The sequence below is a fragment of the Bradyrhizobium sp. UFLA01-814 genome, from assembly GCF_046718885.1.
Classification (GTDB): domain Bacteria; phylum Pseudomonadota; class Alphaproteobacteria; order Rhizobiales; family Xanthobacteraceae; genus Bradyrhizobium; species Bradyrhizobium elkanii.
In genome coordinates this window covers 1-55,412 of record NZ_JAQOSR010000035.1, presented here as the reverse complement: position 1 = coordinate 55,412, position 55,412 = coordinate 1, and the positions used below count along the sequence as shown (strand labels likewise).

55 protein-coding genes and 1 tRNA gene (1 of these 56 running past the window's edge) are annotated in these 55,412 nt (G+C 65.0%); 23 read left to right on the top strand and 33 right to left on the bottom strand.

The features are described from left to right. The 11 genes from dapE to rpmH form a co-directional block, all read right to left on the bottom strand. Positions 1-1,086: the 5' portion of a succinyl-diaminopimelate desuccinylase gene (gene dapE / locus PMN64_RS13455; protein WP_411781035.1), read on the bottom strand. Its footprint begins 81 nt before the window's first position; only the first 1,086 of its 1,167 coding nucleotides appear in the window; it begins with the start codon at positions 1,084-1,086; its stop codon lies off the left edge, out of view. A gap of 17 nt (positions 1,087-1,103) precedes the next feature. Continuing rightward, positions 1,104-1,715, bottom strand: a complete 612-nt coding sequence (locus tag PMN64_RS13450) for a DUF805 domain-containing protein (RefSeq protein WP_411781034.1) — start codon at positions 1,713-1,715, stop codon at positions 1,104-1,106. Between the two features lie 242 nt (positions 1,716-1,957). Further along, complete coding sequence (gene dapD, locus PMN64_RS13445; protein ID WP_028335932.1) at positions 1,958-2,803, bottom strand: 2,3,4,5-tetrahydropyridine-2,6-dicarboxylate N-succinyltransferase; 846 nt, start codon at positions 2,801-2,803, stop codon at positions 1,958-1,960. Positions 2,804-3,061: 258 nt separating this feature from the next. After that, positions 3,062-3,754, bottom strand: coding sequence for a pyrimidine 5'-nucleotidase (locus PMN64_RS13440; protein WP_411781033.1), 693 nt, complete (start codon positions 3,752-3,754; stop codon positions 3,062-3,064). A gap of 186 nt (positions 3,755-3,940) precedes the next feature. Continuing rightward, entirely contained in the window at positions 3,941-4,927 is a 987-nt protein-coding gene (locus PMN64_RS13435) for a DUF1036 domain-containing protein (RefSeq protein WP_411781032.1), read from the bottom strand. A gap of 59 nt (positions 4,928-4,986) precedes the next feature. Next, entirely contained in the window at positions 4,987-5,880 is an 894-nt protein-coding gene (gene argB / locus PMN64_RS13430; protein WP_016848093.1) for an acetylglutamate kinase, read from the bottom strand. A gap of 224 nt (positions 5,881-6,104) precedes the next feature. Beyond that, positions 6,105-6,473, bottom strand: coding sequence for a DUF423 domain-containing protein (locus PMN64_RS13425; protein WP_411781031.1), 369 nt, complete (start codon positions 6,471-6,473; stop codon positions 6,105-6,107). Beyond that, positions 6,473-7,123 carry a ribosome biogenesis GTP-binding protein YihA/YsxC gene (yihA, locus tag PMN64_RS13420; RefSeq protein WP_028340402.1) on the bottom strand — a complete coding sequence of 217 codons (651 nt, stop codon included), beginning with the start codon at positions 7,121-7,123 and terminating at the stop codon, positions 6,473-6,475. The genes PMN64_RS13425 and yihA overlap by 1 nt, the downstream gene beginning before the upstream one ends. Positions 7,124-7,336: 213 nt before the next feature. After that, positions 7,337-9,232 carry a membrane protein insertase YidC gene (yidC, locus tag PMN64_RS13415; RefSeq protein WP_411781030.1) on the bottom strand — a complete coding sequence of 632 codons (1,896 nt, stop codon included), beginning with the start codon at positions 9,230-9,232 and terminating at the stop codon, positions 7,337-7,339. A gap of 3 nt (positions 9,233-9,235) precedes the next feature. Continuing rightward, positions 9,236-9,631, bottom strand: a complete 396-nt coding sequence (gene rnpA / locus PMN64_RS13410) for a ribonuclease P protein component (protein WP_411781029.1) — start codon at positions 9,629-9,631, stop codon at positions 9,236-9,238. A gap of 32 nt (positions 9,632-9,663) precedes the next feature. Beyond that, complete coding sequence (rpmH, locus tag PMN64_RS13405; RefSeq protein WP_008542748.1) at positions 9,664-9,798, bottom strand: 50S ribosomal protein L34; 135 nt, start codon at positions 9,796-9,798, stop codon at positions 9,664-9,666. Positions 9,799-10,163: 365 nt separating this feature from the next. Between rpmH and PMN64_RS13400 the strand changes: the two genes are divergently transcribed. The 7 genes from PMN64_RS13400 to PMN64_RS13370 all read left to right on the top strand — a co-directional run bounded on the left by PMN64_RS13400 (position 10,164) and on the right by PMN64_RS13370 (position 15,933). Beyond that, positions 10,164-11,642: a sensor histidine kinase gene (locus tag PMN64_RS13400; protein WP_028340405.1), complete on the top strand. Its 1,479-nt coding sequence runs from the start codon at positions 10,164-10,166 to the stop codon at positions 11,640-11,642. 152 nt (positions 11,643-11,794) lie between these two features. Continuing rightward, positions 11,795-11,871 (top strand) — tRNA-Arg (locus tag PMN64_RS13395). A gap of 262 nt (positions 11,872-12,133) precedes the next feature. Further along, positions 12,134-13,327: a hypothetical protein gene (locus PMN64_RS13390; RefSeq protein ID WP_411781028.1), complete on the top strand. Its 1,194-nt coding sequence runs from the start codon at positions 12,134-12,136 to the stop codon at positions 13,325-13,327. Continuing rightward, positions 13,311-14,090 (top strand): tetratricopeptide repeat protein, encoded by a 780-nt coding sequence (locus tag PMN64_RS13385; protein WP_411781027.1) that lies wholly within the window; start codon positions 13,311-13,313, stop codon positions 14,088-14,090. Before PMN64_RS13390 ends, PMN64_RS13385 begins: the two co-directional genes overlap by 17 nt. 334 nt (positions 14,091-14,424) lie before the next feature. Next, entirely contained in the window at positions 14,425-15,234 is an 810-nt protein-coding gene (locus PMN64_RS13380) for a sterol desaturase family protein (protein WP_016848119.1), read from the top strand. Next, entirely contained in the window at positions 15,221-15,508 is a 288-nt protein-coding gene (locus PMN64_RS13375; protein WP_411781026.1) for a DUF5658 family protein, read from the top strand. Before PMN64_RS13380 ends, PMN64_RS13375 begins: the two co-directional genes overlap by 14 nt. Before the next feature lie 50 nt (positions 15,509-15,558). Continuing rightward, entirely contained in the window at positions 15,559-15,933 is a 375-nt protein-coding gene (locus tag PMN64_RS13370) for a hypothetical protein (RefSeq protein ID WP_411781025.1), read from the top strand. Positions 15,934-16,045: 112 nt separating this feature from the next. Here PMN64_RS13370 and PMN64_RS13365 read toward each other — a convergent pair whose 3' ends face one another. The 6 genes from PMN64_RS13365 to PMN64_RS13340 all read right to left on the bottom strand — a co-directional run bounded on the left by PMN64_RS13365 (position 16,046) and on the right by PMN64_RS13340 (position 23,589). Next, a complete protein-coding gene (locus PMN64_RS13365; RefSeq protein ID WP_411781024.1) occupies positions 16,046-17,542 on the bottom strand; it encodes a sugar ABC transporter ATP-binding protein in 1,497 nt (498 codons plus the stop codon). Then, positions 17,539-18,636 (bottom strand): hypothetical protein, encoded by a 1,098-nt coding sequence (locus tag PMN64_RS13360; protein ID WP_411781023.1) that lies wholly within the window; start codon positions 18,634-18,636, stop codon positions 17,539-17,541. The genes PMN64_RS13365 and PMN64_RS13360 overlap by 4 nt, the downstream gene beginning before the upstream one ends. Further along, positions 18,633-20,756 (bottom strand): ABC transporter permease, encoded by a 2,124-nt coding sequence (locus tag PMN64_RS13355; RefSeq protein ID WP_411781022.1) that lies wholly within the window; start codon positions 20,754-20,756, stop codon positions 18,633-18,635. The genes PMN64_RS13360 and PMN64_RS13355 overlap by 4 nt, the downstream gene beginning before the upstream one ends. A 75-nt stretch (positions 20,757-20,831) precedes the next feature. Beyond that, positions 20,832-21,848 carry a sugar ABC transporter substrate-binding protein gene (locus PMN64_RS13350; protein WP_028340412.1) on the bottom strand — a complete coding sequence of 339 codons (1,017 nt, stop codon included), beginning with the start codon at positions 21,846-21,848 and terminating at the stop codon, positions 20,832-20,834. Positions 21,849-21,890: 42 nt separating this feature from the next. Then, positions 21,891-22,862: an ABC transporter permease gene (locus tag PMN64_RS13345; protein ID WP_253588656.1), complete on the bottom strand. Its 972-nt coding sequence runs from the start codon at positions 22,860-22,862 to the stop codon at positions 21,891-21,893. A 19-nt stretch (positions 22,863-22,881) separates the two neighbouring features. Beyond that, positions 22,882-23,589 (bottom strand): TetR/AcrR family transcriptional regulator, encoded by a 708-nt coding sequence (locus PMN64_RS13340; protein WP_304500203.1) that lies wholly within the window; start codon positions 23,587-23,589, stop codon positions 22,882-22,884. Positions 23,590-23,981: 392 nt separating this feature from the next. Here PMN64_RS13340 and PMN64_RS13335 point away from each other — a divergent pair, with 392 nt between their 5' ends. Beyond that, positions 23,982-24,158: an MJ0042-type zinc finger domain-containing protein gene (locus PMN64_RS13335; protein WP_311986722.1), complete on the top strand. Its 177-nt coding sequence runs from the start codon at positions 23,982-23,984 to the stop codon at positions 24,156-24,158. Between the two features lie 67 nt (positions 24,159-24,225). On the opposite strand, the gene PMN64_RS13330 is transcribed toward PMN64_RS13335, so the two are convergent. The 5 genes from PMN64_RS13330 to PMN64_RS13310 form a co-directional block, all read right to left on the bottom strand. After that, on the bottom strand, positions 24,226-25,488 hold the full coding sequence (locus PMN64_RS13330) for an MFS transporter (protein ID WP_411781021.1): 1,263 nt from the start codon (positions 25,486-25,488) through the stop codon (positions 24,226-24,228). Continuing rightward, positions 25,485-25,814, bottom strand: coding sequence for a hypothetical protein (locus PMN64_RS13325; RefSeq protein ID WP_411781020.1), 330 nt, complete (start codon positions 25,812-25,814; stop codon positions 25,485-25,487). Before PMN64_RS13325 ends, PMN64_RS13330 begins: the two co-directional genes overlap by 4 nt. Further along, complete coding sequence (locus PMN64_RS13320; RefSeq protein ID WP_411781019.1) at positions 25,801-26,415, bottom strand: isochorismatase family protein; 615 nt, start codon at positions 26,413-26,415, stop codon at positions 25,801-25,803. The genes PMN64_RS13325 and PMN64_RS13320 overlap by 14 nt, the downstream gene beginning before the upstream one ends. 41 nt (positions 26,416-26,456) lie before the next feature. Beyond that, positions 26,457-26,909: a MarR family winged helix-turn-helix transcriptional regulator gene (locus tag PMN64_RS13315; RefSeq protein ID WP_028340417.1), complete on the bottom strand. Its 453-nt coding sequence runs from the start codon at positions 26,907-26,909 to the stop codon at positions 26,457-26,459. 211 nt (positions 26,910-27,120) lie between these two features. Continuing rightward, positions 27,121-27,435 carry a hypothetical protein gene (locus PMN64_RS13310; RefSeq protein ID WP_225161524.1) on the bottom strand — a complete coding sequence of 105 codons (315 nt, stop codon included), beginning with the start codon at positions 27,433-27,435 and terminating at the stop codon, positions 27,121-27,123. 248 nt (positions 27,436-27,683) lie between these two features. On the opposite strand from PMN64_RS13310, the gene PMN64_RS13305 reads away from it, so the two are divergent. The 9 genes from PMN64_RS13305 (at position 27,684) to PMN64_RS13265 (ending at position 34,054) form a co-directional block, all read left to right on the top strand. After that, positions 27,684-28,754, top strand: coding sequence for a sensor histidine kinase (locus PMN64_RS13305; RefSeq protein ID WP_411781018.1), 1,071 nt, complete (start codon positions 27,684-27,686; stop codon positions 28,752-28,754). Between the two features lie 49 nt (positions 28,755-28,803). After that, positions 28,804-29,460: a response regulator transcription factor gene (locus PMN64_RS13300; protein WP_411781017.1), complete on the top strand. Its 657-nt coding sequence runs from the start codon at positions 28,804-28,806 to the stop codon at positions 29,458-29,460. A gap of 139 nt (positions 29,461-29,599) precedes the next feature. Further along, positions 29,600-29,986: a hypothetical protein gene (locus tag PMN64_RS13295; RefSeq protein ID WP_411781016.1), complete on the top strand. Its 387-nt coding sequence runs from the start codon at positions 29,600-29,602 to the stop codon at positions 29,984-29,986. A 1-nt stretch (position 29,987) separates the two neighbouring features. Continuing rightward, positions 29,988-31,739: an OmpA family protein gene (locus PMN64_RS13290; protein WP_411781015.1), complete on the top strand. Its 1,752-nt coding sequence runs from the start codon at positions 29,988-29,990 to the stop codon at positions 31,737-31,739. Further along, positions 31,739-32,239 carry a Rab family GTPase gene (locus tag PMN64_RS13285; protein ID WP_411781014.1) on the top strand — a complete coding sequence of 167 codons (501 nt, stop codon included), beginning with the start codon at positions 31,739-31,741 and terminating at the stop codon, positions 32,237-32,239. Before PMN64_RS13290 ends, PMN64_RS13285 begins: the two co-directional genes overlap by 1 nt. A gap of 339 nt (positions 32,240-32,578) precedes the next feature. Then, entirely contained in the window at positions 32,579-32,983 is a 405-nt protein-coding gene (locus PMN64_RS13280; RefSeq protein ID WP_212054220.1) for a DUF3597 domain-containing protein, read from the top strand. A gap of 75 nt (positions 32,984-33,058) precedes the next feature. Then, positions 33,059-33,337, top strand: a complete 279-nt coding sequence (locus tag PMN64_RS13275; protein WP_411781013.1) for a hypothetical protein — start codon at positions 33,059-33,061, stop codon at positions 33,335-33,337. 79 nt (positions 33,338-33,416) lie between these two features. Beyond that, the gene (gene mscL / locus PMN64_RS13270) at positions 33,417-33,836 is read left to right on the top strand and encodes a large conductance mechanosensitive channel protein MscL (RefSeq protein ID WP_411781012.1); all 420 of its coding nucleotides are present in this window, start codon (positions 33,417-33,419) and stop codon (positions 33,834-33,836) included. A 50-nt stretch (positions 33,837-33,886) separates the two neighbouring features. After that, the gene (locus PMN64_RS13265; RefSeq protein WP_411781011.1) at positions 33,887-34,054 is read left to right on the top strand and encodes a hypothetical protein; all 168 of its coding nucleotides are present in this window, start codon (positions 33,887-33,889) and stop codon (positions 34,052-34,054) included. Between the two features lie 45 nt (positions 34,055-34,099). Here the strand turns inward: PMN64_RS13265 and PMN64_RS13260 are convergent, their stop codons facing one another. Together PMN64_RS13260 and PMN64_RS13255 are read right to left on the bottom strand one after the other, a co-directional pair. Next, positions 34,100-34,918, bottom strand: coding sequence for a class I SAM-dependent methyltransferase (locus PMN64_RS13260; RefSeq protein WP_411781010.1), 819 nt, complete (start codon positions 34,916-34,918; stop codon positions 34,100-34,102). Then, positions 34,905-35,369 (bottom strand): Rrf2 family transcriptional regulator, encoded by a 465-nt coding sequence (locus PMN64_RS13255; protein ID WP_028340427.1) that lies wholly within the window; start codon positions 35,367-35,369, stop codon positions 34,905-34,907. The genes PMN64_RS13260 and PMN64_RS13255 overlap by 14 nt, the downstream gene beginning before the upstream one ends. A 340-nt stretch (positions 35,370-35,709) precedes the next feature. Here PMN64_RS13255 and PMN64_RS13250 point away from each other — a divergent pair, with 340 nt between their 5' ends. After that, complete coding sequence (locus PMN64_RS13250) at positions 35,710-37,797, top strand: tetratricopeptide repeat protein (RefSeq protein WP_411781038.1); 2,088 nt, start codon at positions 35,710-35,712, stop codon at positions 37,795-37,797. Between the two features lie 35 nt (positions 37,798-37,832). On the opposite strand, the gene PMN64_RS13245 is transcribed toward PMN64_RS13250, so the two are convergent. The 3 genes from PMN64_RS13245 to PMN64_RS13235 all read right to left on the bottom strand — a co-directional run bounded on the left by PMN64_RS13245 (position 37,833) and on the right by PMN64_RS13235 (position 40,232). Then, positions 37,833-38,078, bottom strand: a complete 246-nt coding sequence (locus PMN64_RS13245; RefSeq protein ID WP_244435836.1) for a multiprotein-bridging factor 1 family protein — start codon at positions 38,076-38,078, stop codon at positions 37,833-37,835. Positions 38,079-38,110: 32 nt separating this feature from the next. Continuing rightward, entirely contained in the window at positions 38,111-38,398 is a 288-nt protein-coding gene (locus PMN64_RS13240) for a type II toxin-antitoxin system RelE/ParE family toxin (protein WP_338132175.1), read from the bottom strand. A 103-nt stretch (positions 38,399-38,501) separates the two neighbouring features. Next, a complete protein-coding gene (locus tag PMN64_RS13235; protein WP_411781009.1) occupies positions 38,502-40,232 on the bottom strand; it encodes an ATP-dependent Clp protease adaptor ClpS in 1,731 nt (576 codons plus the stop codon). A gap of 314 nt (positions 40,233-40,546) precedes the next feature. On the opposite strand from PMN64_RS13235, the gene PMN64_RS13230 reads away from it, so the two are divergent. The 3 genes from PMN64_RS13230 to PMN64_RS13220 all read left to right on the top strand — a co-directional run bounded on the left by PMN64_RS13230 (position 40,547) and on the right by PMN64_RS13220 (position 44,998). After that, positions 40,547-42,889 (top strand): mechanosensitive ion channel family protein, encoded by a 2,343-nt coding sequence (locus tag PMN64_RS13230; protein ID WP_411781008.1) that lies wholly within the window; start codon positions 40,547-40,549, stop codon positions 42,887-42,889. Between the two features lie 318 nt (positions 42,890-43,207). Next, positions 43,208-44,308, top strand: coding sequence for an LLM class flavin-dependent oxidoreductase (locus tag PMN64_RS13225; protein WP_018269514.1), 1,101 nt, complete (start codon positions 43,208-43,210; stop codon positions 44,306-44,308). Between the two features lie 135 nt (positions 44,309-44,443). Next, positions 44,444-44,998, top strand: a complete 555-nt coding sequence (locus PMN64_RS13220) for a flavin reductase family protein (protein WP_016847112.1) — start codon at positions 44,444-44,446, stop codon at positions 44,996-44,998. Between the two features lie 295 nt (positions 44,999-45,293). On the opposite strand, the gene PMN64_RS13215 is transcribed toward PMN64_RS13220, so the two are convergent. Continuing rightward, positions 45,294-45,770 (bottom strand): hypothetical protein, encoded by a 477-nt coding sequence (locus PMN64_RS13215; protein ID WP_137481292.1) that lies wholly within the window; start codon positions 45,768-45,770, stop codon positions 45,294-45,296. 460 nt (positions 45,771-46,230) lie between these two features. Between PMN64_RS13215 and PMN64_RS13210 the strand changes: the two genes are divergently transcribed. Next, a complete protein-coding gene (locus PMN64_RS13210; RefSeq protein ID WP_411781007.1) occupies positions 46,231-46,986 on the top strand; it encodes an SDR family oxidoreductase in 756 nt (251 codons plus the stop codon). Between the two features lie 9 nt (positions 46,987-46,995). On the opposite strand, the gene PMN64_RS13205 is transcribed toward PMN64_RS13210, so the two are convergent. From PMN64_RS13205 to radC, 5 genes are all read right to left on the bottom strand, one after another. Beyond that, on the bottom strand, positions 46,996-47,400 hold the full coding sequence (locus tag PMN64_RS13205; protein ID WP_411781006.1) for a hypothetical protein: 405 nt from the start codon (positions 47,398-47,400) through the stop codon (positions 46,996-46,998). Next, positions 47,400-48,983 (bottom strand): hypothetical protein, encoded by a 1,584-nt coding sequence (locus PMN64_RS13200; RefSeq protein WP_411781005.1) that lies wholly within the window; start codon positions 48,981-48,983, stop codon positions 47,400-47,402. The genes PMN64_RS13205 and PMN64_RS13200 overlap by 1 nt, the downstream gene beginning before the upstream one ends. An 83-nt stretch (positions 48,984-49,066) precedes the next feature. After that, a complete protein-coding gene (locus PMN64_RS13195) occupies positions 49,067-50,932 on the bottom strand; it encodes a sigma-54-dependent Fis family transcriptional regulator (RefSeq protein WP_411781004.1) in 1,866 nt (621 codons plus the stop codon). 367 nt (positions 50,933-51,299) lie between these two features. Then, the gene (gene glgX / locus PMN64_RS13190; RefSeq protein ID WP_411781003.1) at positions 51,300-53,423 is read right to left on the bottom strand and encodes a glycogen debranching protein GlgX; all 2,124 of its coding nucleotides are present in this window, start codon (positions 53,421-53,423) and stop codon (positions 51,300-51,302) included. A 351-nt stretch (positions 53,424-53,774) separates the two neighbouring features. Beyond that, complete coding sequence (gene radC / locus PMN64_RS13185; protein WP_411781002.1) at positions 53,775-54,488, bottom strand: RadC family protein; 714 nt, start codon at positions 54,486-54,488, stop codon at positions 53,775-53,777. A 124-nt stretch (positions 54,489-54,612) separates the two neighbouring features. On the opposite strand from radC, the gene PMN64_RS13180 reads away from it, so the two are divergent. After that, positions 54,613-55,332: a DNA-3-methyladenine glycosylase I gene (locus PMN64_RS13180; protein ID WP_411781001.1), complete on the top strand. Its 720-nt coding sequence runs from the start codon at positions 54,613-54,615 to the stop codon at positions 55,330-55,332. Positions 55,333-55,412: the final 80 nt, after the last annotated feature.

Sequence of the window (55,412 nt, the reverse complement as noted above, 5' to 3'; positions counted from 1 at the left end):
CTGGTGCATGGTCTGGCCGACCAGGCCGAACTCGATCACCGGGCAATAGCTCGAGATGAAGCGCGCGTCCGAGGTGCCGCCGGAGGTGGAGAGCTCCGGCCTGCGGCCGGTGACCTCCTCGATCGCGGCGACCGCGAGGTCGGTGAACGGGCCAGGCTGGGTGACGAACACGTTCGAGTTCGACGGTGCCCAATCGATATGGGCGCGGATGCGGTTGCCGCAGGCTTTCACCAGCCGTTCGTCGACCAGCTGCCGCAGGCTCTCCTGGGTGTGGTTGTCGTTGTAGCGGATGTTGAATTTTGCCCGCGCCTGGCCGGGGATCACGTTGCTTGCGCTGTTGCCGACATCGACCGTGGTGAATTCGAGGTTGCTGGCCTGGAACTGCGCGCTGCCGAGATCGAGCGGCTCGTCGCTCAGCGCCACGATCAGTCGCGAGATATCAGGCACCGGATTGGAGGCGCGGTGCGGATAGGCGACGTGGCCCTGCATGCCGTCGACGACCAACGTGCCGGATTGCGAGCCGCGCCGGCCGATCTTGATCATGTCGCCCAGCACTTCGACATTCGAGGGCTCGCCGAGCACGCAATGATCGAATTTTTCGCCACGCTCGGCGCACCATTTCAACAGCTTGACGGTGCCGTTGATCGAGACGTCTTCCTCATCGCCGGTGATCAGGAAGGAGATCGAGCCGTTGCCATTCTCTTGTGGCTTGCCGCCATGGTCCTGCAGATATTGCAGCACAGCGGCGACGCTGCAGGCGATGCCGCCCTTCATATCGACGGCGCCGCGGCCGTAGAGATAACCGTCCTTCACCTCGCCGGAGAACGCGCCAAGCGTCCACGCCGCTTCATCGCCGGGCGGCACCACGTCGGTGTGGCCGGCGAAGGTGATATGCGGCGCCGAAGAGCCGATGCGCGCATAGAGGTTGTCGATATCGGCGGTGCCGGGCTCGGAGAAGGTCACGCGGTGGACCTCGAAGCCTGCGGTCTTCAGCAGGTTTTCGAGAACGCCAAGCGCGCCGGCGTCGGCCGGGGTGACGGAGGGGCAGCGGACGAGATCGCGGGTAATCGAGACGGCATCACTCATGCGCCTCGCTTAACACGTCACACGGCGGGGGGACCAGCTTTGTGCGGCACGGTATCGAGCTCGCTCTGCTGGTCCCAGCCGCGCGCGGAGCGCGACCCGCTGTCGCTGCCTTGCCGCACATGGGTTTTCCCGAGCGGATTGGGGCCGTAGCGATTGGGGTAGCGCGTGCCGGGCAGGAAGGCGAGCTCGATGAAGCCCCAGACATAGAGCACGAAGACGATCGTTCCCGCGGCCACCACCCAATAGGATTCATCGGGGAGCCGGTCCGAGAACTGGCTCATGAGACCCGGGATCGCGAAGAACGGCACCATCCACCACCCGCTCTTGTCGCGGTCGTGCAGGCGCTTGATCGAGACAGCGACATAGACCCAAACGAACAAGAACGTTCCGCAGGCCTTGACCAGCAATGCCGGCAATCCGGCCCAGCTCAGCGATTTGTAGCTGTCGGGGTCGAAGGCCCGGAAGATGTCGTCGACATTGAAGCTGAACCCGTTCTTGCCGCCGAGGCCGGCCGAGACCACCAGCAAGGCCAGGAACATCATCCAGCAGACGATGATCAGCCCTGCGAGCCAGAATTTGGCCCGGTTGACGCGGCCCTTGAAGCCGAACAGGTAATTGGCCCAGTCCATGAAAATAAACTCCGGGCTGCGGCAATTCTTCGCGGCCCGGAGATATGTCGGCGTCGGATCGAAATTGGTTCGATCAGTCCAGACCCGTCATCCTGAGGTACGAGCCTTGCGGCGCAATTGCGCCGCTGGGCGAGCCTCGAAGGATGCACGGCCCCGCTGGTGGCCGTCGACCCTTTCGAGACGCCTGCTTCGCAGGCTCCTCAGGGTGACGCTGATGGACTGATCTCGCGGCGAAAGACCGATCAGTCCCGCAGCAGCTCGTTGATGCTGGTCTTGGCGCGGGTGCGCTCGTCGACCCGCTTGACGATCACAGCGCAGGCGGTGGCAGGTCCCGGCTGGCCGTTCTTCAGCGGCTTGGCCGGCAGGGTGCCGGGCACTACAACGGCATATTCCGGAACCTCGCCGACGAAGATTTCGCCGGTCTCGCGGTCGACGATCTTGGTGGAGGCGCCGAGGAACACGCCCATCGACAGCACCGCGCCCTTGCGCACGATCACGCCCTCGGCGACCTCCGAGCGCGCGCCGATGAAGCAGTCGTCCTCGACGATTACGGGCTCGGCCTGCAGCGGCTCGAGCACGCCGCCGATGCCGACGCCGCCGGAGATGTGCACGCGCTTGCCGATCTGGGCGCAGGAGCCGACCGTCGACCAGGTGTCGATCATGGTGGCTTCATCGACATAGGCGCCGAGATTGACGAAGGAGGGCATCAGCACGACGTTGCGGGCGATGAAGGCCGAGCGGCGCACGATCGCGCCCGGCACGGCGCGGAAGCCGGCGTCGCGGAAACGGTTCTCGCCCCAGCCCTCGAACTTCGACGGCACCTTGTCCCACCACGATGCCTTGCCCGGGCCGCCCGCGATCTGGCCCATGTCGTTGAGGCGGAACGAGAGCAGCACGGCTTTCTTCAGCCACTGATTGACCTTCCACTTGCCGCTCGTCTCGCGCTCGGCAACGCGCGCTTCGCCCTTGTCGAGCAGCTCCAGCGCGTGGTCGACCGCCTCGCGGACCTCACCCTTGGTCGAGGTCGAAATGCCTTCGCGGGCGTCGAACGCGGTGTTGACGGTGGTTTCGAGGGCGGACAGCGACATCGGGACAATCCTTGGGCGTATCGGGGATATGGCGGGAATTTTGCACGGCTTTTTCGGAATTTGGGGCAGGAGAGTCAAGGCAAACTCATCTCCCGCCGAGCGGTCTCTCTCTTCCGTCGTCCCGGCCAAGCGAAGCGCGAGCCGGGACCCATAACCACGAATGCCAGCGTTGCGGCACGCTGGGGCCACAGCAAGTAGCCAAGCGCAGATTGGTGGTTATGGGTCCCGGCTTTCGCCGGGACGACACCTGTTGAGAGGCTACGGCTTGAGCCGCTGCAAGAAGCCGGTGAGATCATCCGTGACATGGTCGACATGGGCGGCGTCGCGGCCTTCGAGCTCCCAGGTCTCGCGCACCACCTCCTGGCTGCCGTCGGGCACGACCAGCACGGTGGTCATGCCGAGCTCATGCGGCACCACCAGATTGCGCGCGAGGTCCTCGAACATCGCAGCCTTCGCCGGATCGACGTCGTGGAGTCTGAGGAACTTCTGGTAGGTCTGCGGCGCCGGCTTCGGCTCGAGATCGGCGGCGATGATGTCGAACACGCCGTCGAAATGGTTGCTGATGCCGAGCCGGCCCAGCACCGCATCGACATGGTCGACCGAGCCGTTGGTCAGGATCAGCTTGCGCCCCGGCAGTTTTGCGATCGCGGCTCCCATCGCCGGATTGGGTTGTAGCGGCGAGTGGTCGATCTTGTGCACATAAGCGAGATAGTCGTCGGCCTGCACGCCGTGCTCGGTCATCATGCCGCGCATCGTGGTGCCGTAGCGCAGGTAGTAGTCCTTCTGCAGCCGCCGTGCTTCCTCGGGCGAGATTTTCAGCCAGTTGCTGACGAACTCGCCGATCCGCGCATCGACCTGCTGCCACAGGTTGACGTGATGCGGGTACAGCGTGTTGTCGAGGTCGAACACCCAGGTCTCGACATGGCCGAAGCTGCGGGCAGTTTTAGTCATGGCTTTCTCCGCGTGTCGGCGCGATCGCCCAGTCTTCCGCCGTCGTCCTGGCGAAAGCCAGGACCCATACCGCGGAATCCATCAATGTGGCACGATGCTCGTCGTTCTTCGCCAAACGCAATCCCGTGGTTATGGGTCCTGGCTTTCGCCGGGACGACTGTGGTGTTTGTGGCGCCGTTGTCTTCATCACGGCATCGCAAAGCGCAGCGTCTTGCCGCCGCTGGTCATGTCGACGGTGGTGAAGCCGAGCGCGGCAAGGCCGCGGGCGGCGCAGTCGCCCTGTTCGTTGATCTCGAACTTGCTTTCGCGGGTGCAGAGCTGGACCCCGCCGCCCCAGTTCAGCGGCTTGTCCTTGACGCGGATGGCCCTGTTGTCGTTGTCGACGGCTTCGGCAAACGAATAGATCTGCTTCGGCGTGCCTGACACGTCCGGATGCAGGCACTTGCCGGGGTCGATGCGATACCAGCCGCGGCTGGTCACCGCCTTGCCGTCGTCGGTTGCAACCGCGGCCATCACCTTGTGCGGCGTGTCGTTGCACCAGGTCAGCCCTGATGGCGACGGCTTCTGCACGGCATCGATCATGGTGGCGAAGAAATTCGGCGACTGCACGACGTCGCTGGCGAGCCCGCGGCTCTTCAGGAATGCCGACAGCGCACTCTGGGTCTTCGGCCCGTCAACGCCGTCGATCGGCGCCGCATCGTAGCCCGCGATCACCAAGAGGCGCTGGATGCCGGCGAGGCGCGCCTGCTCGTCGTCATATTCGCTGTCTTCGGCGAGATAGGCGACCAGGTTGCCGTCGTCGGTCTTCGTCGGCGTGATCTGGGTGAATTGCGCGGGCATCTGGCCGGAGCGGCATTGCCGCGCGGCGGCGATCACGAAATTGTCCTGCGCCACGCAGAGCGTGTCGGTGCCGTTCTGCGGGATCGGCGAAGCGCCGTAGACGCCGAGCGCCCGCGCATTGAGCAGCACGCGGTCGGCGGTGAGCGCGCCCTGCACCACGACCCGGCAGGTCGCGGGATCGATCCGGAACCAGCCGCGTGTCGCGGTCGCGGCCTTGTCGTCGATGCCGATCGCGGCCTCGATCACATAGCTCATGCGGTTGCAGAGCTTGAGGTCGGCATGCGCCGGCGCCGACGAGAACAGGAACGACACCAGCGCGGCCGGCAGCGCCATCGCGAGCCGCGCCGCCGGCGACCGGCGAGGGATCCTCGCCGTGTGTCCCGCGTCTGCCATTACTTATGGATCAGCGTGCCGGTGCCCTGGTTGGTGAAGAGCTCGAGCAGCACCGCGTGCTGCGTCTTGCCGTCGATGATCACGACGCCCTGCACGCCCTGTTCGAGCGCGTAGATGCAGGTCTCGACCTTCGGGATCATGCCGCCGGAAATCGTGCCGTCGGCGATCAGCTTGCGGGCTTCCTTGATCGACAGATCCGGAATCAGCTTCTTGGATTTGTCGAGCACGCCCGGCACGTCGGTCAGCAGCAGCAGGCGCTTGGCCTTCAGCGCGCCCGCGATCGCGCCGGCGAAGGTGTCGGCGTTGATGTTCAGGGTCTGGCCGTCCTGCGAGGTCGCGAGCGGCGCCAGCACCGGGATCAGCTCATAGCCGATCAGCTGATTGAGCAGCGTGAGGTCGACCTTTTCGGGATCGCCGACGAAGCCGAGATCGATGGCCTTCTCGATGTTGGAATCCGGATCGACCATGGTGCGCGTCGTCTTCGACGCCTTCACCATGTTGCCGTCCTTGCCGGAGAGGCCCACGGCCTTGCCGCCGGCTTCGTTGATGTAGCCGACGATCTGCTTGTTGACCGAGCCCGCCAGCACCATCTCGACGATCTCGATGGTCGCGGCGTCGGTGATGCGCAGGCCCGCGGCGAATTCCGACTGGATGCCGAGGCGCTTCAGCATGGTCGCGATCTGCGGCCCGCCGCCATGCACGACCACCGGATTGATCGCGGTCTGCTCGAGCAGCACGATGTCGCGCGCGAACGCCTTCGCGGTGTCCTCGGCGCCCATGGCATGGCCGCCGTATTTGATGACGATGGTTTCCTCGTCATATTCCTGCATGTGCGGCAGCGCCTCGGACAGGATGCGGGCCTGATCGAGCGGGCTGATGTGCTGGTCGGTCATGGGGCTAGTCTCGTCGTCAGCGGAGGGGTGGCGCGGTTCTATCTGATTGGCGGGCAGGGCGCAAAGCGGTCTTCAGCCCTCTCCCCCTGTGGGAGAGGGTGGATCAATCGCGCAACGCGCGATTGAGACGGGTGAGGGGTCTGACTCCGCGGATAGAGACCCCTCATCCGTCGCGGACTACGTCCGCGCCACCTTCTCCCACAGGGGGAGAAGGAAGGCAGTCATCACCGCTTCGGCCACACCGCCGCGACCGCCAGTGCCAGCCAGCTCAGGATCAACAGCGTTCCGCCGGCGGGCGCGGCCATCGGAAACAATCCATGGCCGGCATATTGGCGCAGCACGAGGTCGCCCGCGAACAATGACGCCGCGATGACGAACCCGGCCGCCGCCGCGACTGCGAGCTTCGCATGGATGATCGCGCGATCCGCGACCGCGATGGCCGCGACGACGGCGGGTGCATGGAACAGCAGCATCGAGGATGCCGCCGCCAGCCGCGTGGCATCAGGCAGATGGGCTGCGGCCGCCGCCAGCATCACGCCACAGGCGCCCATGATGGCGGCAAGGCCGATCAGGAGGCGGGATGCGCCGCTCATCAGCGCCGTTCCTCGATCAAGCGCACCATGGCGGCACGCAGCTCCGGCATGCCGTCGCCGGTGCGCGACGAGGTCACCAGCATTTCGGGGAAGGCGGCTGGATGCTTTGCGAGCGTTGCTGACGTGTCGGCGATGACGGTCTTGAGTTCGCCGGCCTTCACCTGGTCGGCCTTGGTCAGCACGACCTGATAGCTGACCGCGGACTTGTCCAGCGTCTTCAGCACGTCGAGATCGACGTCCTTGATGCCGTGGCGCGCGTCGATCAGCACGTAGACCCGCGCCAGTGTCGCGCGCCCGAGCAGGAATTTGTGGATCAGCGCCGTCCATGACGCCACCTTGGTCTTCGGCGCCGAGGCGTAGCCGTAGCCGGGCATGTCGACAAGGCGGAAGCCCGCCTTCTCCGGCCCCTCGAAGAAGATCAGCTCCTGGGTTCGCCCCGGCGTGTGCGAGGTGCGCGCCAGGTTGCTGCGGCCGGTCAGCGCGTTGATCAGGCTCGACTTGCCGACATTGGAGCGGCCGGCAAAGGCGACCTCGAGGCCGGCCATCGGCGGCAGCGTCTCGATCGAGGGCGAGGCCCAGATGAAGCGCCAGTCGCCGGCGAACAGTTTTCGGCCTTGCTCGATCAGCGCCGCATCGGGTTCGGTGCTCATGCGAAGGATTCCATCTCGTGGCGGCCGGGCAAAGGCCCAAGGCGGGTCCTTGGCGTAGGACGACCCGGCCATCCAGGTCAATGTCCAGAGCCTCGGTTCTGATTGAATCGAAGGTCGCCCGCTTCGCTCGAAGACGCGCTGGCCGCCCTCCAATACGTCGATGCCCGGCACAAGGCCGGGCATGACATGGTGACGAAGCGCTGTTGCTGGAAGCTACGTCGCCTTCTTTGTCTCAGTCGTCACGCTTTTTTTTTGAAACGTCGACTTCAGATTGTCGAACAGCTCCACCTTCACGCCGTTGCGCCGCATGATGTAGCTCTGCTGCAGCACCGACAGCAGGTTGTTCCAGGCCCAGTAGATCACGAGACCGGCCGGGAAGCCTGCCAGCATGAAGGTGAAGATCAGCGGCATCCAGTCGAAGATCATCTTCTGGGTCGGATCCGGCGGCGCCGGATTGAGCTTCATCTGGACCCACATCGTGATGCCCATGATGATCGGCCAGATGCCCATCACCAGATAGGAGCCGAAATGCGGTCCGAGCAGCGCGATCGGATCGAACGGAATGAGGCCGAACAGCGTGAACAGATTGGTCGGATCGGGCGCCGAGAGGTCCTTGATCCAGCCGAAGAACGGCGCGTGCCGCATTTCGATGGTGATGAACAGCACCTTGTAGAGCGAGAAGAACACCGGGATCTGCAAGGCGACGGGAAGACAGCCCGCGATCGGGTTGATCTTCTCCTTCTTGTAGATCTCCATCATCTCCTGCTGCTGCTTCACGCGGTCGTCAGGATAGCGTTCCTTCAGCGCCTGCAGCTGCGGCTGCACCGACTTCATCTTCGCCATCGAGGCGTAGGACTTGTTGGCGAGCGGGAAGAACAACAGCTTCACGATCACGGTCACCAAGAGGATCGCGATGCCGAAATTGCCGACCAGGCGATAGAACCAGTCGAGCGCCAGGAACATCGGCTTGGTGATGAAGTAGAAATGGCCCCAGTCGATCAGGAGATCGAAATGGTTGAGGCCGAGCTGCTTGTTGTAGCCGCCGAAGCCGACCAGCGGGAAGTTGAGGCCGACCGTGGCGGCCTCCTTCGCGCCGGCGAACAGCCGCCCGTTGGCGACGCCGGTGCCGCCGATCGGAATGGTCTGCGCGCCGAGCATGTAGTCGGTCTGGTAGCGCTTGTCGCCGGTGGTGAAGCGGGCGCTTTCGAGCGTTGCGGTGGTCTCCGGCAGCAGTGCCGTGGCCCAGTATTTGTCGGTGATGCCGAGCCAGCCGTCGGTGACCTTCGTGAACACGATGCCACGCGAGTTTCCGCCGGTCGGGGTCTTGGCCTCGTCGATGTTCTTGTAGCTGAATTCCTGCAGGCCGTGTTCGCCGAGATAGCCGATCGGGCCTTCGTGCAGGATCGCGTAGCCGGAGACCGGCGGCTTGCCGCCGCGCGAGATCAGCCCGAACGGATACAGCGTCACCGGCGCGCTGCCTTGATTGATGACCTCGTCCTTGATGCTGAAGAGGTAGCGATCGTCGATCGAGATGGTGCGGCGGAAGGTCAGGCCCTGGCCGTTCTCGTATTTCAGAATCACCGGGGTGCTCGGCGACAGGCTGTTCGATCCCTCCTGCTGCCAGACGGTTTCGGCGTTCGGCGTCTTCACCGATGAGCCGTTGGCGGTCAGCCACAGGAACTCGGCATAATAAGGCTCGGCCGTGCCCGACGGCGAAAGCAACACGACAGCCGGCGATTTGGGATCGACCGTCTCGCGGAACTGAACCAGCGCCAGGTCGTCGATCCGGGCGCCCTTCAGCGCGATGCTGCCGGTGACGCGCGGGGTCTCGATCTTGATGCGCGGGCCCGAGGCAAGCACCGTTTCGCGGCTCGCGACCGGAGCGTCAGCAGCAGGCGCGCCGGGGGCCGGAGAGGGGGTTGCCGAGGTTCCCGGAGCGGCGCCAGGAGTAGCACCCGGAGTCGCCTGCGGTGCCGGCTTCTGCAACTCCGCCTGGCGCTGCGCCTCGCGCTGCTTCTCCATCTGCGGCACATTGTAGAAGTATTGCCAGGCGATCAGGACGAGGCCGGACAGAATGACGGCAAGGATCGTGTTGCGGTTGTCGGACATCTCTTAGGGTCTCGTCATTCCATTCGGATTGGGCGCGCTTTTGTTACCCGCCTTGTCGTTACCCGTCTTGGGCGCAGGCCGGTCGAGGCGGCGCAGCGCCGACCGCAGGTCGTCAAGCATGGTCGCAAAGTCGCGGGTCAGCGCGTCACGACGGCCCACTAGCACATAATCATGGTGCGGCCGCATGAATACGGCGTCGACCTGTCTCATCACTTCGCGAAGCCGGCGGCGGATGCGGTTGCGCTCGGTCGCGGTGCCGTTCTTCTTGGTGACGGTATAGCCGACGCGGATCGGGCCCTGATCGTCGCGGCGGCGGCCCTGCAGCACAAAAGCTGTGGTATTCGCCCGTGCGCCAATGGCAACGGCGAGGAAATCCGCCCGCTGCCTCAGCCGATCCATAATGGGTATCTCCGGAGAGGAGACGTCCGGGCTCAGGCGCTCAGGCGCTTGCGGCCACGCGCGCGGCGCGCAGCGAGGACCTTACGGCCGCCGGCCGTGGCGAGACGGGCGCGGAAGCCGTGACGGCGCTTGCGCACCAGTTTGCTGGGTTGATAAGTCCGCTTCACGGGTAATTCTCCGCTGACCGGGCAATTTGCCGTTGTATTGAGATGGAGTCCGGTGATGCTGGCAGGCCCAAACGAGCCGTTGACGGCCCCAAAGAGCCGCCCCCGGGTCAAGAACCGGGCCATCGCGGACAGTTGGCGCGGCTTATAAGGGAGCGCCCTGTTTTCGTCAATGTCACAGGCCGTCGCAAAAAGGCTTCTTCGAAACGTCGCAATTGGGGCGAATATATCTGATTTCGCGGGGTATTTGACGGTATGGAGACGCTTTGGGGCGTTCGGGGAACCGCCCACATTAGCGATCCGTAATTTGACCGGCTTGGGGGCCGGGCCCCATCTTCCGACCCCTAAGCCAAACAAGGCCTTATCTTGTGGCTCTAACTGACGATCAGGCGACCGCGCAGAAGCAGCGGCCCAAGCCGTCCCCCCGGCTCGGGCTGTCGGGCAAGCTTTTGTTGCTGACAATTCCCCTGGTGATGATCGCCGGGCTCCTGATCTACGTGCCGGCGATCGCCAACTTCCGGATGAACCGGCTCAATGACCGCTTGGCCGCCGCCAATACCGCGGCGCTGGTGCTCGATGCCGCCCCGTCCGGCCTGGTGCCGGAATCGCTAGCGCGGCAGATCCTGACCAGCATCGGCGCCCGTGCCGTTGCCATCAAATTGGGACAGCAGCGCCGGCTGCTCGCCAGCGCCGACCTGCCGGCCGCGATCGACCATGACGTCGACATGCGGACCATGACGGTGTGGTCGGCGATCGTCGATGCCTTCGAGATCATGCTGGAGCATGGCGACCAGACCATCCGCGTGGTTGGACCCGCGCCGGGCCAGGCGCAATTCATCGAGGTCGTGATCGACGAGAAGCCGCTGCGGCAGGCGATGTACCGCTTCTCGCGCAACGTTTTGGTCGTTGCATTGCTGATCGCCGGCCTGACCGCCGGCCTGGTCTATCTGGCGCTGCATTATCTGTTCGTGCGCCCGATGCGGCGGCTGACCGCGAGCCTGGTCGGCTTCCACGAGAATCCGGAGAGTTCGGCGCGAATCATCGTGCCGAGCCAGCGCGGCGACGAGATCGGCGTTGCCGAGCGCGAGCTGTCGGACATGCAGCGCGACCTCGTCTCGATGCTGCATCAGAAGAGCCGGCTTGCCGCGCTCGGGCTCGCCGTCTCCAAGATCAACCATGATTTGCGCAACCTGCTGGCGTCCTCGCAATTGCTGTCGGACCAGCTGGCCAGCGTGCCCGATCCGCGGGTGCAGCGCTTTGCGCCGAAATTGTTGCGCTCGCTGGAGCGCGCCATCGCCTTCTGCCAGTCGACACTCTCCTATGGCCGCGCGCAGGAGGCGGCGCCCGATCGCCGCGTCATCATGGTGGAGCCCGCGGTTGCCGAGGTGCGGGAGTCGGCGGGGCTTGCGACCGATGTCTCGATCACCTGGATCAGCGCGATCGAGCGCGGCCTGACCATCGACGCCGACCCGGACCAGCTGTTCCGCGTGCTGCTCAATCTGGTGCGCAACGCGACGCAGGCGCTGGAAAGCCGGCCGGCCAGCGACGGCGGCGCGCAGCAGATCCGCATCACCGGCCGCCGCGAGGGGACGGTTGCGATCATCGAGGTCTCCGACACCGGTCCGGGCGTTCCGGCCAAGGCGCGCGAGCACCTGTTCGAGGCGTTCCAGACCTCCGGCCGCCCCGGCGGCAGCGGACTCGGCCTTGCGATTGCCGCCGAACTGATCCGGGCGCACGGCGGCCACATCCATCTGGTCGAGGGCACCATCGGCGCCACCTTCCGGATTTCGATCCCGGATCGTCCGGTGGAACTGCTGTCGGTCCGCAGCGAGCGGGCGAGGGCGTAGGCGCCGTTCCGGTATTCCGGGGCGGCTAAAGCCGCGCCGAAATTGGCGTTTCCAGACCTTGCCAACTGGAGCCGGAGCCTGTAGCTAGAGCGCTCTTTCGCGACGTTCCGGGGCTCCCGGAGCCATGCGGGCTCAAGCCCACCCGCGAAAATGCGCCCGTAGCTCAGCTGGATAGAGCATCAGACTACGAATCTGAGGGTCGGACGTTCGAATCGTTCCGGGCGCGCCATTCAACTAAGTTCCCAAGCGCTTCGCTGCCGCGTGGAGCGGCTACATGGGCCTCGAATGACACCGCGACCATCGCGAGGATGAAGAATGCTGCGGGTGGTCATTGGCATCCCTCAATCCTCGACAGCCCGATAGACCCTAACGAACAATGGAGCTCTGGCGCGCCTAAACAGCCTTGGTCCGTTCACCGGCGACCGGGTAGTCTGGTTGCGTTTCTATTTGCGCGAGTGCTATCTGGGAACCCGCAAGAAAGGGGCGGGGAAATGGCACGCAAGGCAAGGGTGACTTCGGACAATATCGCTGCTGCAAACGACAAGGTTGAGAAGGAGGTCGCGCGACGCAAGCGCACCGTACGCAGCTTTCCGGCGGCTCCGTTCGAGGACAGCATCGATTTTGTGAAGAGCATGTTCGAGTTCGGAAGCGGTGAAGCTGTGCGTAGGCTCTCGCTGTTCGACCATATCGGCAAGTCGCCAGACAGCGGCGCGAGCCGCATGTTGGTAACCAACGCGAATAAGTACGGCCTCATCAAAGGCAACTATGCGGGCGAAACGCTCGAATTGACGCAAGACGGTGTACGTACTGTTGATCCGCAGATACCGGCACGAGACCAGCTACGTGCAAAAATCAAGCTATCGATAGAGGATATCGAGATTTTCGCAAAGCTCCATGAGCGATTTGTTGGCCGGGCCCTGCCAGCGAAGACTGCTCTGATTGATACGGCTATGGAGTTGGGTGAAACCAAAGACGCTGCCCCGGAGGCCGTTGAAACATTCATCCTCAATGCGCGATATGTCGGCCTGCTAGCGATGCTGTCCGGTGCGGAGCGCCTCGTCTCCAAAGACGCTGCGGTGGATGCTGTTCAGCAGCCCTCAGGACAGACGACGTTGGGAACGCCCTCTTCGTCCAATCTACCACCGATAGCGCCGCCACCGGCTGGCGCTGTCATAACCGCAGATCACGCCAAATTCGAAGCTACGTGCTTCTACATCAGTCCCATCGGAGCTGCTGACAGCGAGTATCGCCAGCACTCCGATCTGTTTATGGGCACGCTCATCGAACCCGCCGTAGCGTCGTTCGGGTTGTCACTGGTGCGTGCCGATCAGATAGATAAGCCGGGAATGATCACGAAGCAGATCATGGAGTTTCTCGTCAAAGCCCGACTTGTCATCGTCGATATGTCCTATCACAATCCAAACGTCTTCTATGAACTGGCAATTCGCCATATGATGCGGCTGCCTATTGTGCAGATCGTTCGGAAGGCGGACACCATACCATTCGACGTCAACCAGATGAGGACCGTCATCATCGATACGTCGGATATTTACTCGTTCGCGCCGCGCATTAGCACCTACCAGACGGACATATCCTCTCACATAAGGCGAGCGCTCGAAGCTCCTGAGGCGGTTGAGACCCCAATATCCATTTTCTTTCCAACGTTGCGTGCGGCGCTGGCATAGAGCCGCCGGATGGCGTCACCGCGCAGATTACGCGGCCTCATCGTGGCGCTGTTTGACCGCGAGAACGGAACTTTACGCGGACGCACAATTCCTCCTCGGCCGTTGCCATCATCAAGGAGGCGGTGTCGTCCCGCCAGACTACGTCGTTGCCGCCTCATGGTATCGCAAAGCCCTCGCCCAAGGGCATCCCCAGGCCGCGGCCTACCTTGGTAACTTGTGCGAGCTCGGAAAGGGTATGCCACAGGACTTCGGTGAGGCTCGTCGGCTCTACGAAATCGGCGCGGCTCAAGGTCTGGTTTCCGCGCAGGTGAACCTTGCCGTCATGCTGACAACGAACAGAGGAGGGCCCGTCGATTTTCCCGCGGCGTTTCGCTGGTTTCTGGCAGCCGCAGAGCAGGGCAACAGCGCCGGGATGAATGGTGCCGGCATGTGTTACGTCTACGGCCATGGCGTCGAGCGCGATATCACGAAGGGCCTGACCTGGTTGGCGGCGGCTGCCAACCAACGGCAGCCAAACGCAATGCATACGTTGGCCGCGCTGCTTTTCGATGGGACGGTCACGCCGAGAAATCTGGAGCAAGCCTACATCTGGGCATCGCTCGCACTTCGCGCCTACAACAGCGCAGATGGCAAAATTCCCGTCCTCCGGGAGCTATACGAGAAGATCTGCAAGATGCTGTCGGCGGATGATCGCGCACGGCTCGACGCAGCCGCGGCGCACTGGAAGGCGGACGCGCCAGCCCCGCTACCATTGTTGCACTAATTGTCGGTGTTGGCGTGTGCGGGGCAGCGCGCGAGACAGATTGATTCAGGCGGTCCAGCGGGACATCATTCGCGGCCATAGGCGCTCGGCCATGCAGGCTGTTGCGAGGCGGGCGCCGGGTCCGCTTCAGCTGGCTGTCGCCGCACCGGATCGGAGGCCGGCCTGCAAAAATGCGCCCGCGCGGGTCGGAATCGGGCCGAAGGCGGGGGCCGCCCCGTAAAAACCCTGCTTGCCCCCGCCGGATCGTTGAGAAAAAATAAGCTTTTTCAGCTTATAGGCACAGAAATGTTTTTATTCTTATTGTCTGTCCTTTTGAACCGGCGAGTCATCCCTCATGCAGAGTGACATCGCAAACGCCGTATTTTATGCGGCCGTATTCCTGGGCATCGTCTACACCAGTCGCATCCTGGAGAAAAGATGGCCGATCGCGGACGTTCCCTACGGCGAGTTTCGCGATGATTGGCTCGCGGTGATCGTGAGCCTCGGGTTGTCGTCCATGCTCGCTCCGATCGCGGCGATCAGTGCGGGGAAAATTGCCAGCTATACCGGTCTCGGCTGGATCAAGCTGCCGACCGACGGTTACTGGTGGTACGTCTCCCTCGCAATCATCGTGGTCGCATTCGATCTCTACAAGTACGCATACCATCGCCTTCAACATGCGATCCCCTTTCTTTGGGCGATGCATTCCTTCCATCACAGCGCGAACGGCGTGACGTTCATTACCGGCGGTCGGCATTTCTGGCTGGAGCGGGTGTTGTCCGACGCGTTTCTTCCGATCATGGCAATCCTGTTCCGCATCCCGCCGGACATGGTGATCGCGGTGGGCTTTATCTTCTTCATGCCCGATGCGTGTGCCCATCTCAACGTCCGCATTCCGCTCGGTCGGTATGTGACATGGATCAACAATCCGCAATGGCACCGGATCCATCATTCGGTCCTTCCCGAGCACAGGGACAAGAACTTCGCTGCCTGCTTTCCGCTCCTCGACATTCTGTTCGGCACGGCCTGGATACCGAAGCCGGACGAATATCCTGCAACGGGCCTCGTGCCTGCCGAGCGCGTGGACATCATCAATAGTGTGATCTGGCCAATCCGGCATCTTCGGCATTACTGGCATCGGGAGTCTCGGAATGAATTGGGTTAAGGGTTTTCTGGTGCTCCTCGCCCTGCTGCTGGGTTACGCCGACCTCGTGTCGACGAATGTGATCCTGAGTCTCGGATTGGGTGAGCTGAACCCGTTCATGCACCTGGCGCAGACATGGTTCGGCGTATGGTGGCTGGTGCCCAAGCTTGGTTTGACGTTCGTGGTCACGTGGCTGCTTTGGCGGAGCAACAACGTTTACAACATCGCTCTCGTCGTCGCCTTCTGCTCCACGCCTGTCCTGAACAATCTCGTCATCATCGCGGGCACGAACTGAATCAATCCCTTCGTCGGTTGCCGCAACTGGCGACGTCAGGAGGATCAGTGATGTCGGACAGGTTCGTTGTCGCCTGCATGGTCTGGTGTGCGCTGATCCTGGGGGCTCCGGGGGCGACCGTGCACGCGCAGACGCCGTCGAACTGCAAAGAGCCGCAGACCGGCACCAGCCGCGTCCCGATGTTGTCGCCGCCGCTGGCCAATGTGGTGACGGGCACGGGTCGGCTGCAATTCTACTCGGCGCCGAATCTGCACTGTCCGATCCGCGGGGTGTTCGTCATTCCAAATGACGCGCTGATCGCTTATGCGCAAACCAATGATGGCTGGTCGTCGGTGATGTACCTCAATCCGGGGACGGGCAACGACGTCTCGGGTTGGGTGAGGTCGGCGAGACTGAAGGTGACTGGAACGGTCGGACCAAAGTAGCACGCGACCGGGATCGCAGTGGGCGGCTTCCCGCGCCGCACCTGCTTGAGCGATGCCTGCATGAATGCGTCGCGTGCGGCGAGCCGGCCGTGACGCACGTCCGCTGCGGCGATCAATGAATCGCCGCGTACATGATCTTCTCCTCGGTGGCTTCGAGCGCGGAGAACTCCTCGACCACCTTGCCCTGGCGCGAGACCAGGATGCGGTCGGACAGCGCCATGATCTCGGGCAGATAGGACGAGATCACCACCACCGCCTTGCCCTCGTCGGCGAGCTGGTTGATCAGCTCGTGGATCTCGACGATGGCGCCGACGTCGACGCCGCGGGTCGGCTCGTCGAAGATGATCAGTTCGGGCTCCTGCACCAGCGATTTGGCGATCACCACCTTCTGCTGGTTGCCGCCCGACAGCTCGACCACCTTGGCCTCGTCGCCGATGGCGCGCACCTTGAGGCGCTGGGTCCAGGTCTTGCCGACCGAATTGGTCTCGCGCCGCGACAACATCATGCGGCCCCCGGGAAACTTGGAAAGCAGGCCGAGATAGATGTTGCGGGCGATCGAGGCGGTTTCGAAGAAGCCCTCGACCTTGCGATCCTCGGTCACATAGGCGATGCCGGCCTTGACCGCCGGCGCCGGAACCCGGTAGCGCACCGGCTTGTCGTGCAGCAGGATCTCGCCGCCGTGGAAGAAGTCGCGCTTCAACACGCCGGACACGATCTTGAAGGTCTCGGTGCGGCCCGCGCCGACCAGGCCGAACACGCCGGTGATCTGCCCGGCAAACACCGACAGCGAATTGTTCTTCACCATCGGCGCCATCTTGAGGTTTTGCACCGTGAGCACGCGCGCCCCCGCCGGCCGGACGCTGGTCTTCCGCGCGCCATACAGCGTGTTGGAGAGGTCGCGTCCGACCATCGCCTGCACGATCGCAGCGCGATCGAATTTCGCGGCATCGTCGGTGATGACGTGCTTGCCGTCGCGCAACACGGTGATGCGGTCGGCGAGCAGCAAAGCCTCTTCCAGCGCGTGCGAGATGAAGATGATCGAGACGCCGCGCTTCTTGAGGTCACGGACCAGGTCGAAGAAATACTTCTTCTCTTCCGGCGTCAGCGACGCGGTCGGCTCGTCGAAGATGATGACCTTGGCCTTGTGCAGAACCGCGCGCGCGATCTCCACCATCTGCTTCTTGGCGGCGCCGAGCCCGCTGACGGTCGCGGTCGGCGTCACGTCGAAATTCAGCGATTGCAGGAATTGCTGGGCGGCGATGTAGATGCCGCGCAGCCGGTTGTAGAATTTCTCCTGCCCGAGAAACAGGTTTTGTGCGACCGTCATGGTCGGCACTAGGCTGTTCTCCTGGAACACCATGGCGATGCCGAGATTGCGGGCCTCGAGCGGCGTCCGCGGCGCGACCTCCGCGCCGTCGACACGCATGCCGCCGGAGGTCAAGGTCACGACGCCGGCCATCACCTTGGTCAGTGTCGACTTGCCGGCGCCGTTCTCGCCGACCAGCGCGTGGATCTCGCCGCGGCGTAGATCGAAGTCGACGCCCTCGATGGCGGGCACACCGGCGTAAAGCTTGGTGGCCTTGCGCAGGGAAAGCACGGTGTCGCTCATGAGCCGACCTCCTCGGCGAGCCCGGCGAGGGGCAGTTTCAGCACGCGGCCCGGTCCCTTGGCGATCAGCACAAGGTCGCCGCCCAGCTCGAGCGCCGCGACGACGCCGTGATTGACGCCGTCGACCCGGCTGTGCAGCGAATACTTTGGCTTGCCGTCCTCGCTCAGCCGGATGACGAGGCCATAGGAGCGCGGCGGCGCCCACGGCTTGATCACGCCCATCGTCTTGATGTGGGCGCCCTGCATCGGCTCCTTGAACGAGAAGCCCGAGCGCAGCCGCGGCGCCACCCAATAGGCCGGGTCGATCTCGGCCATCATGCGACGCCGATAGGCCGGCTCGCGCAGCACGAACTCGATCAGCTGGGTGCGTGCGGTGAACGCGGTGAGCCAATAGCCGCCGCCCGCGGCCTTCGACAGCCGCGACGGATAGACGGGCAAATGGCCGAGCACGACCTGCGGCGGCCTCCCGTTCGAGACAAGAACGAGGCGATGCCGCCAGCTCTCGCTGACCAGCACGCCGTCGCTGCACGCGCAGGCGCCGAAGGCGTAAGCGAGCTTCGACGCCGGCGGCTGCACCGACCTGGTCCTGGGATCGAGCCGGAATACGCGGCCGCTCCGGTTGAGCTCCATCAGGTCGCGCGCCCAATCATCGATGCCGCAGCTCACCGAGCCGTCGGTTGCGATCAGGGACCCGTCGCCGGCCTGCGTCAGCGCGTTGATCGCGTTGAAGGCGGCGTCGCTGAAAGTCACGCTCGACTCGCCCGACGAGGGATCGGCGTAGAGGCGCACCTCGCGGCCGCCGAGCGCGACCGCGATGCCGCCGCCGGTGAGCGCGCAGAGCGCCGAAATCGGTTGCTCGAAGCGGCGCAGCTCAGTCGCCCCGCCGCCGTCGAGGCGCAGCAGACGCCGGCCGTCAGCGACATAGAGGTTGCGGCCGTCGGTTGCGAGATCCTCGGGCGCCTCGCATTCCAGCAAGGTGGTCGCCGTCTCCAGTTTTTGATTCGGCTTCAGCGCGCCGTCGAACGACGGCACGGTGATGGTGGCCTCGCCACGGCCGAGAAAGCGGTTGGCGAATTCCCTGACGGCCGCGATCACGACAGCTTCCCCCAGCGCTTGTCATACTGCACGAAGTTCGGGTCCGCGTTCTCCAGCTTGTAGCGGCCGATCCGGTTGTTCATGATGCCGCCGAGATAGAGATAGCCGCGATGCTCGCGCATCGAGGTGATCATCGGATGGTTCTCGCCGCGCAGGTCCCAGAACGATTCAAGGATCTTGCCCTGCTCGTTGAACTTGACCACGCAACCGGTGTTGATGTTCGGGAACAGCCATTCGTCGACCGGGACGCGCTTGGCCATGCGGCGGCGGAAGCCCGGCATCTTCCAGGCAAGGTCGAGCGAGGGGCTGCGCATGCCGACCAGCGCCAGCCAGTAATTGCCGTCGGAGGCGAGGTTGATGTTATCAGGGTAGCCCGGCAGATTGTCCATCACCACCTCGACCTGGCCCTTCTTCGGCCCCGCGAACCACAGCCGCTTGATCGAGCAGCCGAAGGTTTCGGCGAACAGGATCGACTGGCCGTCGCTGGCGACGCAGATGCCGTTGGGGAATTTGAGGCCGCGCAGCGCCGTATGCGTCGCGCCGGTCTTGGTGTCGTAGCAGATGATGCGGCCGTTGCCGCGCGCCTCGAGCCCGTCGATCGGCCATTCGTCCATCTCGTAGCGCACGGTGGCTTCGGAGAAGAAGATCAGGCCGTCGTCGGTGATGTCGAGGTCGTCGGCGAGCCGCAGGCGGCTGTCGTCGTTCACCGAATGCATGCTGCGATTGGTCTCGTCGGTCGCCTTCTCCACGGTGCCGTCGGGCGTGATGCGGTAAAGGCCCATGCCGCCGATGCAGACATAGAGATTGTCCTGCCGGTCGAACGCCATGCCGAGCGGCTGGCCGCCGATATGGGCGAACACCTCCATGCGCTGATAGTCGGGCGCGAAGAAGCGCATGATATCGCCATGGCGCGAGCCGGCGTAGAGATTGTTGTTGCGATCGAGGATCACGTCCTCCGGCGCCTCGATGCGGCCGAGGCCGATCAGTTCGACGTCGCGCAGCTTGTCGTTCTGCTCGAACGGGCCGCCCTGGCCGATCTCGGTGGCCGGAGGCGGCGGCAGCGCATGATAGGTCGGCGCGACATAGACCTTGCTGATGATGCGGGTGCGGTTCTTCTGCCAGCGGATGTCGACCATCGCCGCAACCAGCAGGATGCCCGCCAGCGCCATGCGGTTGATACCGCCGCGCGCATTGAGTGTGGTCAGGCCGTTGGTGATCAAGAGCACGATCAGCACGCCGACCAGCGATTTGGCGACCGAGCCCTTGCCGCCGCCGAGCGTGATGCCGCCCAGCACGGTCGCGGTCAGCACGATCACCTCGAGGCCGATGCCGATGTCGCCGCCGACGGTGCCGAGCCGGGCCGCGAAGAACAGCGCGGCGATGCTGGTCAGTACGCCGCTTGCGACATAGCAGAGCGCGATGGTGCGGCGGACCGGAATGCCGGAATTGTAGGCCGAACGGCGCGAGCCGCCGATCGCGGTGATGTGCCAGCCCGGGCGCAGTCGGGTCATGAAGATATGGCCGAAGATCGCGATCGCGATGTAGACCAAGGCGACGCTCGGAATGCCGAACACGTCGCCGCCGCCGATGAAATTCCAGGACGGGATGTCGGGGAAGGCCGCGGCGATCGAATTGGAGTAGCGCTGGATCAACAGATCGAACGCCGAGCGGTAGATGATCAGGGTGATCAGCGTGGTGATGAAGGCGCGCAGCCTTAGGTAGCCGATCAGGACGCCGTTGACGGCGCCGAGCAGTGCACCGCAGATGAGGGTGGCGACCACCACCGCGGGAACCGGCCAGTTCAGAACGTCGAGCAGATAGAGCGCGCAGAAATCCGTAAGCGCGAAGATCGAGCCGACCGACAGATCGATGCCGCCGACGATGACGACCAGCGCCATGCCGAGGCCGATGAAGCCGATCTCGCCGGCCTGCCGCGCGGTGTCGGCGAGGCTCGACGGCGACAGGAAGTGATCGATGGAACGGCTGAGCGCGAAGCCGACGATCAAAAGCAGGATCACCGGTATTGCGGTCTCGGTCCAACGCTTGGACAGGATCTCGCCGAGGAGATGATCCGGCCAGTAGCGGTAACGCAGGCTCGTCAGGGTGTCGCGCATCGGCATTCCAGCAAGGCGTTCGATTTGGGAAGATCGACGTCCCGGGCGAGGCGCCCGGGACGTCGAGCGGGAATGGCCGGACTATTTCTTCAGGTCACTGAGATTCCAGCACGCGGTCTGGCTGTCCGCGTTCTCCTTGGTGATCGGAATCAGCGTCGTGTATTCCGACCCCTTGATCGATCCGGCCTTGGCGCCCGACGACAGCAGCCATTTGATCGTGCCGGCCATCTGCGCGGCCTGGGTCGGCACGTCGTAGCTCATGTTGAGATCGAACGCGCCCGACTTCACGAGCTCGCAGGCGCCCTTGCGCTCGCCGCCGCCGGAGGTCGCGACGAACACCTTGCCGGTCAGGCCGGCTTCCTTCACCGCGGCGGCGGTGCCGATGTCCATGCCGTCCCAGAACCCGACGATGCCGCAAAGATCAGGATTCTGCTTCAGCACGGTCTGGGTGATCGCCTTGGCCTTCGCGGCGTCCCAGTCGGCCGCCTGGCTCGAGACCACCTTGATCTCCGGATGCTTGGCGAGCACGTTCTCGACGCCCTTGAGCGTGTAGGCGCTGGCGGCCGCCGAGAGCGCGCCCTGCACGATGGCGATCTTGTTCGACTTGCCCTGGCAGGCCTTCACCACGGCTTCGGTGTCCCGCTCGCCGATCTCGATCCAGTTGGCGCCGACGAAAGCCGACGAGCGATAGGCCGACCCCATGTTGATCTGGATGACGTAGATGCCTTCGTTCTCGGCGCGCTGCAGCAACTTGGCGTAGGTCTGTACGTCCGGATTGTGGATCACCATCACGGCCGGCTTCTCCGAGATCAGCGAGGTCACCGCCTGCGCGCCGGCATTGGTGTTCCAGTTGGGATCGCGGATCTCGAACTTCACGCCGAAGGGCTCGAGCTCCTTCTTCATGCCGGCGTACCAGCCTTCGGTGAGGTCGAAGTTCATGGCGACCGGAACGTAGGCCACCGTCTTGCCGGCGAGAGCTTCCCTGAACGGCTTCTGGAACGGCTCGTCCAGGCCCTGCTGGGCCAGAGCCGGAGCGGCGATGGCGGCAAGACCGAGCGCTGCGGCGATCACCTTTGCAGTCCTGACAGCGTATTTCATTGCTTCCTCCTTGGTCGTGATTGAATGTTCTTGTGGCTTGGTTCAGATGTCGCCCTGCTGTGCCGTTTCTTCGTTGCGCGGATTCAGGAATGAATCCGTGATGACGGCGAGCAGCAGGACGACACCCTTGACGAGGTTTTGTCCGGCGTAGGAAATGTCCATGATGGTCATGCCGTTCAGCATGGTGCCGATCAGCAGCGTGCCGATGATGACGTTGAGCACGCCGCCGCGGCCGCCCGACAGGCCGATGCCGCCGAGCACGACGACGAGGATGACGTCGTAGATCAGGGTCGAATTGAAGATGCGGGTCGGCATCGAGTTGACCGATGCCGCCATCACCAGGCCCGCGAAGCAGCCGATCAGCGCCGCGACGACATATTGCAGCACGATGATCGGGCGCGAGGGGATGCCGGTGACGCGGGCCGCGTAGGGATTGTCGCCGATCGCGTAGATATAGGCGCCCCAGCGCGTCTGGCGCAGCAGGAACGCGACCACGACGCAGGCGATCGCGAACATCACGATCGAGGTCGGAATGCCAAGGATGGTGCCTTGTCCGAGCCGCTCGAAGCCCTTCATGCCGTCGCTCCACTGCACGACGTCGAGCTGAAACAGCGCGGCCTGTCCGAGGCCGGCGAGCAGCAGGCCGGTCGCCAGCGTCGCGAACAGCGAAGGGACCTCGGCATAGGCGATCAGCCAGCCATTGACCAGGCCGAACGCGATCGTGAGCAGCACGGCCGTCACCAGCGCCGTCGGAAGCGAGTGGCCGTTCTGCACCATCTGCAGCACGAGCCCCGGCGGTACCGCAAGGGCTGCGATCAGCGAGATGTCTATGCCGCGCCCGATCACGACGATCGCCATCGCCAGCCCGAGGATGCCGAGCACCGCGACGTTCTGCAGCAGCGTCAGCATGTTCTCCGGCGTCAGGAAGCCGCGCAGAAAAATCGAGAACGCCAGGAACAGCACGGCAAAGACGGCGAAGACGATCTCCTGTTGATTGAACCGCAATCGCTTCATTGCCTCGTCCTTCCTGCGGCTATGGGTGCGCCGTCTGTCTGGTTCTCGTGCGGGAGCCGGGCGCGACGCGGCCGGGCCGCGTCCGGCCTGCGACCGCGGCATCGACGAATGCGCCGACGGCGCTGATGTAGGTTTCGATCGAGGTGCCGCGTCTGCGGTACTTCGCGCGTTTGACGTACCAGTCCTGCAGCAGCGGCTTGATCAGCGATGCGGTCAGCGTGACCTGGTCGATCGCGAAGACGCCGCTGGCGACACCCTGCTTGAGAACGCCGGCGATGATCTTCTCGGTCATCACCTCCATCTCGATGGCGCGCTGGCGCTCCGCCGGCGGAAACGACTTCGCTTCCATGAAGCAGAACACGAACCAGGGCTGCATCGCCTCGCTCATGCGGACATGGGTCGCGATGATCCAGTGCAGATGCTTGCGCGCATCCTGCTTCACGTCGGCGGGCGGCGAGTTGAGGACCTCCGCCACCGTCTCGGCGACCTCGCCGAGGATCATCGACAGCAGCGTCGGCTTGCTGTCGAAGTAGGTATAAAGGCCGCCCATGCTGAGGCCCGAAGCCTCCGCGAGCTGGCGCAGCGTGGTGGCGTGAAAGCCGTGCTTGTTGGAAAGCGTGAGCGTGGCGCCGATGATGCGCGTGAGATTCGGAACGGCGAGATGGGTTTTCTGGACCCGGATGGAATCCCGATGACGTTCGAGGATGCGTGCGCAAAGCACGTCCATCGCGAACGCATTCGCCGTCCCCGGTCGCTGACGCGCGAGACCCACGTTGCCTCCCTGGCTATGCTCCCGGACCATTTCATTTTGTTGCTGGTCCGGGCTGGGCTTTACGCCCTTGCCTAATTCCTAGCCCACGAAACGGCGTTCGGAAAAGGGGGATGATGAAATTTTCTGAGAGAGCGCTCGCTCGTTTTTTGGGTCCGCGGCCGTGTTGTCAGCTTGGGCTCGGCGTCGTTTCGGCCATCGTCGGGAACTTTTCGCGCTGAAAGCACAGCACAAATTCCAGGTGCTCTGGTCGACCAGCACGCCGGTTAGACGGCCGTCACATTTCCGATCATGGGCGTGTGGGAAACTCGAGAGCGCAACGGCTTGCTGATTCGATGCGAAAATCTGACGTGACGTGCCCCCATTGCCAGGCCGGCTATCGCCGGATCGAATTGACGTCGAAGGGCGGCGTCGCGGGTGAGTTTCGTTGCCTGGTCTGCGACCACATCATCGAACTGATGGATGGTTCGACCGATGTCGCCTTTCGGCTGACCGTGCAGCCGGGCAAGCCGTCCTACGCCTATTAGCGTTATCGGTTCGCGTGAAGGACACGTGCCCAAACACGGAGTAGGAGCGCCGGTCGGCGGCGCCAGCTCAACGCTGCTGCGGCAGGTTGACCTCGCTCCTTCGCGCCTCCTGGCTGCGGCGCTCGGCTTCGCCGCCCGATCGGGACAGCATGCCGATTGCGACGATCGCCGCGGCAAAGCCGGCAGCGGCGCCGACGCTGAGCGCCCAGCGCGGGCCGAGGTGATCGGCGACCCAGCCGACGATCGGTGCGCCGATCGGCGTGCCACCGAGCGCAACGCCAAGCCGCAGCGCCATCACCCGTCCGCGCATCGCCGGCTCGGTCGAGAGCTGCATCAGCGCGTTCGAGGTGTTGGTGACGGTCAGCGCGGCGACGCCGATCACGACCAGCGCCGCGGCGAACAGCCAGTAGCTCGGCGCCAATGCGGCGAGCGTGCAGCCCAGCCCAAAGATCGCGGCGCCCAGCATCAACGAGCCGAAGCGCGGCTCCTCGCGGCTCGCGGCAAGCAGCGCGCCCGACATCGTTCCGAGCGCCATCATCGACGACAGCAGGCCGAAGCCGCGCGCGTCGGTGTGGAACACGCCAACCGCCATGGTGGAGATGAAGATCGGAAAGTTCAGTCCGAAGGTCCCGATCAGGAACAGCATGATCAGCGTCGCCCTGAGATCGGGCCGCGACCAGACATAGTGGAAGCCCTGCATCACGCTGCCCTTGGTGCGATGGGCGCGCGCGTTCGGGCGCAGCTCGGAGGTGCGCAGCAGGGTCAGCGAGGTCAGCACCGCCAGGAACGATGCGCCGTTGAACAGGAATGCCCAGCCGGTGCCGACGGAGGCGATGATGAGGCCGGCGACGGCCGGGCCGATCATGCGCGCGGCGTTGAACGAGGTCGAGTTCAGCGCGATCGCGTTCGAGAGGTTGGTATCGCTGACCAGCTCGGCGACGAAGGTCTGCCGCACCGGGGCATCGAGCGCTGCCGCGCAGCCGAACAGGAACGCGAAGGTGTAGACGTGCCAGAGCTGCACCAGCCCGGTGACGGTGAGAATGCCGAGAATGAGTGCGAGCGCGCCCATCGTCGCCTGGGTCGCCATCAATAGCTTGCGCTGGTTGAAGTGATCGGCGGCAAAGCCGGTCCACGGCATCAATAATAGTTGTGGCCCGAATTGCAGCGCCATCACGATGCCGACGGCGGACGCGCTGTGATTTGTCAGCTGGGTGAGAACGAGCCAGTCCTGCGCGGCGCGCTGCATCCAGGTGCCGATGTTGGATACCAGCGCGCCGGCCGCCCAGACCCGGTAGTTGAAGCTCGCGAGCGATCGAAATACGCGTCTCATGTTCTCTGAGGTTCATTCCCGCCGTGAAACCGCCCGAACCGCCGCGCCAGGAACAGGCCGATCAGCAGACCGCCGAGACCGAGCGCTGCGACGTCGCTGGTGGTTCGCAAGCCGAAGTCGCCGACGCGGCAGACCAGGAGATATCCGACCGCGAGGTTGAAGAAGCCCCACACGATGTTGACGGTCGATGAGGACAGGCCTTCGCCGGGCGGCTTGGCGAACGGGCTCTGGAACGCTTCGCCCATCATGCCGGCGACGATGTGGGGGATCGCGTTGGTGAGAAAGGCGCCGCCGAAGAAATAGGCGACGAGGTCAAGCCAATTCATGCGCGTTGGTCCTTTCAACGAGATCGATGATCGCCTGCGTCGAGCCGGTTTCGCCGAGCCGCGGGAACACGTGGTCGATGCTGTAGGCATGCGCGTTCGGCCGCGCGTCGGTCATGGCGTCGATCGCGAGCGTGACGTTGAAGCCCGCTTCATAGGCCTGTCTCGCCGTCGATTCGACGCCGCCGGCGGTGGCGACGCCGGCGATCACGACTTGCGTGACGCCACGCCCTCTCAGCAGGCTTTCGAGGTCGGTGCTGGCAAATGCGCCTCGCGTTCGCTTGGTCACGACGATGTCGCTGGGCTGTCGGTCGAGCTCCGGAATGAGATCGGTCCATCCGTCGGGAAGCGGGCCGCCAAATGGATTTCCAATTGGATTTCCAATTGGATTTCCATGGCGCGGCGCCTGCTCGGTTCGTCCCGGCGAACTGCCGTCGACATTGACCAGCGCGACCGGCAGACCGCGCCGCCGGAACGCAGCGCCAAGCGCGGCGGCGCGAGCCACGATGTCGCCGATCGGATGGGCGAAGGGCCAGCCCATGAGGCCGCTTTGTAGATCGATGACGATCAATGCGGTGATCGGATCGAGCGTCGTCAGGGCCATGGTCGTTACCTTTCTCGCAAGCTGCTGCGGCGCAGCCGGCCTCAATCCTCGACCAGCCGCTTCAGCAAGCCGACGGCGGCGGCGAGTTCGTCCTGCTCCCGCGCCGACAGCCGCGCGGCGATGGTGCGCGACAGCCAGTCCTGCCGTGCGGCGCGGCCGGTGCGCAGCCGCTCGCGGCAGCTATCGGTGAGCGACATGATGGTCTGCCGGCCGTCGTCCGGATCCGGCGCGCCGCGGACCAGGCCCGCAGCCTCGAGCGCCGATATCGCCGAGCTCATCGACTGCGGACGCATGCCCTCCGATCGCGCCAGGCTGGACACGGTCGCGGGACCGTCCTTTTCGAGGCGAAGCAGCACCGCAACCTGGGAAGGCGGGAGGTCCTCGCGCTGGCCCTGCTCGCGAAGCCGCCGCTTCAGCGTTCCAATCAACAGGCGAAGATCTTCGGCGAGCGCGGATGTGCGCGCCGAGCCGGGACGGGCCGGTACATTGCTCATGCCGGATCGGATAGCAAATATGAAGGTAAACTGTAAAGATTATCTTCGCAGTTTATCTGCATACGTGCCCTGCTGCAGCCAACCGGCTGGTCTGACGCTGCTCGCGGCCGGCACGCGAGAGCGTCCACGCGCGTGTGACGCCGGCCAGGCCTCTGCGGAGAAATGAAATGGATGGTGAGGGCTTCGAGCGCCTCAGCGCAATGGTGCGCGCTTACTCGGGCGCAGCGTCGCTGCTTGCCGCGGCCTCGTACATCTCGCGCGCGCGCCTGGTCACGGCCGCATAGCGCGCCGTCGCGCTGAGGCTCATAAGGCCGGCGCGCACCAGTCCGAGAATGGCGCGTCGGGAGTGGAACGGTCCGGTCTTGCTCGCGGCATATCCGCGCGGATAGAGCTGCAGGCGGCCGGCGAGCGCTTCCTGCAACGCCATCTTCTGGGTTGCGCTCAGGCGCCGGCGCCGCGCGGGCTTGCTTGCTTCCGCCAACATGCGCAGCTCGATGCCCGACGGTTTTCGTGGTGCGCCCTTCATTGTCAGCTCACATTCCGGCCGACTGGCGCGACCTTCCGCGAGGCCCGGCGCCCGGCCGGCATCGCCATGGACGCCGGCATGTGGCACATCATGGCTTGCGCTGTTGCTCATTCGTGAGACAGAACCGCATTTCGAGCAGCGGCGGCATCTGACGAAGGTCAGGACCGGTTGTGACGAAAGTCATATTCGTTTGCGACCGCTGCCGGCTTACGCCAGAGTGGGCTGCTCGCTGAGCTGATGGGCAACGCATGATCGATCTGAGCGCGGATTTGCTTGCGGCCGCAGAAGCCGACGTCATCGGTCTCGCCGTCATCGGCGCCGATCGAAGCATGCAGCGGAAGATCGGCCGGCTGGTCGAGTGGCTTCCCGCAACTGGCGTCGATTGCTGCGAGTGTGTGTTGCTGGTCGGCATGGAAGCCGAGTTGGCGGCGCTTGCCCAAGGCCAGCGGGACATGATTGCGCTGGCCGGTGTGCGTGGCGCGTCGCCTGACATCACGCAGCCGATGACGGCGGTCGTGCTGTGGAACGGTGCGCAGTCGCATTACTTCGTCATCGCCATGCCGGATTTTGCCGGCCGTCAGGTCGAAACGCTGCTCGGCAGCGAGCGCCGCGCCCGGCGCCTGATGGAGCAGCAGCTCGAGGCGGCGAGCGCGGAGGTGCGCTTTGCCTCGCTGGCGCGGACGCGGCTGCGGCTGGCGCGCGATCTGCACGATACGCTGGTGCACTCGATCGTGGCGCTGCTGACCCAGATCCGGCTGATCCGGCATTATCTGTCGGCTGATCCCGCCCGTGTGGCGGACAGCCTTGCGACCGCTGAAGATGCGGCCGCGAGCGGCCTTTCGCGCGCCCGCGAAGCTATCGATCGCCTGCGCACGCCCGACGACCTGAAGCTTGATCCCGACGTCGAGGGGCTGCTCAGCGACTTCGCCGCACGCAGCGGCGTCAGGGTGTCGATCCAGATCGACGAAGCGGCGCGCCCCGGCTTGCGCGATTGCGGCTTGACGGTTCAGCGCATTCTCAGCGAGGCACTGCGCAATGTTCAGACGCATGCGCAGGCGCGCCGCGTCTCCTTTCACGCTTTCGACGAACCGGCCGCGGTCGGCCGCAAGCTGATTGTCGAGATCCGCGATGACGGCCGCGGCTTCGATCTCGCGGTCCCGACTCCAGGACATTTCGGATTGATTGGAATGGCCGAATTTGCTGAACTTGTCGGCGGCAGCTGTGCGGTGGAGAGCGCGCCCGGGCAGGGAACGCTGGTCCGGATCTCGCTCCCCGTGGCGGTGCCGCCGGCGGCGTCCGCCGGCGTGCTGGCCGATTGAATTCGTTGCCGCGCGTTCAACGCATTTTCGAGAGGATGACGGAAAGCCCGTGAGTACAATTGAGAAGATACGGGTGCTGATCGCCGAGGATCAGACCCTGATCAGGGAAGGTATCGCCACGCTGCTTGCCCAGCAGAACGACGATTTCGAGATCCTTCCCGGCGCAGCAGATGGCGAGCAGGCCATCGAATTCGCGCGGCGCTATCGGCCGGACGTCATCCTGATGGATTTGCAGATGCCGCGGGTCGACGGCATCGCCGCGACCCAGCGGATTCTCCGCGAATTGCCGCAGACCCATATCGTGGTGCTGACGACGTTCGAGACCAACGATCTGATCTTCGAGGCGGTGAGCGCAGGCGCCAAGGCGTATCTCCTGAAGGACGCCAGGATGGAGGAGATCGCCTCGACGATCCGCGCGGTCATCAACGGCCAGTCCGGGCTTTCGCCCAGCGTCGCCGCGCGCATCCTCGATGAGTTCAAGCGGCTGCGCGGTCCGCGCGTCTCGGCGAAGCTGCCGGTTCGTGACGGGCTGACGGCGCGGGAGAATGAAATTCTTACGCTGATCGTCGAGGGCAAGAGCAACACCGAGATCGGCGAGCAGCTGCATTTGGCGGAAGGAACCGTGAAGAACTACGTCAGCACGATTCTGGAGAAATGCCAGGTCAAGAACCGTACAGAACTCGCAATAAAGGCAATAACTTACTAGAAATAATTGGCCGCGATCGCACAACCACGCGGTTGATCCGGCTGAGATTGCTCGCCTTTCTCTGGGCCGCGCCCGCAAAATTGGCTATAGGGTTGTTTCGGATTTGCTTTTTGACACTGCAGGTCCGGATTGCGCGGCTATGAGTAAGCGGGAAATGACCATGAAGGGTATCGAGCGCCAGACCAAAGGTACGGACGGACCGGTGGACGCTCCGGCGGCCGGCAACGGCGCGGACGCCGCGGCGCATGGCATGGCGGCGATCGATCAGGTCCGCGACCTGCTGTTCGGCGGCGCGCAACGTTCGCTCGAGACCAACCTCTCGGGCCTGCGCGAGGAGATGCAGGCATCGCTCAAGCAGATGCAGGCGGACTTCACCAACGAGCTCACCGCGCTTTCTGCGCGGCTCTCCGACCTCGAGCGTGATACCGAGCAGAAGCGGCTCGACTCGCTGAAGGATGTCGGCGCGGCGATCACCCAGCTCGGCTCAGTCATCAGCGGATTGGGATCCGGCCGCACGGGCAAATAGCATGGCAGCTGCTGCCGGCCAGAACCGCGAGATCGAGCAGCTCAAGACATTGCTGTTTCAGCCCGAGGCGACGCGTCTGACGTCGCTGGAGGCCGACCTCGACTCGCTGCAGCGCTATGTCGGCAACGCCGACCGCCTGGAGACGGCAACCGCAGGCATCCTGGTCGAGGCGCTGGAGCGCGCCGAGGTCAACCGGCCGCGCGAGCTCGCCAGCGCGATTGCGCCGGTCGTGGTCTCGGCGATCCGCAGCGAGATCAAGAATTCGCGCGAGCAGATGATCGAGGCGCTCTATCCGATCGTCGGCCGGCTGGTCAGCGCCGCCGTGGCGAACTCGTTCAGGGAGCTGGTTGCCTCGCTCGAGCAGCGTATCAATGCGTTGACCTCGGCGCAGTTGTGGGTCGGCCGCGTCAAGTCGCTGGTGACGGGACGCCCGATCAGCGAATTCGTGCTCGCCGACCAGCCGCCGCAGATCAACCGGCTCCTGATCATCGAACGCGGCAATGGCCGCCTGATCGCGGACTGGAAGCGCGATGCGACCGCCGACGAACGCGCCGACCTGCTCAGCGCGATGGTCGCGGCGATCCTCGAATTCTCCGTGCAGGCGTTGGCCGGCGAAGGCAATCTGCAGACGCTCGATTTCGGCGGACGGCAACTCGCGCTGCGCGCCTCGCCGCGCTTTATCCTGGCGGCGGAGTGCCTGGGACCGCTGCGGCCCGCCGACAATGCCAGGATCAACTCGCTGTTCTTCGATGCGATCGAGCGCATCGACCGCGGCGCGGACTGCGACGGGCCGATGCTGGCGTCGCTGGCAGCCGCGATCGAGGCCGATGATACGCCACCCAGGATCGCGAGCCGGCGCGGCAAGGTGATCCTTTTCGCCTTGCTCGCGGCAGTGGCCGCGCTGTTGCTCTGGCTTGCCGCGACGTCGGTGACGCGCGGTCTTGTGGAGCGGCGGACCCATGCGGCGCTGGAACAGCTCGCCGCAAAGCAGCCGTTGCTGGCCTCGTTCCCGCTGCGGCTCGAGTTCGATCACGGCAGCCGAAGCGTGGCCGTTTCAGGCATCGAGCCGAGCCAGCTGGAGACCGCGCCGTTGATCGATGCGCTTGCCGCGGCCGCGGCACCGTACAAGATCGTCAACCACATCGGTCTGGTGTCCGCACCGGAGCAAATCGCGGCATCGCAGGCCGGCATCGCGAGCCTGCAGCAGAGCCTGACGCGCCTGCAGGCGGGTCTCGACCAGATGCGCGAGGCGATCGGTGCGCAGGCGAAGTCGGGCGACCAGAAATCTGCCGCCCTGACCGAGCAATATGACAAGCTCGGCGAACAGTACGGCAAACTGGGCGAGCAATACGCGAAGCTGCAATCCGTCGTCGACGGCCCGGCGGCGCGGCTCGACCGCTTCATCGCCACGACCGCGATCTTCTTCGCGAACAATTCAGACGAAGTCCTCGACAACGACCAGGCCGAGCAGCAGCTGCGTGAGCTCGCCGGACTAATGGCGAACAACGATCTCAGGCTGCGCATCGTCGGCTATGCCGATCAGAGCGGCACGGAAGGCACCAACCGGACGCTGGCGCGCAAGCGGGCCGAGCAGGTCCAGCGCAGGCTGACCGCGCTGGGGGTCGATCCGTCGCGGCTGATTTTGGTTTCGCGCGCCGCGACGATGCCGATCACCGACCGGGTCGACGCTACCGTCGGCGGCAATCGCCGCGTGGCGTTCGAGACGGTCTATCGAGGCGAAGTGGCCCGCTGATGCTCACCGCGAAAGTCATGCTGCTCGGCGATATGGGGGTCGGCAAGACGTCGATCCTCTATCGGCTGATCTACAACCGGTTCGAGGGCCAGTACAAATCGACGCTGGGCGTCGAGATCCTGAGCCACGACGTGGTGCCGGCGGACGGCAGCGATCCGATGCGCCTCGTGCTGTGGGACACCGACGGCGATTTCGGCACGCAGATCTTCGACACCGTCTATGTCACCGGCGCATCTGCCGCCATCATCGTGTCCGACGTCACGCGGCCGCAGACGGTGACCCGCATGGTCGAACTGGTCCGCGGCTTCGAGGAGCGCTTCCCCGGCCGGCCCTACCGGGCGCTGCTGAACAAGATCGACTTGCCGGAAGCCGCGGGCAGCGCGGGCGCGATTGCCGGACTTGCGAAGTCGAGCGTCAAGTCGGTCAGCGCCAAGACCGGCGTCGGCATTGCCGAGAGCTTTGCCGAACTCGCCCAGACCATCCGCCGCCGCCAGCTCTAGATTTCTGTTTGACGCGTTACTTCGCGCGAACCGGTATCCACTTCGCTCGAAAACGCTCGCCTCACATCGAACGCGCGCTGGTGTCAGCCGTCCCGACTTCTCGGGGCTGGCGAATCGGGCCGGGACGGCTGACTTCATCGCACGTGGGGCGTGCGATGAAAGGCTCTCGCGCGGCCGCAGAAAGCCGCACGCTTTCCGCGCCAACAGCACCACGCCGTCCCACACTCCGATAGTGACGATGGTCATCTTCCGCTCGGCCAATGGCCTGCCTATCGTCCGCCCCGTCACTGGAAACAGCTACGGGACGAACGGTGTCTCGGGCGCATGGAGCGAGAGATCATGAGCATTTTTGGAAGCATCATGGGTGCAATCTTCGGCCACGGCGCCCAGGCCAAGACCGCTGAGAGCACGACGGCGGCAGCGCCCGGCGCAGCGCCATCGGCGTCGACTTCCGCATCCGCTGCGTCCGGCACCCCGGCGGCACAAACCGTCGACGTCGCCGCGATCGTCGACAAGGCGGCCGCTGCGACCGGCGAGAAGCTCGACTGGCGCAGCTCGATCGTCGACCTGATGAAGGCGCTCGGTCTCGACAGCAGCCTTGCGGCGCGCAAGGAGCTCGCGAAGGAGCTGCACTACACCGGCGACACCAGCAACACCGCCACCATGAATGTCTGGCTGCATCAGCAGGTGATGGCCAAGCTCGCCGCCAATGGCGGCAAGCTGCCGGACGACATCAAGACCTGACGTCCTGCCTCCAGCCGCGCGCGGCGCTCGCGCCCGCGCGGTTCCGAACGATGTATTGCGTGTGGAGCAGTTGCGATGACCTCATCTCATCTTGCCATCCTGAACAGGTCGCGGACCGGCGTCGTCGCCGCTTCGATCGGTGCGGGACTCGGACTCGCAGCCTTGGCGCTGGGTATCACCATCGCTATCGCCCGCGCGGATAATTCCGCCAACGAACCGCACCCGGCCAATGCGAATGTGCAGCGCGCCGCGCAGAACTCGCCGCCGGCGCGGGTCATCCTGCCGGCGCCATGGGAGCAGGCCGCGCCTGCGCAGCGGGTCGCGGCGCCCACGAAGCCGGCCGATCGCAAATAATCTTTCGTCCCCTTGGAGCGGCCGGGCGATCCGGTCGCCGCGCCGTGCCATCGCATTCATTTGGAAAACAGGAGATCACATGCTGAAGGAATTCAGAGAATTCGCCATGAAAGGCAACGTCGTCGATCTCGCCGTCGGCGTGATCATCGGCGCGGCATTCGGCGCGATCGTCTCGTCGATGGTGGCCGATATCATCATGCCGATCATCGGCGCGGTCAGCGGCGGGCTCGACTTCTCCAACTATTTCACCGCGCTGTCGAAGTCGGTGACGGCGACCAACCTCGCCGATGCCAAGAAGCAGGGCGCGGTGCTGGCCTGGGGCAACTTCCTGACCCTGACGCTCAACTTCATGATCGTCGCCTTCGTGCTGTTCATCGTGGTCCGCCTCATGAACCAGCTCAAGCGCGAAGCGCCCGCGGCGCCGGCCGAACCGCCGAAGCCGACCAAAGATCAGGATCTGCTCACCGAGATCCGCGATCTCCTCAAGTCGCGCGCGTAGCAATCGCTGCGAATGCCACTGCGTACAGCCCCCAGCTCTGGAGCCTAGCCATGCCAGATCAGGTCAAGCTGCCCCGAAAATTGTCGCAAGAGCCCGGTGGTGCAGAGCCGCTACGGCCGAGCCACCGGCGGGTCATCGAGGAACTCGATCGCTGGGCCAACAGCCCCGGCCTGCAGCCGCCGAGCGATGAAGAAACGCCGGACGACGACAAGCGCTAGCGCCGGCAGGGGACCGCAAACGTAGTCGGATCACGCCAGCTGCGGTCAAGCCCGCCGGGCCGTCGCGATCAGCGCGGTCGACGGAATCGCGAAGCTGTCGCCGACACGCCTGCGCGCGATCTCGGCGCGGAAGGCGCGGGCGACTGCGGCGCTCTGCTCGGCATCGAGCCCGCTCCAATGCGGCATGAACTCGAACAATTTGTCGACGTCGCCGCGATTGGCGACATTGAGCTTGAAGTCGTGGGTGATCTCGGCAATCGCCGGATCGGAGAAGCCGGCGGCGATGAGCGCAGCGGCGAGGCGGCCGGGATCGGCGAGCTCGGCGAGGCCGGTGCAGGGCATCGGCGTGACGTTGTCAGGATAGAGCCGTCGGATGATCTGCGAGAGCAAGAGATGCACGGCGGCGCCATCGGCGCTTTTCCAGACCGCAATCGCCGCCGATCCGCCCGGTCGTGTCACCCGCGCCATCTCGCAGAGGCCGGCGCGCCAGTCCGGAAACAGCATCACGCCGAATACCGACACCGCCGCATCGAAGGCGGCATCCGGCAGGTCGAGCGCCTGGCCGTCCATCTGCCGCGCCTCGATATTTGGAAGCCCATGCGCACGGACCCGCGCCACCATGCCGGCGGAAAAGTCGATCGCGGTGACGTCAGCGCCGGTGCGCGCGGCGGCAAGTGCCGCGGCGCCGGTACCGGTGGCGACGTCGAGCACGTTCGATGACGGGCCGATCGGGAGTGTTGCGACCGCGGCGTCGGCGAACAGCGTCGTGAACGGCTGCGACTGCGCCTCATAGGCGGCGACCATTTTGTCCCAGTGCGCGGGATCGTTGTACGGCAGAGGTTTCGCCTGCTCACTTGACTGCATGAATCTGGTCCTCGAGACTTTGCTTGTGTTTGGCGAGCCGACGCTTGAAATCCCTCGCGAGCGCATCGAGCGTCACCGTGCCGAGCCGCTTCAGGAACAGCGCCTCGACCTCGCGAAACGTGTCTCCGAGCGCGTCGTTGACGGCCTGTTCGACCAGGCAGCCGGGATTTTCCGAGCGATGGCCCATCGCAACGATCGTGGGCGCGCCGACCGCGCGATAGATGTCGGCGAGCGTGATGTCGGCGGGATCGCGCGCCAGCGTCCAGCCGCCGCCATGGCCCTTCTCCGAATGCACCAGACCCTGCTCGCGCAGCCCCGCCATCACGCGGCGCACCACCACCGGGTTGGTGGCCATCGCCTGCGCAAGTTGCTCCGACGTGACCGGCTCGCCGGCGCCGATCATGTGGAGCAGGCCATGGAGGACGCTGGACAGACGGCTATCGCGGATCATGTAACTTCATATGTTACATGATCCGGCGGCCGTCAAGAGCGGCGATGGCGGGTATCGTCTCTCCTGGTCACCCTCTGACCTCCCCTTGAAAAGGGGAGGTCGCTTTGCTCGTCAGAGCAAAGCGGGTGGGGATCAGCTCTCTCCACTTGCAGCGTCGTCTGCGGCTGACCCCCATCCCGACCTTCCCCCTTTCAGGGGGAAGGAGAAGAGGTCGGGGCGCGCACCCAGCTCATGATCCTTCAATCGGAATTCGCGTGCCGGATTTCGCGGCGCCGCCCGTTTAATCCGCATCGGGGTCGTTGGCAGGGGCGGTATCGTGGGCAGCGTGGCGGTCGATCGGATGTTGCGGGATGCGGTGGCGCATTACGGCGCGGGCCGCGCGGCGGAGGCCGGCACGCTGTGCGGCGACATCCTCACCGCCGATCCCGACCATGTTCCGGCGCTGCATCTGTCCGCCGTCATCGCCTTCGTGACCGATCGTGCCGCCGAAGGCGCGCTGCTGCTGAATCGGGTCTTCAACCTCGATCCGGATTATGCACCGGCCTTCGCCACGCTCGGCGACGCGCTTGCCGTGAAGGGCGAGCACGAAGGCGCGGCGGCGGCGTTCCGGCGCGGTGTCACGCTGCGGCCGCAGGATGCCGGCCTGCACATCAAGCTCGGCGTTGCGCTGTGCGATCTGTCGCGTTTCGACGAGGCCGAGGCCGCATTCCGCCGTGCGATCGCACTCGATGGCGGCCTGACTCGGGCGCGGTTCAACCTCGCCGTCGCGCTGGCCGGGCAGCAGCGGCCGGTCGAGGCGGAACAGGCCTATCGCGAGGTGATCGCGCGCGACCCGGTCTATCGGGGCGTCTGGCTCAACCTCGGCAATGTATTGAGCGATCAGAAAAGGCACGAAGCGGCCGCCACGGCCTATCGCCGCGGGCTTGCCGCGGATCCCGACAATGCCGGGCTGCATTGCGGCCTTGGCGCGGCGCTCTATCGCCAGGGCTTGCTGGAGGACGCGATCCTGCACTACCGCCGCGCGATCGCACTCGATCCCGGCAGCATCGCGCCGCAGCGCCTGCTGGCCATGGTGCTGCACGAGGCGGGCGAGCGCGAGGAGGCCGTCCGCATCTATCGGCAGGTCTCGGCCCGCGACCCGTCCGATCACGTCATCCTCAACAATCTCGGCGCCTGCCTGTTCGAACTCGGGCAGGTCGACGACGCCATCGCCTGCGCCGAGCTCGCGCTGGCGCTGAAGCCGGACTACGCCGCCGCGCACACCAATCTCGGGATCATCTTCGAGGCGCAGAACCTGGTCGAGGCCGCGGTCGCCGCGCATCGGCGCGCCATCGAGCTCGAGCCGCTCTATGCCAAGGGCCACGCCAATCTCGCGGTCGCGCTGCGCAATGCCGGCGAGATCGATGCGGCGCTCGTCGCGTCGCGCCGGGCCATCGCGCTCGATCCCGAGCAGCCACTGGCGCACTACAACCACGCCCATTTCCTGCTGATGAACGGCGAGTTCGAGGAGGGCTTTGAGGAGTATCAGTGGCGCCGCAAGACCAGGATGCTCAGCGACGGCGATCCCGTGTTCGACGAGCCGGAATGGCAGGGCGAGCCGCTCGCAGGACGTACGCTGCTGCTGTTTGCCGAATACGGGCTCGGCGACGCCATCAATTTCGTCCGCTATGTGCCGATGCTGGCGGGCAAAGGCGGCCGGATCATGCTGCAGGTGCAGCCGGGGCTGGTCGCGCTGCTGCGGCCGATGCTGCCCGGTGTCGCGGTGTTCGCGCGCGGCGAGCCGCTGCCGCCGTTCGATCTGCAGCTGCCGCTGCTGAGCCTGCCGCGGATCTTCCGCACCACCGTCGAGACCATTCCCGCAGCGATATCCTATCTGAGGGCGGATGCCGGCAAGCTCGCGCGCTGGCGCGAGGCGCTCGCCGGCGTGACTGCGCTGAAGGTCGGCGTGGTCTGGGCCGGCAATCCCAGGCACAAGGGTGACCGCCAGCGCTCGCTGCCGGCGGACGCGGTGCTGCCGCGGCTGGTCACATCAGGCGTGCAGCTCTACAGCCTGCAGAAGGAGCCGCGGCCGGACGATGCTCCGGTGCTGCGGGGCCTTGGCGCAGGTATCGTCGACCTCGCGCCGACGCTCGGCGATTTCGCCGACACCGCGGCGGCCATCTGCGCGCTCGATCTCGTCATCGCCGTCGACACCTCGGTGGCGCATCTCGCCGGCGCGCTGGGCCGCCCGGTCTGGATGCTGTGTCCCTATGCGCTCGACTGGCGCTGGCTGCGCGACCGCGCCGACACGCCCTGGTATCCGACCATGCGGCTGTTCCGCCAGGACAAGCCACAGGCTTGGGACCGCGTGCTGGCGCGCGTGTCGGAAGAGCTTGCCCGCGTCGCGGCCGGCGAGGGCGCGCTGCTGCTGCCGCAAACGATGAAATGATCGGCCAGCCGTGCTGTCTGCTGCTTTGGCAGGCCTTATGCGGCTGAAAGCCGGATCTGGAACTTGCTGCCAGTCGCCTTGGCAAATCGCAGCAACGTTTTGGTGCTTGGAAGCGTCTGGCCGCTTTCGAGACGGGCGATGGTTGATTGGCTGGTGCCCATCTTGGCCGCCAGCTCGGATTGCGACAGTCCCGCGCGCTGACGCGCCCTGAGCAACTCGGCAGCGATTTCGAACTCAGGCGCGAGTGCATCGTATTCCGCCCGGACCTTCGGATTGGCCAACAGGCGCGCCTTGAGCTTTTCGAACGGTACAGTCATGCGACTTCCTTCGCTCGCCGCAGCGCTAACTCGATCTCACTCGGTGGCGTCTTTTGAGACTTCTTCACGAACGCGCGGACGATCACAACGCGCCGGCCGAAGGCCGTCACATAGAGTGCCCTTGCGATTCCATCGCGCCCGGTCAATCGCAACTCCCAAAGTTTGCCGACCAAATGCTTCACATGCGGTTCGCCCAGGCTTTCGAGCCCAGCGGCAGCAATGCGCTCCGAAAGGCGGATGAAACGCGCCTGCATGTCGGCTGGAAGCGCCGCGATCTCTTCCACGACGACCTCGTTGAGGATTTCGACCCTCCAGGACATCGTGAGGATATCTCATTTTTGAGATAGAGAGAAGCAGCAAATCGGCCGGGAAGCGCAGCCATTCTGATCACCCCGCACTCATGCCCTGCGCGCCGCCGAGCAGCTTCACGTTGAGCCGGCCGCCGTCGAACAGCATCTCGTTCAGCGCTCCGTCGATGTCGTCAGCGGTGACATCCTGGCCTCCCTCGCGGGCGATGCTGGCCTGCGCGATGCGGCGCATCAGCTCCTTGATGAAGGCGGCGCTGACGCCGGCGGTGCGCTGCACCGCTTCGTCGACGATCGGCTGCTCCAGCGGCAGGCCTTTGCCGTACAGCCGGATCAGCTTGCCGCGTCCGGTCTCGTCGGGCAGCGGCACCTCGATGGCCTGGTCGATGCGGCCGGGCCGGCCGGCCAGCGCGCCTTCCAGCTCTTCCGGCCGATTGGTGGTCAGCACGAACAGGATGTCGCAATCCTCCTTCAGGCCGTCCATCTCGTTAAGCAGCTTGTTGAGCAGGGATTCCTCGCACGGTCCGCCCATGTCCTCGCGGTCGCGTGCGATCAGATCGACATCCTCGATCACGACCATGGTCGGCTGCAGCAGCCGGGCAAGACTCATATAGGCGCCCAGAAGGCCGACCTGCTCGGCGGTGATGATCAGCGTTGTGTGGTTTGGCAGGTTGGTGGCGAGATAGCGGATGGTGTGGGTCTTGCCGGTGCCGGGCGGGCCGTAGAGCAGGATGCCCTTGCGGGTCGACTGGCCGAGCCCGCGCAACAGATCGCGGCTCCCGACAAAACCGAGCACGTTGCGGTCGAGCAGCCGCAGCGTCCGGTCCGGCAGGATCACGTCATCGCGAGCGACCGTCGGCAGGCGATGCACGGTCAAGCCACGCGAACGTCCGCGATAGTTGGCGCCATCCTCCAGCGACAGGATCTTGCCGCGATAGGATCGCGCTGCATGCACGGCGGCCTCCAACTCGGAGAAGGTGCGCTGCACGAAAGCATTGCCGGTCGCCCCGGCGGGCAACGCAAGCTCGATTCGCAGCGACGGCTCGTGATTATATTCGCGATGGAACGTCAGCAGCACGGCGTAGCGCAGCTCGCCGGTTCGGCACAGCCACAGTCCATTGGCAAGGCATTTCACCGGCTCGGCCTCGCCGATATCGACGTCGCGATATTGCGGCGGCGCGATCGCCGGCGCATTGCGGCCGGCCTTCATCAGCGCCGCGAAGTCGAGCGTCTCGTAGCGATATTCCTCATGGATGCCGAAGAAATGGATTGGATCGGTGAGCAGCTTGTCGATCGCGACCTGAACGTCGGCGCGCATGTGGCCCGGAAACTGTCGCGCCCGTGTCACGACCAGGTTGCGCGGCACGCCGGCGAAATGCCAGTCGAGCGCAACGTAAGCGGACCGAAACGTCTCGCCCGGCAATTCTTCCGAGCTGCGGCGTGCAGCGAGCAGGCATTCGCTGCACAGCGACGCAGTTGTACCGGGGATCAGAATCTCCGTCACGGCCCTCGGGGCTTCGCAGAGATCGCAGGGCCGGCTGGCGTCGGCGGACTCGGTGGTGATCATCAACGGCTGACCGTTCGAGCGGATCAGCCATTTCGCCGAGTTGAAGATTGCCCGTGCCACCGGTCCCGGATAGGGGCCGCACGGAACGGCGCCCTTGGCCTCGATCAAGGCAGCGGATGCGATGGCTTCCTGCTCGGATTTCCCGAACACGGTGCGCAACAAATCCTGCACGAATTCCAGCGGGGTCTCGTCGTCGTCGTGAATGAAGAGCCGCACCGGACCGTCGTCGCTAAACACGTCGTGCATGAGACCCCCGAAACGCAATTGGGAACAAAAGAACAAAGTAAGAACATCACGGCGGCTCCTGCGCGTCAAGCGAAAGATTCTGCCGTCTCATCCCTGACGTGTAGTGAGCCGATCGGCCGGGAACGTGCACTGGAAGTGTAAACGCGGCTCAACGCCTGTGACGATTATGTTGCGGCAAATGCCAAGAGATGGCCGTCACAGCGGCAAACTTCCGACACACCATCGGGGCGAAAAGGAGTATCCGACATGGCGCGAGCGCGAGAGCAGATTCCTCCCAAGGGTTTGCGGTCGCGCAGTTATTTTATGAGGCCCTCGTGTCGCACAAACTTCGCCTTGCGCTGCTTCTCGTCTTCACTTTGTTCGTCTCTCCCGCGTTCGCGCAGCCGGCCGCCAAGCCGGCGCCGCCGCAACCCGTTACCAGCGACGCGCTGACGCCCGAGCAGGCCAAGCGCGCGCTCGACACGCTGCAGGACGACAAGAAACGCGGCGAGATCATCAACACGCTGCGCGCCATCGCCAATGCCTCGCCGCAGGCGGCGGCGCAGCCGGCGCCCGAGCAGCCGCAGTCATCGATCCCGCTCACCGCCGACAGCCTTGGTGCGCAGCTGTTGCTGATGGTGTCCGAGCAGGTCGGTGAGATGTCGCGCGAGGTCGCCGACGTCGCGCGCACGCTGACGCATTTCCCGGCGTTCTATTACTGGTTCGTGCGCACCGCCAATGATCCGGTCGCCTATGGCCTCTTGATCGATATCGCCTGGAAGCTGGCGCTGGTGTTCGGCTGCGCGCTGGCCGCCGAATGGGTGGTGTTCCGCCTGATCAAGCGGCCGGTCGCGTTCCTGGAAGCGCGGCTGCCGCAGACCGCGCGCATGCCGGTGCAGACGCTCGCCAGCGTCGATCCGCCGTCGTCGGTTGCCGACGTCACGCCGGCGCCCGAGTTGCAGCGGCGCCGGCTGAGCCTGGCGCGGGCCTGGCAGTCGCTGATCCGGCTGCCCTTCGTGCTTGGGCGCCTGTTGCTCGAATTGCTGCCGGTCGTCGTGTTCGGCGGCATCGCCACCGCGCTGCTCGGCACCGAGATCGGCGATCAATCGACCACGCGTCTCGTGATCCTGGCCGTCGTCAACGCCTATGTGTTCTCGCGCGTCTTGATCTGCGCGGTGCGCGCGCTGGCAGGGCCGTTCGGCCTGTTCCGCGTCCGTGCCGAGACCGCGGCCTATATCGAGATCTGGGCCCGGCGGATCGTTGCCGTCGGCGTCTCCGGCATCGCCTTTGCCAATGTCGCGCTGCTGCTCGGGCTGCATCGCGCCGGCTATGCCGCGCTGATCCGGCTCGTGATGCTGGTGGTGCATCTCTTTGTCGTCGTCATCATCCTGCAGTGCCGCCGCCAGGTCGCCGACGTCATCCGCGCGCCGGCCGATCGCACCGGGCTTGCGGCGCGGACGCGTAACCGGCTCGCGGCACTCTGGCATGTGCTGGCGATCGCGCTCGACCTCGCGCTGTGGGCGGTGTGGGCGCTCAACATCCGCAACGGCTATTCGCTGCTGCTGCAATATTTCGTCGGAACCATCGCGGTGCTCCTGGTTACCCGCCTCGTCACCATGGTGGTGCTGAGCCTGATCGATCGCGGCTTTCGCATCAGCCCGGAGCTGATCCAGCGCTTCCCCGGGCTCGAGACCCGCGCCAACCGCTATCTGCCGCTGCTGCGCAAGGTGGTCACGGCGGTGATCGCCTTCATTGGCTTCGTCGCGCTGCTCGAGGTCTGGGGCGTCGACGCCATCGTCTGGTTCTATGGCGGCCAGATCGGAAGCCGCCTGATCTCGGCGCTGGTGACGATCGGCATCGCCGCGCTGGCCGCGGCCGTGATCTGGGAGGTCGCCAATGCGCTGATGGACCGGCAGATCGACACCCTGTCGCGCGACGGGCATTACGCCCGCGCCGCGCGCCTGCGCACCTTCCAGCCGATGCTGCGAACCGCGCTGTTCTGCATGATCGTCGCGGTGGTCGGCCTCACGGCGCTCAGCGAGATCGGCGTCAATGTCGCGCCGCTGCTCGCCGGCGCCGGCATCGTCGGCATCGCGATCGGCTTCGGCTCGCAGAAGCTGGTGCAGGACCTCATCACCGGGCTGTTCCTTTTGATCGAGAACACCGTGCAGGTCGGCGACAACGTCACGGTGTCGGGCCTCTCGGGCGTGGTCGAGAACGTCTCGATCCGCACCATGCGGCTGCGCGCCGGCGACGGTTCGGTGCACGTGGTGCCGTTCAGCGCGGTGACGACGATCACCAACTCCAGCCGCGGCGCCGGCAATGCCGCGGTCAGCGTCAACGTGTCCTACAAGGAGGACACCGACCGCGCCGGCGAGGTGCTGAAGGACATCGTCGCCCAAATGCGCCAGGAGACGGCGTATCGCGCATTCATTCGAGGCGACCTCGAATTGTGGGGCGTCGACAAGGTCGACGGCTCGGTCGTGACCATCGTCGGCCAGATCCGCTGCACCGATAGCGGCCGCTGGGCGGTGCAACGCGAGTTCAACCGCCGCATGAAACGGCGCTTCCAGGAGGAGGGCATCGAGATCGCCTCGATGGGCCAGACCATCCTGATGCAGCTTCCTCCACCCTCCGAGCCCGATACCAACGCCCAGCCGCGCCGCGCGGCGGGGTGATTCCTGACCCTCATCCTGAGGAGCCCGCATAGCGGGCGTCTCGAAGGATGTAGGCAGACGGGCCTCATGGTTCGAGACGCGCATTCGCGCTCCTCACCATGAGGGGCATTATCCGTCTCACGATTGCGACACGTCTCGCGACCGTGAGACGGTCGCGGCGCTCCTAAGCCCGAAGACCGGCGCGCAGCCGGCCGAAATCCGGCCGTTCTCACCCATTCCCTGCGACTTCCTCCGCTGGCACAGCGCTTGCTGATTGTCATGCAATGCGCGGCAAGACGCATTGCATGACTGAACCCAACGCGAAGGAAGGAAACGCACATGGAGCTTGGATACTTCACCATGCCCTCGCACCCGCCGGAGTGCGGATTGAAGGAGGGCCACGACTGGGACCTGCAGACGCTGCGCTGGCTCGACGAGCTCGGCTATCAGGAAGCCTGGATCGGCGAACACCACACCGCGCCGTGGGAGCCGCACCCGTCGCCTGACCTGCTGGTGGCGCAGGCGCTGCTGCAGACCAAGAATCTGCGCATCGGGCCCGGCGGTTTCCTGCTGCCGTATCATCATCCCGCCGAACTCGCGAACCGCGTTGCGATGCTCGATCATCTCTCGAACGGGCGCCTCAACTTCGGCGTCGCGGCCTCGGGCCTGCCGAGCGACTGGGCGATGTTCAATGTCGACGGCATGTCGGGCCAGAACCGCGACATGACCCGCGAGGCGCTCGAGATCATCCTGAAGATGTGGTCCGAGCCGGGACCCTGGACGCACAAGGGCAAATATTGGACGGTGAGCAAGCCGGACACGATGTTCGACTTCCTCAAGCCGCACATCAAGCCGTTGCAGGGCCCGCATCCGCCGATCGGCGTCGCCGGCCTGTCGAAGAACTCCGACACGCTCAAGCTCGCCGGCGAGCGCGGCTTCATCCCGATGAGCCTCAACCTCAACCCGGCCTATGTCGGCAGCCACTGGGATTCGGTCGAGGCCGGTGCTGCCAAGACCGGCCGCAAGCCGAGCCGCAAGGACTGGCGGCTGGTGCGCGAGGTGTTCGTGGCGGATACCGACGAGGAGGCGTGGAAGCTCTCGACCGGCGACATGATGGGCCGGATGATGAGCGAGTACTTCCTGCCGCTGCTCGGCCATTTCGGTTTCAAGGACTATCTGAAGCACGCGCCCGACGTGCCCGACAGCGACGTCACCGTCGAATATTGCGCGCGCCGGAATTGGATCGTCGGCTCGCCCGCGACGGTCACCGAGAAGATCGAGAAGATCTACCGGGAGGTCGGCGGCTTCGGCGTCCTCTGCGTGTTCGGCTTCGACTACAAGCACAAGCCGGAAGCCTGGCGGCACTCGCTGGACCTGCTCAAGAACGAGGTGATGCCGCGGCTCAAGCATCTCGGCGCCGAGTTCGAGAAGGCTGCATGACAGCTGCGCGGGGTGCGGGGCTTGCCTCGCACCCCGCGTCGCATATCTTGAACGGAGTGTTTTTTACCGAAGCATGATCCGGAGAAGTGCGAAGCGGTTTTCCGGGCAAGATCATGCTCAAACAGGGTTTGCGGCATGACGGTCGACGCACAGAGTTTCAAGCAGGCGATGCGCCATTGCGCGGGCGCCGTCGCGCTGGTGACGGTCGGCTCCGAGACCGGGCAGCGCACCGGCCTGACCGTGACCTCGGCCTGCTCGCTGTCGGACAATCCACCCTCGGTGCTGGTCTGCGTTAACCGTAACGCCAGCGCGCATCAGCGCATCCGCGAGGAGCGCCATTTCGTCATCAACTTTCTGAACGAAGACCACGCTCTGCTGGCGCTGACCTTCTCCGGCCAGAAGGGCGTCAACGGCGACGACCGTTTTGCGTTTGGGCGCTGGACCACCGGCGCGACCGGCGCCCCGGTGCTGGAGGATGCCGTCGCGGCGTTCGACTGCGTGCTGGCGCAGGAGCTCGAGACCAAGACCCATTCGATCTTCATCGGCGAAGTCCAGCACGTCCGCGCCGCGACCACGGTCGATCCGCTGATCTATCTGCGCAGCGGCTTCCAGAGCGTGCGCAACATCCATGATCCGGTCGAGCTCGGCGACCTCGACGCACGGCGTGTCAGCTGGAACGAGTTTTCCTGACGGATTGATCAAATCGGCGATTGTTTGGTTCGCTGCGACACTCTTTGCACTCGTCATGCCCGGCCTTGTGCCGGGCATCCACGTCCTTACTTCCTGCACGGCCAAGACGTGGATGGTCGGGACAAGCCCGGCCATGACGGAGATAGAATACGAACTCGCCAACCATTCAGCCCGATCGTCAACGCCTTGACCTTCCCGCGCAGCGTGGGCCCGGCGCGGCCGTGCGACCGCTGGCCGGGCCAACGCTCATGTGAGGCGTCGCTGTCCTTCCCGTGGTCCCGCGGACGCTGCGCAGCTATGACCCCGGCGTTCTCACGACCAGTTTGATGTTCAGGAGATTGACCCCCTTGAACGGGTTCGGTGCGCTTTCAATCGTTCCTGTGCCCGTCGCATTCGCATAGGCGCCCGTGCCCGAAAGGATCGTATATTCGCCGTTTGATTTTCCGTCCTTGATCGCGCCGGTGTAACGCGCGGTGATCGCGCCTTCCTCGAACGTGTAGGTGCTGTAACCGTAATAGGAGCCCGAGCCCTTCAGCATGTCTCCTGAATGGACGAACTCCTTCACCCCGATATGGCCATCACTGAAGACGGCGACACCAAAGAACTTGCCGGAAACGACCGTCTGCCCTTCGACGTTTGCTGCCTCGATGACTTTGACGTCGACAGGCTTGGTGACGAGCTTGAATTCGAGCACCTTCTCACCCGCTAACGCGGTCGACCCCGCAACGACGATTGCCACGCTGGAAACGAAAAAGGTGATAAAATTCCGCATAGACTCCTCCTGTGTTTGCTGAAATCAAATCAAGGAGTGCACGGCGGGCTAAACGTCATGCCCAGCATTTGCGTTGCAGCACGAAAGAGAGCCCGCGGTGATATCCCGGCAGCGGCCGAAGCTTTCGGTACCCCAGCACGCTGGCTGGAACGCACGCATTAGTTTACGCGACGGTAGAAGGTTCAGCAAGCGTAGCCACCGACGGCTCGTGCGCATCAGATGACGCATCAGATGGCAGGTTCCGCGACATCAGAACAGCCGTGGCGTGCTATAGTGTGGTTGCGTGCGAGCGAGCGACCAGGAGGGAGCGCGAACTCATCAATCCTTCTCCCCGCTGCCGTGGTCGGCCGCGCGCGGCAACCATCGAAGTTGCAGCGGATCGACACACCCCTGACGATTGCCGCGGGCAAATCCGGCAAGCATGTCTCGAGAAACCTCGTCACCGACAAGGAGTATCACCATGAAGATCGTTGTGATCGGCGGTACCGGACTGATCGGCTCCAAGACCGTTGCCATTCTGCGCCGGCGCGGCCATGACGTCGTCGCCGCCTCGCCGAAAAACGGCATCAATGCGATCACCGGCGAGGGGCTGAAGGAGGCGCTGGCCGGCGCGGCGGTCGTGATCGACCTCGCCAATTCGCCCTCGTTCGAGGACAAGGCGGTGATGGAATTCTTCGAGACCTCCGGCCGCAACCTGCTGGCGGCGGAGAAGCCGGCCGGCGTCAGGCACCATGTCGCGCTGTCGATCGTCGGTACTGACCGCACGCCCGAGAACGGCTACTTCCGCGCCAAGGTGGCGCAGGAGAAGCTGATCGAGGCGTCCGGGATTGCCTACACCATCATCCGCGCGACCCAGTTCATGGAATTCGTCGGCGCGATCGCCGATGCGAGCGCAGCTGGAGACACGGTCAGGCTCTCGCCCGGCCTGTTCCAGCCGATCGCGGCGGAGGACGTTTCCGCGCTCGTCGCCGATATCGCGCTTGAGCCGCCGCGCAACGGCATCGTCGAGATCGCAGGTCCCGACCGCGCGCCGTTCAACGAGATCGTGGCGCGCTACCTGAAGGCAAAAGGCGATCCGCGCGAGGTGGTCAAAGATCCCGACGCGCTTTACTGGGGCGGCCGGGTCGAGCAGCACTCGCTGGTGCCGCTCGGCGAGGCGCGCCTCGGCCGCATCGATCTGAACGAATGGCTGCGCCGCGCGCGGCCGGCGGCCTGACGGTATCAGCTATTTGAGCCACACCAGCAGCGGAACGGGCGCGCGGCCCGCGCAGGACAGCGTGCCCTCGTAATTGCGCGTCTTGCGGGCGCTGTAGGTGCAGGGCGCGCCGTCCAGCACCAGCTCGGCGGTGACCTGCGAATCCGCACCCGTGATTTGCAGCTTGATCTCTCCGGCGCGTTCGTCCGGCCCGTCCTGCGTGCAGATGCCCACATGCTTCATCTTGAGCGGTCCGGAGAACTGCCCGGGCGTGCCCGGCGCGCTTTCGGTGAGATGTCCGGTCAGCTCCCATTCGCCGAGCACGCCGGCCTGGCCGAGGATCTCCATCGCGCCAACCGGCGGCACCTGGCAAAGCGATAGCGCAACGGCGCCGAGCAGCGCCGCTCCACCGTTGCGCCATGTCGCCCGTGGCATCACAGCTTGCTTCCGGTCGTCTGGCGCAATTCGATCAACTCCGGCCGCGACAGATCGGCGTCGGCCGTGAGCCGGGCAATCTGATCAGCGCATTCCCGGATCTTGGCCTGATCGCCGGCCGCCTTAGCGCTCTTGATCATGCCGAGATAAGTCGCCAGCCGGTTGGGCTCCTTCTTGAGCACGGCTTCATAGGCGGCGAGCGCCTCCCTGGCCATGCCGCGATCGAGCAGCATCGCCGCGTAGAGCTCGCGCGCCGGCGCCAGCGGTCCCGGGGTGACGGGATGTTTCTCGGTCTTGTCTTCCGCCTCCGCGGCGGCATTCATCGCGCCGAGCGCCTCGTCGTACTTGCCGTCGGCGTACAGCACCCAGGCGCTCGCGATCTGCTGCTGGATGTCGACGATGTTGGACCAGTAGGCGTCCTTCGTGTCCTTCAACTTGTCGCGCAGCTCGACCAGCTTCGCGACATCGGCCTTGGCGGCGGCGGGGTCACCGGAGCGCGCGGCGCCGACCGCGCGGGCGAAATAGGTGATGGCGTCAGCATAGGCGTATTTGGTCGGATGCACTTCAAGCGCGGCAGCACCCTTCCAGTCGCCGCGTTCGAAGACATAGCGGGCCTGGCTTGCCGCCACCGCGAAGGGGCCTGCGAACCGGTCGAGCTTGAACTGGAGCTTGCCGAGCTCGTCGACCACCGCACGCGCCTCCTTGTCCTGGCCGAGCTGGAGATAGGCATAGACCAGATAGTCCATCGCGTGCGCCTGGTCCTGCTGCTCGCCGTCTTCCTTGGCGATGCGCGCGGATTCCTTGTTCGAGGCGATCGACTCCTTCCAGTAGCCGACGCGCGTGAAGATGTGCGACGGCATGTGCTGGGCATGCGGCGCGTGTTCGGCGATCTTGGCATAGCGCATCGCCGCGGGGAGGCCCTTCTCCGCGAGCGCCGGGTAGTCGTAGAGATGGATCAGATAGTGGGCGATGCCGGGGTGCTCGGGCTGGCGCTTGAAGATCGGTTCGAGCAGCGCGGCGCCCTTCAGCTGGTTGGCATAGGTCTTGTCGCCCGGCGAGGCCGCGACGTTGAGCGTGATCGCATAGGCGATCTGCGCCTCGTCGTCGTCGGCATAGTGCGCCGCGACCTGCTCTTCGGCGGCGAGGAATCGCTGCACGCGGGTGCGGTGATCGACCTTGTCGTAGTCGACATACATCGCCGCGATCGCATCGATGTATTCCCGCTCGCGCGGGGTGCCGGCATTCAGCGCCTGGCCTTTTTTCGCAGCTTCAAGGCCGAGCGGAAGGTTTTCCGGCGGCGGCGGGGCGTGCGGATTGTAGAGGTAGCTGAGCGCGATCCCCCAATAGGCGATGGCGCATTGCGGGTCGGCCTGCAGCACCTCCTCGAAGGTGCGTCGCGATGCGCTGTACCAGAACGAATGCTGATACAGCATGGCGCGATCGAACAGCTCCTGCGCTTCAGGCTTGCAGGATGTTACAAAATGGACTTTGCCCAATCGTTGTTCAGTGGAATCCGAGGCGGCAGGCTGCGAAATGGTCGCGGCAATGAGGCCAACGACCACAGCGAGGGGAAACCGTGTCATGGGACCCGCTCCGTGGCGTTGAAGGCGAAAAGCGTACGATATCACCTTTCCCGCACCGCCGGAACAGCAGGGGCCGCTCTGGTCTAGCTGTCCAGCGCGATCCCTAACGCCTTGATCTTCCGGTACAACGTCGCACGGCTGAGCCCGAGTGCCCTGGCCGCGTTCGTCACTCTTCCGTCATTGGCGCGCAATGCATCGACGATCGCGGCGCGTTCGCTCGCTGCGTGATCGGCCTCCACACCGCGTGCGCTGAACGGCGGCAGATCGAGATCGGCCTCACTGATGACGCCATCCTCGGCGGTGGCGCCGGCGAGCCGCAGCACATGGCGAAGCTGGCGCATGTTGCCGGGGAACGGATAGGCCATCAGCTGCGCCCAGGCGTCGGCCGCGATGCGGCAATGCGGCGCTTCCTCGTCGGCGATCTGCGCGATGACGTCCTTGCGGTCGGCGCGCTCGCGCAACGCGGGGAGGCGGATCTCCATGCCGCGCAGCCGGTAATACAGATCGGAGCGGAAGCTGCCGTCCTCCGCCATCCGCGCCAGGTCACGGTGCGTGGCGCTGATCAGGCGAATGTCGACGGCGACAGGCTTCAGCGCGCCGAGCGGCCAGACCTCGCGGTTTTCCAGCACGCGCAGCAGCCGGGTTTGCAGCGAAAGCGGCATGTCGCCGATCTCGTCGAGGAACAGCGTGCCGCCAGAGGCCTGCACGATCAGTCCCTTCGATCCCTCGCGCCGCGCGCCGGTGAAGGCGCCGGCCTCGTAGCCGAACAGCTCGGCATCGATCAGGCTCTCCGGCATCGCCGCGCAGTTCAGCGCGACATAGTTGAGGCCGGCGCGATTGCTCGCGGCATGGATGGCGCGCGCGAACACGTCCTTGCCGGCGCCGGTCTCGCCATGCAGCAGGATCGGCAGATCGAGATTGCCGACCGTCATCAGCCGCTTCACGCCCTTGATCAGCGCGGGATCGCGGCCCGCCAGCCTGTGCAGGCCGGAAAACTGTCCGGCCGGTTTTTCGCGCGGCGGCGTGGATGGCGGACGCGGCGATCGCGTCCGCACCGGCGGCGCCAGATGGCCGCGTCCCCACGGCGTGCCGTCGGCGCGGCGCAGCGCGACCTGCTCGTCCGCGACCCGGGTCGCGCGATCGTCCAGTTGAATGAGATGCGACAGGTCGATGCCGTCCTCAAGCATCGCATCGGTCAGGCCGAACGCGGCGCGTGCGGTGCGGCACGCGCCGACGACACGGCGGTCGTCGTCATAGGCCAGCATGCCGTGCCCGTCGCCGGGCAGCATCGCGATCCAGGAGGCGCGGTAGCGCCGGCGGAAGAACGACTGCTCGATCCGGCGCGTCGCCTCCGTGGTGACGGCGAGCGCCAGTTCATGCGCGCTGCGGCCGAGGTCGCTGCGGCACGAGGTGATGTTGACGGCGCCGGCGAGCTGGCCGGCATGATCGAACAGTGGCGACACCGCGCAGGTGAACATGTGCCACTGCTCGCGGAAATGCTCGTCGCCATGCACCAGGATCGGCCGCTGCTCGGCGAGCGCGGTGCCGAGCCCGTTGGTGCCCTCGAACGTCTCGGCGAAGTTCGAGCCGGTGTAGATCTTCCATTCCAGGAACATGCGCGCATAGTCGCCCCCGGGCAGCCGGCTCACCAGCATGGTGGCGTTGGGATCGGCGAGGTTGACGCAGTAGCCGGAGTCGTGGAGCACGCGGGCGAGGTCCTCGAGCTCGGGGATCGCGACCTGGATCAAATCCTCCATCGGCTCGGCGAGGTGCCGGACCTCGGCCTCGGTCAGGGTCTGCGGCGGCCCGCGCCGGGCCGGATCGAGGTTGTGACTGACCACGCAGCGCCGCCAGGACGCTGCAATCCGCGTCTCGGTGTCGACGCCGGCCACCTGGTTGGCCGCCGACAAAACACGGGCGACGTGATTTGAGGCCGAAAGATTGGCCATCCAGAGGTCTCCACCCCTAATTTTCCGCGAAGTCTGGCAGTCCGCGGCCGAATGTCAATTGGCCGACAGGGTCGCGGGGCGGGGAGCGTTTGGGAAGGCAGCTCTGTCCAGAGGATCAGCGAAGCGTAATCCGCCATTCCGAGCGGATCGGCTCCAACCTCCCCTTGAAAAGGGGAGGTCGCTTTGCTCGCCAGAGCAAAGCGGGTGGGGATCTGCTTTCTCCGCTTGCAGCGTCGCCTGTGGCTGACCCCCATCCCGACCTTCCCTCTTTCAGGGGGAAGGCGTAGCCCGGATGGAGCGCAGCGCAATCCGGGGCGGTCGTGCAACGGGTGAGGGCATTCCCGGATTTCGCTGCGCTGCATCCGGGCTACGGGGATGACGTGACTTCGCCAGCCGTGAAGAGCACGAACGAACGCCCGGCCGCCTTGTACGTGCCGTCGAACGCAAACCGGCCACCCGCCTCATCCTCCGGCGCATTGGTATCCAGCAGCAGCGACCAGCGCGGGCCGGCCGACGTCCGCGGCAGCTTGAAGTCGACCTCGCCCTCGTAGCTGTTGAGGATGACAAGCACCGTGTCGTCCTCGCCCTCACGCGCGATCGCGGTCTTGCGCGCGCGGCCGTCGAGCACGACGCCGAAACATTTGATCCAGCCGGTGGTCCAGTCGGCCTGCGTCATCTCGACGCCTGCCGCGCTGATCCAGACCACGTCGCGGATCTTGAGTTGGGAATCGCGATCGCCGGAGAGGAAGCGGCTGCGGCGCAGGATCGGATAGTCGCGCCTCAGCTTGATCATCCGCTTGGTGAAAGCGAGCAGCTTCCCGGCGTCGTCGGAAAAATTCCAGTCGAACCACGAGATGTCGTTGTCCTGGCAGTACGCATTGTTGTTGCCGCGCTGGGTGCGGCCGAACTCGTCGCCGCCGAGCAGCATCGGCGTGCCCTGCGAAGCCAGCAGCGTCGCCAGCATGTTGCGCTTCTGACGTTCACGCAAAGTGCGGATATCCGGATTGTTCGTCGGGCCCTCGGCGCCGCAATTCCAGGAGTGGTTGTCCGACGAGCCGTCATTGTTGTGCTCGCCGTTGGCCTCATTGTGCTTGTTGTTGTAGCTCGCCCAGTCGTTCAGCGTGAAGCCGTCATGGGCGGTGATGAAGTTGACGCTGGCCCAGGTGCGGCGGCCCTCGCGGTTGAACACGTCGTGCGAGCCGAGCAGCCGCGGCGCCAGGCTGCCTGGTGCCGCCTCGCCGCGCCAGAAATCGCGCACGACGTTGCGGTATTTATCGTTCCACTCCGCCCAGCCTGGCGGGAAGCCACCGACCTGGTAGCCGCCGGGACCGCAGTCCCAAGGCTCGGCGATCAGCTTGACGGTCGCGAGCAGCGGGTCCTGGTTCATCGCCTTCAGGAAGCCGGACTGCTCGTCGAAGCCGTAGACCTCGCGCGCCAGGATGGTGCCGAGATCGAAGCGGAAGCCGTCGACATGCATGTGGCCGGCCCAGTAGCGCAGGCTGTCCATCACCATCTGGATCACCCGCGGATGCGACAGGTTCACCGTGTTGCCGGTGCCGGTGTCGTTGATGTAGTAGCGCCGCTTGTCCGGCAGCAGCCGGTAATGGCTCGCATTGTCGATGCCCTTGAACGACAGCGTCGGGCCGCGCTCATTGCCTTCGGCTGTGTGGTTGTAGACGACATCGAGAATGACTTCGAGGCCGGCGCCATGCAGCCGCGACACCATCTCCTTGAATTCGCGCAGGCTGTTCGGCACGTCGGCGGCGTAGCGCGGATCCGGCGCGAAGAAGCCGATGGTGTTGTAGCCCCAGTAATTGGTGAGGCGCTTGTCGAGGAGGTTGCTGTCGTTGATGAAGGAATGCACCGGCAGCAGCTCGACCGAGGTGACGCCGAGCGCCTTGAGATGGTCGATCGCGGCGTTCGAGCCGAAGCCGGCATAGGTGCCGCGCAAATGTTCGTCGACGCCCGGGTGCTGTTTAGTGAAACCCTTGACGTGGGTCTCGTAGACCACGGTCTCGTCCCAATGCACGTCCTGCCGCTGCGCTTCCTGGACCCAGTCGAAATTGGGATCGACCACCACGCATTTCGGCATGAACGGCGCGCTGTCGCGCTCGTCGAAGGTGAGGTCGTCGCCGCTCTCCATCTTGTAGCCGAACACCGCCGGATTCCACGTCAGGCTGCCGGCATGGGCGCAGGCGTAGGGATCGAGCAGCAGCTTGTTCGGATTGAAGCGGTGACCGCCGTCCGGCTGGTAGGGACCGTAAACGCGATAGCCGTAGAACGTCCCCGGCTGCACGCCGTTTATGAAGCCGTGAAACACCTGGTCGGTATATTCGGGCAGCTCGAAGCGGTGTGTCTCGCGCTCGCCGTCGAACAGGCAGACCTCGACCTTGGTGGCGTTGGCGGAAAACACCGCGAAGTTGGTGCCGTGGCCGCTCCAGTGGGCGCCCAGCGGATAGGGCAGCCCCTCCTCAATGACGTAATCGGACATCGGTCCCCCAGCCATGAGATCAACCTGCAACAAACGCCGCCGCGCGGAAAACGTTGCATGGGCTAGTTTAGCGTCAGTTGCGCTTGGTTCGTATGACGCGGACGGAACGAGATGCAAGGCTCGGCAAGAGATGTCGCGAGAATGCGGACGTATGACTCTCCGCCACAATCTCGATGTCGTCCCGGGCAAGCGCAGCGCGACCCGGGACCCATAACCACGAAAGCAAATTGGCTTGCAAAGCTGGAGCCACGGTGTGCTTCGACAACGCAACCCCGTGGTTATGGGTCCCGGCCCCCGTGCGCAATTGCGCACTAGGCCGGGACAACAGCGGAGGGCTTGTCGAGTCCAATGCTAAATCAACCGCATGCCCTTGAAGCTGGTATGCCCGTTCTTGCCGACGATGATGTGATCGTGCACGGCGATCCCGAGCGGCTTGGCGATGTCGACGATGGCTTTCGTCATCTGGATGTCGGCCTGCGACGGCGTCGGGTCGCCGGAGGGATGGTTGTGCACCAGGATCAGCGCGGTGGCGGACAATTCCAGCGCGCGCTTGATCACCTCGCGCGGATAGACCGGGGTGTGATCGACGGTGCCGGTCTGCTGCACCTCGTCGGCGATCAGCTGGTTGCGCTTGTCGAGGAACAGGAGGCGGAACTGCTCCTTGTCGGCGAACGCCATGCCGGTGCGGCAATAGTCGATGACGTCGTTCCAGGACGACAGCGCGATGTTGCGCCTGATCTCGCCCTTGGCGATCCGGCCGGCGGCGGCGGCGAGCAGCTTGATCTGGTTGATCGAGGCATCCCTGACGCCCTCGACCTCGCGCAGCCGCGCCACCGGCGCGTGCACCACCTCGGCGAACGAGCCGAACTTCTTCAAGAGCGCCTTGGCCAACGGCTTGGTGTCGCGGCGCGGGATCGCGGCGAACAGCGCCATTTCCAATAGCTCGTAGTCGGTCAGCGCGTCGGGCCCGGCCGCATAGAAGCGCTCGCGCAGCCGTTCGCGATGGCCGTGGTAATGTGGCGTCTCGTCGGGCTGATCGGGGCTGTCACTGGCTTTGGTGGGCATCGGCCACAACCATGCCGTGCTCGCGGCGATTTGCAAGAGCCGATGCTGCTCCGGTTTGCCACGATGCTTCGGGCGAATTACCGTCGGCTGCAACGGTTCGAGAGCAAAAGAGGGGGAGGGCGGCGTGACATCATTCAAGGTGATCCGCTCGCGCGCCGAGAAGCGCAAGGGCGGGCCGAAGGCGCTGGAGAAGCTGCTGCGGCCGCCGGCGGGCGCCAAGGCGCTGGCCAAGCTCGGCGACGACCGCGTGCTGGCCGAGATGACCAGGCGCGTGTTCTGCGCGGGCTTTGCCTGGAGCGTGATCGATGCCAAATGGCCGGGCTTCGAGGAGGCGTTCCTCGGCTTCCAGCCCGCCAAGCTCGCCTTCAAGCCCGACGAATTCTGGGAGAAGCTCGTCAGCGACGCCAGGATCGTGCGCAACGGCGCCAAGATCATGTCGGTGCGCGACAACGGCCGCTTCGTGCAGGAGATCGCGCGCGAGCACGGCAGCTTCGGCAAATTCCTTAGCGCCTGGCCGTCATCGGATGAGATTGGGCTGCTGGAGTTATTGGCGAAGCGCGGCAGCCGGCTCGGCGGCAACACCGGACAGATGCTGCTGCGCTTCCTCGGTTGGGACGGCTTCGTCACCTCGCGCGACGTCGTCGCCTGCCTGCGCGATGCCGGCCTCGATATCGCCGAGGAGGTCAAGTCGAAGCGCGATCTCGCCAGGGTGCAGGCGCAGTTCAACGCCTGGGCGGAGGAGACCGGGCTGTCCTATCTGCATCTGTCGCGGATCTGTGCGATGTCGATCGGAGAGAACCATACGCCCGAGGAGATCGTCGAGCGCACGCGGAGCGACTATTGATCGCGCCAAAGTTCGATGAGGTTGGCTTGTGTAACGTCCGCGTCGGGACTGCGCTCCCTCTCCCGCTTGCGGGGGAGGGC

What these genes read in the sequence shown, in the direction of transcription:
- PMN64_RS13450 (WP_411781034.1), bottom strand. Translation starts at nt 1,715, where the DNA reads ATGGACTGGGCCAATTACCTGTTCGGCTTCAAGGGCCGCGTCAACCGG.
- dapD (WP_028335932.1), bottom strand. Translation starts at nt 2,803, where the DNA reads ATGTCGCTGTCCGCCCTCGAAACCACCGTCAACACCGCGTTCGACGCC.
- PMN64_RS13440 (WP_411781033.1), bottom strand. Translation starts at nt 3,754, where the DNA reads ATGACTAAAACTGCCCGCAGCTTCGGCCATGTCGAGACCTGGGTGTTC.
- PMN64_RS13435 (WP_411781032.1), bottom strand. Translation starts at nt 4,927, where the DNA reads ATGGCGCTGCCGGCCGCGCTGGTGTCGTTCCTGTTCTCGTCGGCGCCG.
- argB (WP_016848093.1), bottom strand. Translation starts at nt 5,880, where the DNA reads ATGACCGACCAGCACATCAGCCCGCTCGATCAGGCCCGCATCCTGTCC.
- PMN64_RS13425 (WP_411781031.1), bottom strand. Translation starts at nt 6,473, where the DNA reads ATGAGCGGCGCATCCCGCCTCCTGATCGGCCTTGCCGCCATCATGGGC.
- yihA (WP_028340402.1), bottom strand. Translation starts at nt 7,123, where the DNA reads ATGAGCACCGAACCCGATGCGGCGCTGATCGAGCAAGGCCGAAAACTG.
- yidC (WP_411781030.1), bottom strand. Translation starts at nt 9,232, where the DNA reads ATGTCCGACAACCGCAACACGATCCTTGCCGTCATTCTGTCCGGCCTC.
- rnpA (WP_411781029.1), bottom strand. Translation starts at nt 9,631, where the DNA reads ATGGATCGGCTGAGGCAGCGGGCGGATTTCCTCGCCGTTGCCATTGGC.
- PMN64_RS13390 (WP_411781028.1), top strand. Translation starts at nt 12,134, where the DNA reads ATGGCACGCAAGGCAAGGGTGACTTCGGACAATATCGCTGCTGCAAAC.
- PMN64_RS13380 (WP_016848119.1), top strand. Translation starts at nt 14,425, where the DNA reads ATGCAGAGTGACATCGCAAACGCCGTATTTTATGCGGCCGTATTCCTG.
- PMN64_RS13375 (WP_411781026.1), top strand. Translation starts at nt 15,221, where the DNA reads ATGAATTGGGTTAAGGGTTTTCTGGTGCTCCTCGCCCTGCTGCTGGGT.
- PMN64_RS13370 (WP_411781025.1), top strand. Translation starts at nt 15,559, where the DNA reads ATGTCGGACAGGTTCGTTGTCGCCTGCATGGTCTGGTGTGCGCTGATC.
- PMN64_RS13365 (WP_411781024.1), bottom strand. Translation starts at nt 17,542, where the DNA reads ATGAGCGACACCGTGCTTTCCCTGCGCAAGGCCACCAAGCTTTACGCC.
- PMN64_RS13355 (WP_411781022.1), bottom strand. Translation starts at nt 20,756, where the DNA reads ATGCCGATGCGCGACACCCTGACGAGCCTGCGTTACCGCTACTGGCCG.
- PMN64_RS13350 (WP_028340412.1), bottom strand. Translation starts at nt 21,848, where the DNA reads ATGAAATACGCTGTCAGGACTGCAAAGGTGATCGCCGCAGCGCTCGGT.
- PMN64_RS13345 (WP_253588656.1), bottom strand. Translation starts at nt 22,862, where the DNA reads ATGAAGCGATTGCGGTTCAATCAACAGGAGATCGTCTTCGCCGTCTTT.
- PMN64_RS13340 (WP_304500203.1), bottom strand. Translation starts at nt 23,589, where the DNA reads ATGGACGTGCTTTGCGCACGCATCCTCGAACGTCATCGGGATTCCATC.
- PMN64_RS13330 (WP_411781021.1), bottom strand. Translation starts at nt 25,488, where the DNA reads ATGAGACGCGTATTTCGATCGCTCGCGAGCTTCAACTACCGGGTCTGG.
- PMN64_RS13325 (WP_411781020.1), bottom strand. Translation starts at nt 25,814, where the DNA reads ATGAATTGGCTTGACCTCGTCGCCTATTTCTTCGGCGGCGCCTTTCTC.
- PMN64_RS13320 (WP_411781019.1), bottom strand. Translation starts at nt 26,415, where the DNA reads ATGGCCCTGACGACGCTCGATCCGATCACCGCATTGATCGTCATCGAT.
- PMN64_RS13315 (WP_028340417.1), bottom strand. Translation starts at nt 26,909, where the DNA reads ATGAGCAATGTACCGGCCCGTCCCGGCTCGGCGCGCACATCCGCGCTC.
- PMN64_RS13310 (WP_225161524.1), bottom strand. Translation starts at nt 27,435, where the DNA reads ATGAAGGGCGCACCACGAAAACCGTCGGGCATCGAGCTGCGCATGTTG.
- PMN64_RS13305 (WP_411781018.1), top strand. Translation starts at nt 27,684, where the DNA reads ATGATCGATCTGAGCGCGGATTTGCTTGCGGCCGCAGAAGCCGACGTC.
- PMN64_RS13295 (WP_411781016.1), top strand. Translation starts at nt 29,600, where the DNA reads ATGAGTAAGCGGGAAATGACCATGAAGGGTATCGAGCGCCAGACCAAA.
- PMN64_RS13290 (WP_411781015.1), top strand. Translation starts at nt 29,988, where the DNA reads ATGGCAGCTGCTGCCGGCCAGAACCGCGAGATCGAGCAGCTCAAGACA.
- PMN64_RS13285 (WP_411781014.1), top strand. Translation starts at nt 31,739, where the DNA reads ATGCTCACCGCGAAAGTCATGCTGCTCGGCGATATGGGGGTCGGCAAG.
- PMN64_RS13280 (WP_212054220.1), top strand. Translation starts at nt 32,579, where the DNA reads ATGAGCATTTTTGGAAGCATCATGGGTGCAATCTTCGGCCACGGCGCC.
- PMN64_RS13275 (WP_411781013.1), top strand. Translation starts at nt 33,059, where the DNA reads ATGACCTCATCTCATCTTGCCATCCTGAACAGGTCGCGGACCGGCGTC.
- mscL (WP_411781012.1), top strand. Translation starts at nt 33,417, where the DNA reads ATGCTGAAGGAATTCAGAGAATTCGCCATGAAAGGCAACGTCGTCGAT.
- PMN64_RS13265 (WP_411781011.1), top strand. Translation starts at nt 33,887, where the DNA reads ATGCCAGATCAGGTCAAGCTGCCCCGAAAATTGTCGCAAGAGCCCGGT.
- PMN64_RS13260 (WP_411781010.1), bottom strand. Translation starts at nt 34,918, where the DNA reads ATGCAGTCAAGTGAGCAGGCGAAACCTCTGCCGTACAACGATCCCGCG.
- PMN64_RS13255 (WP_028340427.1), bottom strand. Translation starts at nt 35,369, where the DNA reads ATGATCCGCGATAGCCGTCTGTCCAGCGTCCTCCATGGCCTGCTCCAC.
- PMN64_RS13250 (WP_411781038.1), top strand. Translation starts at nt 35,710, where the DNA reads ATGTTGCGGGATGCGGTGGCGCATTACGGCGCGGGCCGCGCGGCGGAG.
- PMN64_RS13235 (WP_411781009.1), bottom strand. Translation starts at nt 40,232, where the DNA reads ATGCACGACGTGTTTAGCGACGACGGTCCGGTGCGGCTCTTCATTCAC.
- PMN64_RS13225 (WP_018269514.1), top strand. Translation starts at nt 43,208, where the DNA reads ATGGAGCTTGGATACTTCACCATGCCCTCGCACCCGCCGGAGTGCGGA.
- PMN64_RS13220 (WP_016847112.1), top strand. Translation starts at nt 44,444, where the DNA reads ATGACGGTCGACGCACAGAGTTTCAAGCAGGCGATGCGCCATTGCGCG.
- PMN64_RS13215 (WP_137481292.1), bottom strand. Translation starts at nt 45,770, where the DNA reads ATGCGGAATTTTATCACCTTTTTCGTTTCCAGCGTGGCAATCGTCGTT.
- PMN64_RS13210 (WP_411781007.1), top strand. Translation starts at nt 46,231, where the DNA reads ATGAAGATCGTTGTGATCGGCGGTACCGGACTGATCGGCTCCAAGACC.
- PMN64_RS13205 (WP_411781006.1), bottom strand. Translation starts at nt 47,400, where the DNA reads ATGCCACGGGCGACATGGCGCAACGGTGGAGCGGCGCTGCTCGGCGCC.
- PMN64_RS13200 (WP_411781005.1), bottom strand. Translation starts at nt 48,983, where the DNA reads ATGACACGGTTTCCCCTCGCTGTGGTCGTTGGCCTCATTGCCGCGACC.
- PMN64_RS13195 (WP_411781004.1), bottom strand. Translation starts at nt 50,932, where the DNA reads ATGGCCAATCTTTCGGCCTCAAATCACGTCGCCCGTGTTTTGTCGGCG.
- glgX (WP_411781003.1), bottom strand. Translation starts at nt 53,423, where the DNA reads ATGTCCGATTACGTCATTGAGGAGGGGCTGCCCTATCCGCTGGGCGCC.
- radC (WP_411781002.1), bottom strand. Translation starts at nt 54,488, where the DNA reads ATGCCCACCAAAGCCAGTGACAGCCCCGATCAGCCCGACGAGACGCCA.